49 protein-coding genes and 1 pseudogene (1 of these 50 only partly in view) are annotated in these 55,857 nt (G+C 69.5%); 11 read left to right on the top strand and 39 right to left on the bottom strand.

Annotated features, from left to right (window positions below; all coding sequences use genetic code 11):
• Window positions 1-476, top strand: partial view of an amidase gene (locus ACT54X_RS20995; RefSeq protein ID WP_294373599.1) — the 3' end only. It extends 982 nt beyond the left edge of the window; the window shows 476 of its 1,458 coding nt (coding positions 983-1,458); its start codon lies beyond the left edge, outside the window; the stop codon is at window positions 474-476.
• Window positions 477-518: 42 nt separating this feature from the next.
• Here ACT54X_RS20995 and ACT54X_RS20990 read toward each other — a convergent pair whose 3' ends face one another.
• From ACT54X_RS20990 to ACT54X_RS20980, 3 genes are read right to left on the bottom strand one after another with little or no spacing between them, the layout of a single operon-like run.
• Complete coding sequence (locus ACT54X_RS20990; protein WP_294373601.1) at window positions 519-2,021, bottom strand: M81 family metallopeptidase; 1,503 nt, start codon at window positions 2,019-2,021, stop codon at window positions 519-521.
• Between the two features lie 56 nt (window positions 2,022-2,077).
• Window positions 2,078-3,016: a 2-hydroxyacid dehydrogenase gene (locus ACT54X_RS20985; RefSeq protein WP_476348380.1), complete on the bottom strand. Its 939-nt coding sequence runs from the start codon at window positions 3,014-3,016 to the stop codon at window positions 2,078-2,080.
• Window positions 3,017-3,042: 26 nt separating this feature from the next.
• Window positions 3,043-4,932: an ABCB family ABC transporter ATP-binding protein/permease gene (locus ACT54X_RS20980; protein WP_476348378.1), complete on the bottom strand. Its 1,890-nt coding sequence runs from the start codon at window positions 4,930-4,932 to the stop codon at window positions 3,043-3,045.
• A 77-nt stretch (window positions 4,933-5,009) separates the two neighbouring features.
• Here ACT54X_RS20980 and ACT54X_RS20975 point away from each other — a divergent pair, with 77 nt between their 5' ends.
• Complete coding sequence (locus ACT54X_RS20975) at window positions 5,010-5,432, top strand: acyl-CoA thioesterase (RefSeq protein WP_476348376.1); 423 nt, start codon at window positions 5,010-5,012, stop codon at window positions 5,430-5,432.
• A 78-nt stretch (window positions 5,433-5,510) separates the two neighbouring features.
• Here ACT54X_RS20975 and ACT54X_RS20970 read toward each other — a convergent pair whose 3' ends face one another.
• The 17 genes from ACT54X_RS20970 to ACT54X_RS20890 form a co-directional block, all read right to left on the bottom strand.
• Window positions 5,511-6,275 carry an enoyl-CoA hydratase gene (locus tag ACT54X_RS20970; protein ID WP_476348374.1) on the bottom strand — a complete coding sequence of 255 codons (765 nt, stop codon included), beginning with the start codon at window positions 6,273-6,275 and terminating at the stop codon, window positions 5,511-5,513.
• A gap of 25 nt (window positions 6,276-6,300) precedes the next feature.
• Entirely contained in the window at window positions 6,301-6,903 is a 603-nt protein-coding gene (locus tag ACT54X_RS20965; protein WP_294373617.1) for a 2-hydroxychromene-2-carboxylate isomerase, read from the bottom strand.
• A 73-nt stretch (window positions 6,904-6,976) separates the two neighbouring features.
• Entirely contained in the window at window positions 6,977-7,720 is a 744-nt protein-coding gene (locus ACT54X_RS20960) for an SDR family oxidoreductase (protein WP_476348372.1), read from the bottom strand.
• Window positions 7,721-7,769: 49 nt separating this feature from the next.
• Window positions 7,770-8,600 (bottom strand): acyl-CoA thioesterase, encoded by an 831-nt coding sequence (locus ACT54X_RS20955; protein ID WP_294373621.1) that lies wholly within the window; start codon window positions 8,598-8,600, stop codon window positions 7,770-7,772.
• 117 nt (window positions 8,601-8,717) lie between these two features.
• On the bottom strand, window positions 8,718-9,920 hold the full coding sequence (locus ACT54X_RS20950) for an acetyl-CoA C-acyltransferase (RefSeq protein WP_294373623.1): 1,203 nt from the start codon (window positions 9,918-9,920) through the stop codon (window positions 8,718-8,720).
• Complete coding sequence (locus ACT54X_RS20945; RefSeq protein WP_476348369.1) at window positions 9,917-10,339, bottom strand: endonuclease domain-containing protein; 423 nt, start codon at window positions 10,337-10,339, stop codon at window positions 9,917-9,919. Before ACT54X_RS20945 ends, ACT54X_RS20950 begins: the two co-directional genes overlap by 4 nt.
• Before the next feature lie 65 nt (window positions 10,340-10,404).
• Complete coding sequence (locus ACT54X_RS20940) at window positions 10,405-12,816, bottom strand: 3-hydroxyacyl-CoA dehydrogenase NAD-binding domain-containing protein (protein ID WP_476348367.1); 2,412 nt, start codon at window positions 12,814-12,816, stop codon at window positions 10,405-10,407.
• 130 nt (window positions 12,817-12,946) lie between these two features.
• Window positions 12,947-13,381, bottom strand: a complete 435-nt coding sequence (locus tag ACT54X_RS20935) for a DUF2147 domain-containing protein (RefSeq protein WP_476348365.1) — start codon at window positions 13,379-13,381, stop codon at window positions 12,947-12,949.
• A 40-nt stretch (window positions 13,382-13,421) separates the two neighbouring features.
• Window positions 13,422-15,218 (bottom strand): acyl-CoA dehydrogenase C-terminal domain-containing protein, encoded by a 1,797-nt coding sequence (locus ACT54X_RS20930; protein ID WP_476348363.1) that lies wholly within the window; start codon window positions 15,216-15,218, stop codon window positions 13,422-13,424.
• A 68-nt stretch (window positions 15,219-15,286) separates the two neighbouring features.
• Complete coding sequence (locus ACT54X_RS20925) at window positions 15,287-15,976, bottom strand: TetR/AcrR family transcriptional regulator (RefSeq protein WP_476348361.1); 690 nt, start codon at window positions 15,974-15,976, stop codon at window positions 15,287-15,289.
• Window positions 15,977-16,067: 91 nt separating this feature from the next.
• Complete coding sequence (locus ACT54X_RS20920; RefSeq protein ID WP_476348359.1) at window positions 16,068-17,312, bottom strand: S1 family peptidase; 1,245 nt, start codon at window positions 17,310-17,312, stop codon at window positions 16,068-16,070.
• Window positions 17,309-17,989, bottom strand: a complete 681-nt coding sequence (locus ACT54X_RS20915; protein ID WP_476348357.1) for a hypothetical protein — start codon at window positions 17,987-17,989, stop codon at window positions 17,309-17,311. The genes ACT54X_RS20920 and ACT54X_RS20915 overlap by 4 nt, the downstream gene beginning before the upstream one ends.
• A 149-nt stretch (window positions 17,990-18,138) precedes the next feature.
• Window positions 18,139-18,987 carry a fumarylacetoacetate hydrolase family protein gene (locus tag ACT54X_RS20910; RefSeq protein WP_476348355.1) on the bottom strand — a complete coding sequence of 283 codons (849 nt, stop codon included), beginning with the start codon at window positions 18,985-18,987 and terminating at the stop codon, window positions 18,139-18,141.
• Window positions 18,988-19,107: 120 nt separating this feature from the next.
• Window positions 19,108-21,351, bottom strand: coding sequence for a catalase/peroxidase HPI (gene katG, locus ACT54X_RS20905; RefSeq protein ID WP_476348353.1), 2,244 nt, complete (start codon window positions 21,349-21,351; stop codon window positions 19,108-19,110).
• Window positions 21,352-21,563: 212 nt separating this feature from the next.
• Window positions 21,564-22,241 carry a nucleoid occlusion factor SlmA gene (gene slmA, locus ACT54X_RS20900; RefSeq protein ID WP_354320374.1) on the bottom strand — a complete coding sequence of 226 codons (678 nt, stop codon included), beginning with the start codon at window positions 22,239-22,241 and terminating at the stop codon, window positions 21,564-21,566.
• Between the two features lie 80 nt (window positions 22,242-22,321).
• Window positions 22,322-23,215 (bottom strand): acetylglutamate kinase, encoded by an 894-nt coding sequence (gene argB, locus ACT54X_RS20895; RefSeq protein WP_234193059.1) that lies wholly within the window; start codon window positions 23,213-23,215, stop codon window positions 22,322-22,324.
• Window positions 23,216-23,264: 49 nt separating this feature from the next.
• Entirely contained in the window at window positions 23,265-24,362 is a 1,098-nt protein-coding gene (locus ACT54X_RS20890) for a glycosyltransferase family 4 protein (protein WP_294373650.1), read from the bottom strand.
• Window positions 24,363-24,433: 71 nt separating this feature from the next.
• Between ACT54X_RS20890 and ACT54X_RS20885 the strand changes: the two genes are divergently transcribed.
• Window positions 24,434-25,207: a glycosyltransferase family 2 protein gene (locus tag ACT54X_RS20885; protein WP_476348349.1), complete on the top strand. Its 774-nt coding sequence runs from the start codon at window positions 24,434-24,436 to the stop codon at window positions 25,205-25,207.
• Between the two features lie 58 nt (window positions 25,208-25,265).
• Here the strand turns inward: ACT54X_RS20885 and ACT54X_RS20880 are convergent, their stop codons facing one another.
• The 3 genes from ACT54X_RS20880 to ACT54X_RS20870 form a co-directional block, all read right to left on the bottom strand.
• Window positions 25,266-26,231 (bottom strand): glycosyltransferase, encoded by a 966-nt coding sequence (locus tag ACT54X_RS20880; RefSeq protein ID WP_476348347.1) that lies wholly within the window; start codon window positions 26,229-26,231, stop codon window positions 25,266-25,268.
• Between the two features lie 74 nt (window positions 26,232-26,305).
• The gene (locus tag ACT54X_RS20875) at window positions 26,306-27,904 is read right to left on the bottom strand and encodes a glycosyltransferase family 2 protein (protein WP_476348517.1); all 1,599 of its coding nucleotides are present in this window, start codon (window positions 27,902-27,904) and stop codon (window positions 26,306-26,308) included.
• A gap of 289 nt (window positions 27,905-28,193) precedes the next feature.
• Window positions 28,194-30,215: an acyltransferase family protein gene (locus ACT54X_RS20870; protein WP_476348345.1), complete on the bottom strand. Its 2,022-nt coding sequence runs from the start codon at window positions 30,213-30,215 to the stop codon at window positions 28,194-28,196.
• Between the two features lie 154 nt (window positions 30,216-30,369).
• Here ACT54X_RS20870 and ACT54X_RS20865 point away from each other — a divergent pair, with 154 nt between their 5' ends.
• Together ACT54X_RS20865 and ACT54X_RS20860 are read left to right on the top strand one after the other, a co-directional pair.
• On the top strand, window positions 30,370-31,176 hold the full coding sequence (locus tag ACT54X_RS20865) for an ABC transporter permease (RefSeq protein WP_017757218.1): 807 nt from the start codon (window positions 30,370-30,372) through the stop codon (window positions 31,174-31,176).
• 7 nt (window positions 31,177-31,183) lie between these two features.
• The gene (locus tag ACT54X_RS20860) at window positions 31,184-31,906 is read left to right on the top strand and encodes an ABC transporter ATP-binding protein (RefSeq protein ID WP_017757217.1); all 723 of its coding nucleotides are present in this window, start codon (window positions 31,184-31,186) and stop codon (window positions 31,904-31,906) included.
• 49 nt (window positions 31,907-31,955) lie between these two features.
• On the opposite strand, the gene ACT54X_RS20855 is transcribed toward ACT54X_RS20860, so the two are convergent.
• From ACT54X_RS20855 to rfbB, 11 genes are all read right to left on the bottom strand, one after another.
• Window positions 31,956-33,986, bottom strand: coding sequence for a hypothetical protein (locus tag ACT54X_RS20855; RefSeq protein WP_476348342.1), 2,031 nt, complete (start codon window positions 33,984-33,986; stop codon window positions 31,956-31,958).
• 94 nt (window positions 33,987-34,080) lie between these two features.
• A complete protein-coding gene (gmhB, locus tag ACT54X_RS20850) occupies window positions 34,081-34,635 on the bottom strand; it encodes a D-glycero-beta-D-manno-heptose 1,7-bisphosphate 7-phosphatase (RefSeq protein ID WP_476348340.1) in 555 nt (184 codons plus the stop codon).
• Window positions 34,636-34,645: 10 nt separating this feature from the next.
• Window positions 34,646-34,975 (bottom strand): hypothetical protein, encoded by a 330-nt coding sequence (locus tag ACT54X_RS20845; protein WP_155947077.1) that lies wholly within the window; start codon window positions 34,973-34,975, stop codon window positions 34,646-34,648.
• Entirely contained in the window at window positions 34,968-35,702 is a 735-nt protein-coding gene (locus ACT54X_RS20840) for a sugar phosphate nucleotidyltransferase (protein WP_294373679.1), read from the bottom strand. Before ACT54X_RS20840 ends, ACT54X_RS20845 begins: the two co-directional genes overlap by 8 nt.
• Entirely contained in the window at window positions 35,699-36,292 is a 594-nt protein-coding gene (locus tag ACT54X_RS20835; protein WP_476348515.1) for a D-sedoheptulose 7-phosphate isomerase, read from the bottom strand. Before ACT54X_RS20835 ends, ACT54X_RS20840 begins: the two co-directional genes overlap by 4 nt.
• Window positions 36,277-37,329 (bottom strand): GHMP family kinase ATP-binding protein, encoded by a 1,053-nt coding sequence (locus ACT54X_RS20830; RefSeq protein WP_114801385.1) that lies wholly within the window; start codon window positions 37,327-37,329, stop codon window positions 36,277-36,279. Before ACT54X_RS20830 ends, ACT54X_RS20835 begins: the two co-directional genes overlap by 16 nt.
• Entirely contained in the window at window positions 37,326-40,727 is a 3,402-nt protein-coding gene (locus ACT54X_RS20825; RefSeq protein ID WP_476348337.1) for a glycosyltransferase, read from the bottom strand. Before ACT54X_RS20825 ends, ACT54X_RS20830 begins: the two co-directional genes overlap by 4 nt.
• A 13-nt stretch (window positions 40,728-40,740) precedes the next feature.
• Entirely contained in the window at window positions 40,741-41,295 is a 555-nt protein-coding gene (rfbC, locus tag ACT54X_RS20820) for a dTDP-4-dehydrorhamnose 3,5-epimerase (RefSeq protein ID WP_017757209.1), read from the bottom strand.
• A complete protein-coding gene (rfbA, locus tag ACT54X_RS20815; RefSeq protein WP_017757208.1) occupies window positions 41,292-42,182 on the bottom strand; it encodes a glucose-1-phosphate thymidylyltransferase RfbA in 891 nt (296 codons plus the stop codon). Before rfbA ends, rfbC begins: the two co-directional genes overlap by 4 nt.
• Before the next feature lie 75 nt (window positions 42,183-42,257).
• Window positions 42,258-43,148 (bottom strand): dTDP-4-dehydrorhamnose reductase, encoded by an 891-nt coding sequence (gene rfbD / locus ACT54X_RS20810; RefSeq protein ID WP_476348334.1) that lies wholly within the window; start codon window positions 43,146-43,148, stop codon window positions 42,258-42,260.
• Entirely contained in the window at window positions 43,145-44,221 is a 1,077-nt protein-coding gene (rfbB, locus tag ACT54X_RS20805; RefSeq protein ID WP_476348333.1) for a dTDP-glucose 4,6-dehydratase, read from the bottom strand. Before rfbB ends, rfbD begins: the two co-directional genes overlap by 4 nt.
• A 238-nt stretch (window positions 44,222-44,459) precedes the next feature.
• Between rfbB and ACT54X_RS20800 the strand changes: the two genes are divergently transcribed.
• The 3 genes from ACT54X_RS20800 to ACT54X_RS20790 all read left to right on the top strand — a co-directional run bounded on the left by ACT54X_RS20800 (window position 44,460) and on the right by ACT54X_RS20790 (window position 46,278).
• Complete coding sequence (locus ACT54X_RS20800; protein WP_234193074.1) at window positions 44,460-45,134, top strand: TetR/AcrR family transcriptional regulator; 675 nt, start codon at window positions 44,460-44,462, stop codon at window positions 45,132-45,134.
• A 14-nt stretch (window positions 45,135-45,148) separates the two neighbouring features.
• On the top strand, window positions 45,149-45,955 hold the full coding sequence (locus ACT54X_RS20795; protein ID WP_294368381.1) for a tetratricopeptide repeat protein: 807 nt from the start codon (window positions 45,149-45,151) through the stop codon (window positions 45,953-45,955).
• A 62-nt stretch (window positions 45,956-46,017) separates the two neighbouring features.
• The gene (locus tag ACT54X_RS20790; protein ID WP_476348330.1) at window positions 46,018-46,278 is read left to right on the top strand and encodes an acyl-CoA-binding protein; all 261 of its coding nucleotides are present in this window, start codon (window positions 46,018-46,020) and stop codon (window positions 46,276-46,278) included.
• A 64-nt stretch (window positions 46,279-46,342) separates the two neighbouring features.
• On the opposite strand, the gene ACT54X_RS20785 is transcribed toward ACT54X_RS20790, so the two are convergent.
• The 4 genes from ACT54X_RS20785 to argE form a co-directional block, all read right to left on the bottom strand.
• Window positions 46,343-47,395 carry an aminopeptidase gene (locus ACT54X_RS20785; protein ID WP_476348513.1) on the bottom strand — a complete coding sequence of 351 codons (1,053 nt, stop codon included), beginning with the start codon at window positions 47,393-47,395 and terminating at the stop codon, window positions 46,343-46,345.
• 104 nt (window positions 47,396-47,499) lie between these two features.
• The gene (locus tag ACT54X_RS20780; protein WP_476348328.1) at window positions 47,500-49,566 is read right to left on the bottom strand and encodes a molybdopterin-containing oxidoreductase family protein; all 2,067 of its coding nucleotides are present in this window, start codon (window positions 49,564-49,566) and stop codon (window positions 47,500-47,502) included.
• 85 nt (window positions 49,567-49,651) lie between these two features.
• Window positions 49,652-50,905 (bottom strand): DUF445 domain-containing protein, encoded by a 1,254-nt coding sequence (locus ACT54X_RS20775; protein WP_476348326.1) that lies wholly within the window; start codon window positions 50,903-50,905, stop codon window positions 49,652-49,654.
• A 9-nt stretch (window positions 50,906-50,914) separates the two neighbouring features.
• On the bottom strand, window positions 50,915-52,096 hold the full coding sequence (gene argE, locus ACT54X_RS20770; RefSeq protein WP_294368372.1) for an acetylornithine deacetylase: 1,182 nt from the start codon (window positions 52,094-52,096) through the stop codon (window positions 50,915-50,917).
• A 220-nt stretch (window positions 52,097-52,316) separates the two neighbouring features.
• On the opposite strand from argE, the gene ACT54X_RS20765 reads away from it, so the two are divergent.
• On the top strand, window positions 52,317-53,522 hold the full coding sequence (locus ACT54X_RS20765; RefSeq protein ID WP_476348323.1) for a M20 aminoacylase family protein: 1,206 nt from the start codon (window positions 52,317-52,319) through the stop codon (window positions 53,520-53,522).
• A complete protein-coding gene (locus ACT54X_RS20760; protein WP_476348321.1) occupies window positions 53,522-54,616 on the top strand; it encodes a M14 family metallopeptidase in 1,095 nt (364 codons plus the stop codon). Before ACT54X_RS20765 ends, ACT54X_RS20760 begins: the two co-directional genes overlap by 1 nt.
• Window positions 54,617-54,695: 79 nt before the next feature.
• Here the strand turns inward: ACT54X_RS20760 and ACT54X_RS20755 are convergent, their stop codons facing one another.
• Window positions 54,696-55,490: a type III pantothenate kinase gene (locus ACT54X_RS20755; protein WP_294368363.1), complete on the bottom strand. Its 795-nt coding sequence runs from the start codon at window positions 55,488-55,490 to the stop codon at window positions 54,696-54,698.
• Between the two features lie 158 nt (window positions 55,491-55,648).
• Between ACT54X_RS20755 and ACT54X_RS20750 the strand changes: the two are divergent.
• A pseudogene (locus ACT54X_RS20750) lies at window positions 55,649-55,857 on the top strand (tripartite tricarboxylate transporter substrate binding protein BugD); the annotation flags it as partial.

The raw sequence follows: 55,857 nt of genomic DNA, 5'->3' as shown, positions 1-55,857 counted from the left end.
AGCTGGGCGCGCTGGCGGCCGACCCGCGCAACCATGCGCGCATCAAGCCGGAGGCGCTGTGGGAGATCGAACAGGCCCGCCACCTCGACGCCGCCTCGCTCTACCAGGCCTCGATCTGGCGCTCGAATGTCTACCGCGCCTTCGTGCGGCTCTTCGAGCGCTTCGATGCCGTGGTGGCGCCGACGGCGCAGGTCTTTCCCTTCGATGCCGACCTGCACTGGCCGGGCGAAGTGGCCGGCGTGAAGAGCCAGACCTACCACCACTGGATGGAGATCGTCACGCCCTTCACGCTGGCCGGGCTGCCCACGCTCAATGTGCGCGCGGGCTTCGGGCCGCAAGGCCTGCCGATGGGACTGCAGCTGGCCGGGCCGGTCAACGCCGACCTCGCAGTCCTGCAGCTGGGCCATGCCTACGACCAGGCCTGCCCGTGGTCGGCGCTGCGGCCGCCTGTGCTGACGCCGCGCGAATCGCGCTGAGGCGCCTGCAACGCCCGGGGACCGTGCGATGAAGCGGCGGCGTCAGGGCCGCGGCGACATGCCTGCCGGCAGCTTCGTCCACGGCAGGTCGGCCGGGTCGGCAGCCATGGGGCCCGGCGCCTTGGCCACCAGGATGTGGCTGGCGATGGGCGCGAAGTCGGCGCGGAAGTGCACCGAGCTCTTGTTGACCAGCAGCTTCATGGCCTCGGGCGCGATGCCGAGGAAGCGGTAGAGCTCGCGGTCCAGCATCTGCGTCTTGAGCGTGCAGACACCGACCAGCACGCCGTCCACCTCCAGGCAGGCGCTGGGGCCGAGGCGGACCTCACCGCCCATGCCCATCGGCCCCTTGAGCACCACATGGCCATCCCGCAGCGCACGCACCGTGGCCCGCGCGCGCACCGGCTCATCGCTGAACTGGCCGCCCCAGGTGGGCACGCGCCGGCCGAGCTGCACCTCGATCTGCGCGCCCTCCCCCGCCGCATGGGCCGCAGCGGCCGCCTCCGGGTCGGCCAGCAGGCCCAGCGCCACCTGCCCCGGAAAGCGCCGGCCTGCGCCCGCGGCCAGCAGCGCATGGAGCATGCCGGTGGTGTTGCTGTCGCCCCCGGCGCCAGGGTTGTCCTGCGTATCGGCGATGACCACCGGTTCCGAGACGTCCGCGGCCAGCGCCAGTGCCTCGGTCACCGCGGCTTCGGGCGTCTTCAGGTCCAGCCGCCATTGGCTGCGCGGCTGGTCCACGCGCGCGAAGAGCGCGTCGACGGCCACCTGGGCCTGCTCGCCATGGGCCCAGATCACCGGGCCGCATTCGGCGATGTCCGCCGCCGGAAAGCCCATGGCGAAGCTGAGGACCGTGCCCTGTGTGGCATCCAGGCGCAGCAGTTCGTCGTAGACGGCGTCGGCCGGGGCGGTCATGGTGCTCTGCGCATTGAGCGGCAGCAGGAAGTCGAGCCGGCGCACGGCCAGCGGCTCGCGGCTGCCGCGGGCCAGGCGACGTGCCAGCAGCATGGCCGCCAGCGCGCCGGTGTCCTTCATGTCCACATGCGGATAGGTGCGGTAGGCCACCAGCGCATCGGCCACCGTGAGCATGGCCTGGGTCACGTTGGCATGCAGATCCAGGCTGGCGACGATGGGCACCTGCGGGCCCACCACGGCACGGATACGCGCCAGCAATTCGCCCTCGGGGTCGTCCAGATGCTGGGTGACGGCGGCGCCGTGCAGGTCGAGGTAGACCGCATCGACGCCCGGACCGGCCAGCGCGGCGCGCAGGTCGGCATCGATGTCGCCGGCGATGCGCTCGAAGGCCTCGCGCGTGACATGGGCCGAGGGATTGGCGCCGGCCCAGCCCGAGGCGGTGAGCGTCCAGCCCTGGGCTTCGGCCGCCTCGATGAAGCCGCCGATGGGAATGGCCTTGCCGCGATAGGCCTCGATGACCACCGGCCCCCGCCGGTAGGCCGGAAAGCCCGAGCCCGCCTCGAAGGCGGCCCAGTCGGCCAGGGTGGGCGCGAAGGTGTTGGTCTCGTGCTGGAAGCCGGCGATGAAGACGTTCATGGGACAGTGCGGCGAGGGAATCGGGTGCGGGGTGCGGTGCTCGGCGATGCAGGCACTCAGATCGGCGACACCACGCCACGGCCGGCGAAATGGCCTTCAGCATTGGCCATGAAGCGGTCCACGCTGCATTGCACGGCCTCGGGCGACCAGCCGGCCATATGGGGCGAGAGCACGATGTTGGCGAGGCCGATGAGCGGCTCCGGCCGCCTGGGCTCGCTCTCGTACACGTCGAGCGCGGCACCGGCGATGGTGTCACTGCGCAAGGCTTCGGCCAGCGCCTCGGTATCGACCAGGCTTCCGCGGCCCACATTGACCAGGTAGCCGTGCGGACCCAGCGCCTGCAGCACCTGCGCATTCACCTTGTGCCGCGTGGCCGCACCGCCGGGCGCCGCGCACACCAGCACGTCGCACCAGCGCGCGAGCTCGGCCAGGTCGTCGAAGTAGCGGTGCGGCGAGCCTTCGACCGGCCGGCGGTTGTGGTAGCCCACCGGCATGTCGAAGCCGGCGGCGCGGCGCGCCAGCTTGGCACCGATGGCGCCCATGCCGAAGATGCCCAGGCGCCGGCCTTCGAGCTGCGGCGGCATGGTGAGCACGTCGCGCCACACGCCCTCGCGGCACAGCCGGTCGCGCTCGGGAATGCGGCGCACGATGGCCAGGATCAGGCCGAAGGCATGGTCGGCCACCGTGCTGTCGTTGGTGCCGGCGCCGTTGGCCGTGACGATGCCGCGCGCCCGCAGCGCATCCATCGGCAGGCCCTCATAGCCCACGCCCATGCAGCACACCAGCTCCAGCGCCGGCATGGCCGCGATCTCTTCGGGCGTCAGGCCCACGGTGCCGATGGTGAGCACGGCGCGGAAGTCGCGGCCCCGGCTGGCGATGGCGGCGGCACGCTCTGCCGGCGTCGGTGCGTAGACGAGGTCGTAGACGGCGCCGATCTGCTGCACATGCGCGGGCGTCTGCTGGTTGAGGACGAGAAGAGGGATCTTGGCGGACATGGAAGCGAAGGGAAGCAAGAAACGGGTCAGGCGGGCTGCGCGGCGCCGTCGGGCGAGGCGATCAACGGAACAGGCGAGGCCTCGGCCGGGCGCTCGTTCTGCTGCAGCGACCACATGCGCGCGTACACGCCGCCGCGCGCCAGCAGCTCGGCATGGGTGCCGCGCTCGACCACGTGGCCGGCGTCGAGCACCAGGATCTCGTGCGCGTCGACCACCGTCGACAGGCGGTGCGCGATCACCAGCGTGGTCTTGCCGCGCGCAGCGCTGGCCAGCTCGGCCTGGATGGCGCGCTCGTTGGCGGAGTCGAGCGCCGACGTGGCCTCGTCGAAGATCAGGATGGGCGGGTTCTTGAGCAGTGTGCGGGCGATGGCCACGCGCTGCTTCTCGCCGCCGGAGAGCTTGAGGCCGCGCTCGCCCACCGTGGTGTCGTAGCCCTTGGGCGTGGCGGCGATGAAGGCATGGATGCGGGCCGCGCGCGCCGCCGCCTCCACCTCGGCCTGGCTGGCATCGGGCCGGCCGTAGGCGATGTTGTAGCCGATGGTGTCGTTGAAGAGGACCGTGTCCTGCGGAACGATGCCGATGGCCGCGCGCAGGCTGTGCTGGGTCACTTCGCGGATGTCCTGCCCGCCGATGCGGATGGCGCCGCCGCCAGTGCCGGCCGAGGCCGGATCGACATCGTAGAAGCGGTACAGCAGCCGCGCCAGCGTGGACTTGCCCGCACCCGAAGGGCCGACCACCGCGACCGTCTTGCCGGCCGGGATGGTGAAGCTCAGGCCGCGCAGGATGGGTCGTGCCGCCTCGTAGGCGAAATGCACGTCGTCGAACTGCACGTCGCCTTCCGGATGGCGAAGCGGCCGCGCGCCCGGCGCATCGGCCACCTCGCGCTCGCGCTCCAGCAGCGCGAACATCTTCTCCAGGTCCACCAGGCTCTGCTTGATCTCGCGGTAGAGCACGCCCAGGAAGTTGAGCGGGATGTACAGCTGGATCATGAAGGCATTGACCATGACCAGATCGCCCAGCGTCATGCGCCCGTCCACCACGCCCTGCGTGGCACGCCACAGCATGGCCACCAGGCTGAGCGCGATCAGCATCTGCTGGCCGGTGTTGAGCAGCGACAGCGTGGTCTGGCTGCGCACGGCGGCGCGGCGGTAGCGCTCCAGCTGCTCGTCGTAGCGGCGGGCCTCGAAACCCTCGTTGTTGAAGTACTTGACCGTCTCGTAGTTCAGCAGCGAATCCACGGCTCGGCTCTGCGCCTTGGCGCCCAGCTCGTTCATGCTGCGCCGGAACTGTGTGCGCCATTCGGTCACCCACACGGTGAAGCCGATGTACACCACCAGCGCGGAGCCCGTGATGGCGACGAACCACCAGTCGAAGCGCACGCCCAGGATGCCGAGCACCAGCACCAGCTCGATCAGCGTGGGCACGATGCTGTAGAGCGAATAGGAGATGAGCGAATGCACCGCCTGGCTGCCGCGCTCGATGTCGCGCGTCATGCCGCCCGTCTGCCGCTCCAGATGGAAGCGCAGCGACAGCCCGTGCAGGTGGCGGAACACCTCCAGCGAGATGCGCCGCGCCGCGCCCTCGGTGGCGCGGGCGAAGACCAGCTCGCGCAGCTCGGTGAAGAGCGAGGTGGAAAAGCGCAGCAGCCCGTAGCCCACCAGCAGCGCAGCCGGCACCACCAGCAGCGCGCGCGGGTCGCCCGGCTGCAGCGTCATCGCATCGACGAGGTGCTTGAGCAGCACCGGCACGCTCACGTTGGCCAGCTTGGCGCCCACCATGAACAGCAGGGCCGCCAGCACCCGCCACTTGTAGGCCCACAGGTAGGGGAACAGGCGCCGCAGCGTGGCGGCATCGCTGCGCGCGGGCGCAGGCGCGCCCGGCTCGGCAGCGGGCGGCAAGGAGTGGACAGGTCTCATGGGGGCTTGTGTCGCGACAGGCGATCGGCCATGTCGCATGCGGGACAATCCGCGGCGTTGTTTTCCCGGATTGTCCAATGACCGCCCCGACCGCCGCCCCCGCCGTCCTCAAAAGCCTGCCCGCCGATATGGAGCTGGTGCTCAAGGTGATCCCGATGCCGGCCGACACCAATGGCAACGGCGACATCTTCGGCGGCTGGGTCATGGCCCAGGTCGACCTGGCCGGCTCGGTGATCCCGGCCCGTTATGCGCAGGGCCGCATGGCCACGGTGGCGGTCAACGAATTCATCTTCAAGCAGCCCGTGCGCGTGGGCGACCTGCTGTCCTTCTATGCCGCCGTCACGCGCGTGGGCCGCACCTCGGTCACGGTGAAGGTCGAGGTCTTCGCCGAGCGCATCCGCCAGCAGGGCGAGTACGTGAAGGTGACCGAGGCGTCCCTCACCTACGTGGCCATCGACGAGAACGGCCGGCCACGGCCGGTGGTGGCGCCGAAGGGCTGAGGGCCGTCGATCCCGGCCCGCTTGCCAGATGGTGCGCGGGCTCCGGGCACGCTGCGCCGCCGGCCGGGCCCTGCGGCCTCAGACCTTGCTGAAGTCCGGCCGACGCTTTTCCATGAAGGCCGTGAAGGCCTCGCGGGCCGCGGGCTCGCGCAGCATGCGGCCGAAGCTCGCGCCCTCCTCGCCCATGCGCTCGACCACGGCGGCCGACTGCGTCTTCTTGAGCAGCCGCTTGGTCTCGATCAGCGCCGACAGCGGCTTGGCGGCCAATTTGCGGGCCTGCTGCTGCGCGTAGGCATTGCACTCGGTGGGCGGCAGCACGCGGTTGACCAGCCCGACTTCGAGTGCGGCCTCGGCCATGAAGGGCTCGCCCAGCAGCAGCGCCTCGGCCGCGCGGTGGTAGCCGAACATCTGCGGCACCAGCAGACTCGACGCCGCCTCGGGGCATAGGCCCAGGTTGACGAAGGGCATCGAGAAGGCGGCGTTGTCGCCGGCATAGACCAGGTCGCAGTGGAAGAGCAGCGTGGTGCCGATGCCCACCGCCGGGCCGCAGACGGCCGCGACTACGGGTTTGGGAAAGGCCGCGATACCGCGCAGGAAGCGGAACACCGGCGACTCCTGGCCCGACGGCGGCTTGTTCAGGAAGTCGCCGATGTCGTTGCCCGCCGAAAAGATGGTGGCATCGCCCTGGATCAGCACGCAGCGTACGGCCGCGTCGTCGCGCGCGGCGTCGAGCGCGTCGGCCAGCGCGGCGTACATGCTGCTGGTGATGGAGTTCTTCTTGTCGACGCGGTTGAAGGTCAGGGTGGTCACACCCGCTTCGGTGTGGACGAGGATGTCGCTCATGGTGTTGGTGAGGTGAAGAGAAAAATCAACGGGGCACGAGGGCGTCGCGCACGAAGTCCAGCCGGTCCTGGCCCCAGAACATCTGGTCGCCGACGAACATCGTCGGCGCGCCGAACACGCCGCGCTCCACGGCCTCCTGCGTGGTGGCCTTGAGCTGGTCCTTGACGTCCTGCTGGCCGGCCAGCGCCAGGCATTCAGCGGCATTGAAGCCGGCGGCCGTGAGCACGGCGGCCAGCTCGCCCGTATCGCCCAGGTTGCGCGGCTGCGCCCACATGGCGTCGAACACGGCCTGCGCGTAGCCCTGGAAGCGTTCGGGCCGATGCAGCTGCATCGCCATGGCGCCGCGCATCAGCGTCAGCGTGTTGATGGGGAAGTGCGGATTGTGCTCAAAGGGCACGCCGGCGCGGCGAGCGAAACGCTGCAGGTCATCACGCATGTAGCGGCCCTTGGCCTCGACCTCGGCCGGCGAGCGGTTGCCCGTGGCCTGGAAGACGCCGCCCAGCAGCATGGGTCGCCACACCAGCTCGGCGCCGGTGTCGGCACACACATGGGGCAGCTGCATCCAGGCCAGGTAGGCGGCGGGGCTGCCGAAGTCGAAGAAGCATTCGACGCGGGCGGGAGCGGTCATGGGGTGTCTCCTGTATTTGTCGTAGGGGTGCCGCAATGATGCCGGGCGGGCCCGCCTGACGCACAGGCCGTGCTCAGAAATTCTCGATCCACGGCCGCAGGTCCAGCTCGTGGGTCCAGGCGTCGCGCGGCTGGCGGTGCAGCATGACGTAGGCCTGGGCGATGTGATCGGGGTTCAGAATGCCGTCGTCGGCCTTGCGCGCATAGCGCTCGGGGAAATTGCTGCGGATGAATTCCGTGTCGATGGCGCCATCGATGATGGTGTGCGCCACATGGACGCCCTGCGGCCCCAGCTCGCGCGCCATGCTCTGCGCCAGCGCACGCAATGCCATCTTGGCGCCCGAGAAGGCGGCGAAGTTGGCGCCGCCGCGCAGCGAAGCCGTGGCGCCGGTGAACAGAATCGTCCCGCGCTGGCCGCCCGCCGGCAGCGGCCGGGCCACCATGCGCTTCGCGACCTCGCGGGCGTTGAGGAAGCCCGAGAAGCAGGCCATCTCCCAGACCTTGAAGTACTTGCGCGCGGTCTCGGTGAGGATGCTCTCGGGCACGTTGGCGCCGATGTTGAACACCATCACCTCGATGGGCCCGATGGTCGATTCGATCTGCTCGACCAGCGCGACGACCTCCTCCTCCTTGCGGGCATCGCTGCCGAAGGCATGGGCCGAGCCGCCGTCGGCCTGGATCTGCGCCACAAGCGGTGCCAGCTTGTCGGCGCTGCGGCGGGTGACGCATGCGGCATAGCCTTCGCGCGCGAAGGCGCGGGCGATGGCGCCGCCGGTGGCGTCACCGGCGCCGACGATCAGGGCTGCGGGCTGGGGCATGGTGGCTCCTGGCGATGAAAAGGAACGCGCGGGCTCGGAACGACACGCGTCATTCCTTGAAGTAGACGATCTGGTGGCTGGTGGCCAGCAGCAGCCCGGCCTCGCTCCACAGCTGTGCCGTCTGGTCGAAGAAGCCGTTGCGGAACTGCTGGCCGGTCGCGCGACCCAGCAGGAAGCCTTCGCCCACGGCCGCCAGCTCGGCCGCGCTGGTGTGGAAGTAGGTGGTGATGGACACGGTTCCCGCCGGCACCGGCCGGGCGCGACGGAGCCACACGCGCGGGTAGAAGACATCGCTCATCGCCGCCAGCGCCGGGAAGTCCAGCGTGCGCGGCTGGGCGTCGCGCACCCAGATCAGCGTTTCGCTGTGGTCGCCGGCATCGTTCCACTCGCGCGGAATGCCGCCGCTGATGGGCCGCATGTCGTACTGGCCGACCCAGGCCACGCCCTTGGGGCCGGTGCCCATGCCGGCGACCTGGGCAGGCTCGGGTACCTGCGGCATGGCGACGTCGGTGGTGCCCCAGGTCTGCCGACGTGCTGCGGTGACGACGGTGGCCGTGGTGTTGAGCTGGGGCTTGCCGTCGTCGTCCGCCTGGCTGAGCGTGAGCGTCCAGTGCTGCGTGGAGCGGTTGGTGCGCACCGGCAGCGCCTGCACCTGCAGCGGACCTTCGGTCACGGCTGCTGCGTAGTTGACGGTGAGGGCGATGGGCTCGCCGAGCCGCTCCGGATGCTGCATCACGGCCTGCAGCAGCAATGCCGCGGTCGTGCCGCCGAAGGGCCCTACCATGTTCCAGTAGTCGGGGCTCGTAGCCCCGGTGAAGAGCCCGGACTGGATGTCGCTGTGCGACAGCGCGAGGGCACGATCGAGCGGGTGGTCGTTCATGGCGGCAGTGTGCATAAAGCGACTGGGCGCGCGAGTCGTGTACGGGACGCGCTGGCCTCCGTAGGAACCCGCAACCCGGGGCGGCCGGCCTGGGCGCCGGCCGACCAGGGTGCCGACTCAGACGCGCTCGAAGATGCCCGCGGCGCCCTGCCCCATGCCCACGCACATGGTCACCATGCCGTACTTGAGCTGCTTGCGGCGCAGCGCATGCACGACGGTGGCCGCGCGGATGGCGCCCGTGGCGCCCAGCGGGTGGCCCAGGGCGATGGCACCGCCCATCGGGTTGACCTTGGCGACGTCCAGGCCCAGCGTGTTGATCACGGCGAGCGACTGGGCCGCGAAGGCCTCGTTCAGCTCGATCCAGTCGATGTCGTCCTGCTTCAGGCCCGCATAGCGCAGCGCGGCCGGGATGGCCTCGATGGGGCCGATGCCCATGATGGCCGGCGGCACGCCCTTGCTGGCGAAGCTGACGAAGCGCGCCAGCGGCTGCAGGTCGTACTTCTGGCAGGCGGCCTCGCTGGCCAGGATCAGCGCGCCGGCACCATCCGAGGTCTGCGAGCTGTTGCCGGCCGTGACCGAGCCCCGGGCCGCGAACACGGTGCGCAGCTTGGCCAGGCCTTCGAGGCTGGTGTCCGGGCGCGGGCCCTCGTCCAGGCTGACGGTGCGCGTTTTCGCGGTGGTCTCGCCGCTGGCGGCGTCGAAGCCGCGGTCGGTCACCTCGATGGGGGTGATCTCGTCGGCGAACTCGCCGGCCTGCTGCGCGGCGACGGCGCGTCGGTGCGATTCGAGCGCGAAGGCGTCCTGCGCCTCGCGACTCACCTTCCACTGCTGCGCCACCTTCTCGGCCGTCAGACCCATGCCGTAGGCGATGCCCACGTCGCCGTCGCGCTCGAAGATCGAGGGCGACAGCGAGGGCGCGTTGCCCATCATCGGCACCATGCTCATGCTTTCGACGCCGGCGGCGATCATGACCTCGGCCTCGCCCACGCGGATCCGGTCGGCGGCCATCTGCACGGCCGACAGCCCGGAGGCGCAGAAGCGGTTGACGGTGATGCCGCCCACGCTGGTGGGCAGGCCGGCCAGCACGGCGCCGATGCGCGCCACGTTCAGGCCCTGCTGGGCCTCGGGAATGGCGCAGCCGCAGACGATGTCCTCGATGGTCTGCGGATCGAGGCGCGGCACCTGCGCCAGCGCCGCCTTCAGCGTGGTGGCCAGCAGGTCGTCGGGCCGGGTGTTGCGGAAGAAGCCGCGATGCGACTTGCCGATGGGGGTGCGCGTGGCGGCGACGATGTAGGCGTCTTGAACTTGCTTGCTGCTCATGCCGGGGCTCCTGGGTATTGGGCTCCTTCCCCCGCTGGGGGAAGGCTGGGATGGGGGCTCGCCTGCGCCGCCAACGATGCCAGTCGATGGGCAATGGCGTGCAGAACACCCTCTGGATTGATGAAGGGTTCGTTGGATGCGAAGCGCAAGACGGCGAATCCTTGCGCCTCGAAGAAAGCTTCGCGCGCCGCGTCGTAGGCGCGCTGCTGCGCATGCTGCGAACCGTCGAGTTCCACGATCAGCTTCGGCGCCAGGCAGGCGAAGTCCGCGATGTACGGACCCAGCGGATGCTGCCGCCGGAACTTCACACCCAGCTGCTCGCCGCGCAGACACGACCCCAGGCGACGCTCGGAGTCGGTCATCGCGGTGCGGAGGGCGCGCGCGTGGGTGCGAGCGGCGGAGGTGGATTGGTTCTGCATGAGCGGTGTTGCGGCACTGGCCCCCATCCCTGCCTTCCCCCAGGGGGGGGAAGGAGCAAGGCGGGTCAGTTGCGGACCGGCTTGCCCGTCGAGAGCATCCCCATGATCCGTTCCTGTGTCTTCGGATGCTGCACCAGCGCGCAGAAGGCTTCGCGCTCCAGGCGCATCAGGTACTCCTCCGTCACCAGGGTGCCGGGGTCCACGTCGCCGCCGGTCACCACGTGGGCGATCAGGCTGGCGATGTGGAAGTCGTGCTGGCTGATGAAGCCCCCGTCGCGCATGTTGACCAGCTGGCCCTTGATGGTGGCGGCGCCGCTGCGGCCGGCCACGCGGAAGGGCTTCTTCAGCGGCGGGCGCCAGCCGGCGTCGCTCATGGCCTTGACCTGGCCGATGGCCACGTGCAGCAGCTCGTCCTTGTGCGGGACGATCACGTCGCCCTCGACCAGGTAGCCCAGCATCTTCGATTCCAGCGCGCTGGTGCCCACCTTGGCCATGGCCGCGGCGGTGAAGCCTTCGGTGAGGAAGGGCAACAGGTCGGTGCCCGTGGAGGCGGCGGCGTTCTCGGCCGCGCGGCGGGCGATGTAGGTCAGGCCGCCGGCGCCGGGCACCAGGCCCACGCCCACTTCCACCAGGCCGATGTAGCTTTCCATCGCAACCACGCGGCGGGCGCTGTGCACCGCCAGCTCGCAGCCGCCGCCCAGGGCCATGCCGCGCACCGCGGAAACCACCGGCACGTTGGCATAGCGGATGCGCAGCATCACGTCCTGCAGCGCCTGCTCGGCGCCTTCGATGGCACCCACGCCGGCCACCACGAAGGCGGGCAGCATGGCCTGCAGGTCGGCGCCGACGGAGAACTTGTCCGAAGGCGACCAGATCACCAGGCCCTGGTACTCGCGCTCGGCCAGCGCCACGGCCTCGGCCAGCGCCTCGGCCACGTCGGGGCTGATGGCATTCATCTTGGAATGGATGCTGGCGATCAGCACGCCCTCATAGCCCGCGCGGTCCAGCGTCCAGACGCGCACGTCGCCGTCGTCGCTGATCGTGGTGCCGGACTCTTCGGCGGCCTTGGCGCCGCTGCCGAGAACGCTCTCGGGGAAGAGCTGGCGTGCATGCACCGGCATGCGGCGCTCAGGCACGAAGCGCTGCTCGGCGGCGCTCCAGGAGCCTTCGGGCGTGTGCACGCCGCCGGCCTCGGCCACCGGACCTTCAAAGACCCACTTGGGCAGCGGCGCCTTGGCCAGCGCCTTGCCGGCGTCGATGTCCTCCTGGATCCACTGCGCGACCTGCGACCAGCCGGCCTCCTGCCACAGCTCGAAGGGGCCCTGCTTCATGCCGAAGCCCCAGCGCATGGCCAGGTCCACGTCGCGGGCGCTCTCGGCGATCTCGCCCAGGTGCAGCGCCGCGTAGTGGAAGCCGTCGCGCAGGATGGCCCACAGGAACTGGCCCTGCGGTCCTTCGCTCTCGCGCAGCAGCTTGAGCCGCTGGCCGGCCGGTTTCTTGAGCATGCGGCCGTAGACCTCGTCGGCCTTCTGGCCGGCGGGCACGTAGTCGCCCGATTCGAGGTCGAAGCGCAGGATGTCGCGGCCCGCCTTCTTGTAGAAGCCGCCCTTGGTCTTCTGGCCCAGGCGGCCCAGCTCGATCAGCTTGGCCAGCACCGGCGGCGTGGCGAAGTTGGGGTAGAACGGATCGGTGGCCTCGCTCAGGTTGTCCTGCAGCGTCTTGACGACGTGGGCCATGGTGTCCAGGCCCACCACGTCGGCGGTGCGGAAGGTGCCCGAGCTGGCACGGCCCAGGCGCTTGCCCGTCAGGTCATCGACCACGTCGAAGGACAGGCCGAACTTCTCCACCTCCTTCATCGTGGCCAGCATGCCGGCGATGCCGATGCGGTTGGCGATGAAGTTGGGCGTGTCCTTGGCCCGTACCACGCCCTTGCCGAGGGCGGTGACGGCGAAGGCCTCCAGGTCGTCCTGCACCTGCGCATCGGTGGTGGGCGTGGGGATCAGCTCCACCAGCGTCATGTAGCGCGGCGGGTTGAAGAAGTGGATGCCGCAGAAGCGCGGGCGGATGCTCTCGGGCACCGCTTCGGCCAGCTTGGTGATCGACAGGCCCGAGGTGTTGGAGGCCAGGATGGCATGCGGCGCGACGTGGGGCGCGATCTTCTTGTACAGATCGAGCTTCCAGTCCATGCGCTCGGCGATGGCCTCGATCACCAGGTCGCATTCGCCCAGCAGGCCGAGGTGCTCCTCGTAGTTCGCCGCCTGAATCAGCGCCGCGTCCTCGGCCACGCCCAGGGGGGCAGGCTTGAGCTTCTTAAGGTTGTCGATGGCCTTGAGCACGATGCCGCTCTTGGTCCCCTCTTTGGCGGGCAGGTCGAACAGGATGACCGGCACGCGCACGTTGACGAGATGCGCGGCGATCTGCGCGCCCATCACGCCTGCGCCCAGAACGGCGACTTTCTTGACTTGGAATCGGGACATGTCTCTGCACCCTAGGGGTGGAAAAGTGTTCGGACGGGAATCGCCGCAGAGGCGGCTCTGCCGCGCCGCGGGCGATCTCCCCGCGAGGGGGTGTCCAAGCCACACGCAGTGTGGCGAGGCCGGGGGCAGGTCAGGGATTCGCGCGCTGCCACGTCTGCGTCCGCCAGAACGGCCCCAGGTAGCCACGCACTTCCAGCTTCTTGCCGCCATCGACCGGCGTGTAGCTGGCGCGGTATTCCTTGCCGTTCTCGGGATCGAGGATCTTGCCGCCCTCCCACACTTCCTTGCCGTCGGCCTTCTTGCCGCCGCGCACGATCTCCAGGCCCACAATGGGCTGGCCCTTGCGATCGTCGGTGCACTGGTCGCAGGTGGAGGAGCCGTCTTTCTTCAGCACCTTCTCGATGCGGCCCGACAGCTGGCCGCCGCTGTCGGTGATGCGGATCTCGGCCTTGGTCTCGCCCGTCTTGTCGTCGACGTTGCGCCACAGGCCCACCGGGCTCATCTGCGCCAGCGCGGCCGACGAGGCCAGCACCAGCGGCAGGGCGATGGATGCACGAAGAAGCATGGAAGTCTCCGGTCGTGAAGGAAGGGAAGGCAGGGGGCGATCAGGCCAGCGCGGCGTCGGTGTCCATCAGCGCCTTGCTGCCCGAACGGGCGGTGCGCATCAGCGTCGCGGTCTCGGGGAAGAGCTTGGCGAAGTAGAAGCGCGCGGTCTGCAGCTTGGCGGTGTAGAAGGGGTCAGTGCTGCCCTCGGCGATCTTGCGCAGCGCCACCTGGGCCATGCGGGCGAACATGTAGGCAAACACCAGGTGGCCGGCCACACGCAGGTAATCGACCGCGGCGGCGCCGACCTCGTCGGGGTTCTGGAAGCCCTTGAAGCCGATCTCGGTGGTGAACTTGGTCATCTGGTCGCCCAGGTAGGCCAGCGGGTTGATGAACTCGGCCATCTTTTCGTTGACGCCCTCCTCTTCCACCAGCTGGCCGATCAGCTTGCCGAACTTCTTGAGCGTGGCGCCGTTGTTGCCCAGCACCTTGCGGCCCAGCAGGTCCAGCGACTGCACGGTGTTCGTGCCTTCGTAGATCATGTTGATGCGGTTGTCCCGCACGAACTGCTCCATGCCCCATTCCTTGATGAAGCCATGGCCGCCGAAGACCTGCATGCAGGCGTTGGTGCTGATGTGGCCGTTGTCGGTAATGAAGGCCTTGACGATGGGCGTGAGCAGCGCGACCAGCTCGTCGCTGTTCTTGCGCACCTTCTCGTCGGGATGGTGGTGGGCCTTGTCCAGCAGCAGCGTGCAGAAGATCTGCAGCGCGCGGCCGCCTTCGGCATAGGCCTTGGCCGTCAGCAGCATCTTGCGCACGTCGGGGTGCACGATGATGGGGTCGGCGTCCTTGTCCTTGGCCTTCACGCCCGACAGCGAGCGCATCTGGATGCGGTCCTTGGCATAGGCCAGCGCGTTCTGGAAGGCCACTTCGGTCAGGCCCAGCGACTGGTTGCCCACGCCCAGGCGGGCGGCATTCATCATCACGAACATGGCGGCCAGGCCCTTGTTGGGCTCACCGACCAGGCTGCCGACGGCGCCGTCCAGCGCGATCTGCGCCGTGGCGTTGCCGTGGATGCCCATCTTGTGCTCCAGGCCGGTGCAGAAGATCGGGTTTCGCTCACCCAGGCTGCCATCGGCATTGACCTTGAACTTGGGCACCACGAACAGGCTGATGCCCTTGCTGCCCTTGGGCGCGTCCGGCAGGCGGGCCAGCACGAGGTGGACGATGTTCTCGGCCATGTCGTGTTCGCCGGCCGAGATGAAGATCTTGTTGCCGGTGAGCCGGTAGCTGCCGTCGGCCTGCGGCTCGGCCTTGGTGCGCAGCAGGCCCAGGTCGGTGCCGCAGTGCGGCTCGGTCAGGCACATGGTGCCGGTCCACTCGCCGCTCACCAGCTTGGGCAGATAGGTCTTCTTCTGCTCGTCGGTGCCATGGGCCACCAGCGCTTCATATGCGCCGTGCGACAGGCCGGGGTACATGGTCCAGGCCTGGTTGGCGCTGTTGAGCATTTCGTACACGCACTGGTTGACCGTGTGCGGCAGGCCCTGGCCGCCGAACTGCGGGTCGCACGACAGCGCCGGCCAGCCGCCCTCGACGTACTGCGCATAGGCCTCCTTGAAGCCCTTGGGCGTGGTCACCGCATGGGTCTTCACGTCCAGCGTGCAGCCCTCGGTGTCGCCGCCGATGTTCAGCGGAAAGGCCACCTCGGCCGCGAACTTGCCCGCTTCTTCCAGCACGGCATTGATGGTGTCCGCGTCGGTCTCGGCATGGGCCGGCATGGCCTTGAATTCGTCGGCGACATTGAACACTTCATGCAGCACGAATTGCATGTCGCGCAGCGGAGGGGTGTAGGTGGGCATGCGGGCGTCTCCTGCTCGGGAAGAAGGTTAAAGAGGAAGGAAGGAAAGAGAGGAAGAAAGGGTGCCGGTCAGCGGACGGTGCGCAGCTTGCGCGCGGGTGCGGCTGGGGCGGCTGGGGCGGCCGGCGGCGCATCGGGCGTGGCGCTGCGCGCGAGGATGTTGTCGAAGCCGGTGTTGGCCCGGTCCACCGAACCGTCGACGCGCAGGAAGCGCGCCTCGTAGTGCAGTGCCAGGATCAGGCCGTGGATCTCGAAGGCGATCTGCCGGGCGTCTGCCTCGGTCTGCAGATGGCCCTCTTCCTGCGACTGGCGCACGGCGCGCAGCACGGCGGCCTGCCAGATGCTGACCGACTCGACCAGCGCATCACGCACCGGGCCCGGGCGGTCGTCGAATTCGGAAGCGCCGCTGATGTAGATGCAGCCCGAGTCGATCTCGGTCGTGGTGCGCTTCATCCAGTTGGCGAACATGGCCCGCAGCCGCGGCAGGCCGCGTGGCTGGGTGAGCGCCGGATAGAACACTTCCTGCTCGAAGCGGTGGTGGTATTCGCGGACCACCGAGATCTGCAGTTCCTCGCGCGAGCCGAAATGGGCGAACACGCCCGACTTGCTCATCTGGGTGAGCTCGGCCACCGCGCCGATCGACAGGCCTTCAAGACCGACCTGGGCGGCCAGGTTCAGGGCGGCGTCGACGATGACGGCCTTGGTCTGCTGGCCCTTGGGCGCAGTACGCGAAGACTTGGCAGGGACGATGGAGGACATGGGACGGCCGGCGAATAAAACGAACGGTCGTGCATTTTTATGTCCTGTCACCCACGCGTCAAGGGGGAGACGCGATGGCTGGCGGGGTTGCTCAGCGGATGCTTCGCAGTTCGAGCAACTCGTCGATCTGGAAGGTGTTGCCCCCGATGCCACCATGGGTCTGCGCATCGAAGCGCACCACCCGTTGCAGATCCGGGGCATACCAGACTTCCGCTCGATAGGGACCGAAGTAGTTGCCAGGCACTGCGCCCCCAGCAGGGTAGCGCTCCGTGAATCCCCTGTACTGGATGCGCACCACATTCATCTCTCGGCCGGCGACGGTCTGCCGCGAGTCGCCCAGCACCGTGGCGTTCAGGTCCATGTTGATGCGGATGGCGGTGAGGGTCGAGCTGTAGCGCACCCGCCAGGCGGATTGCTGCGCGTAGTCGGGCCGCACCCAGCCGCCCGGCGGCATCACGAGGTCGAACTCGCCGGCCACGGCACTGCGCACCTCGACGCCACCGCCGTCCGGCTTCTCGACCCAGCCTCCGTTGTTGAAGCTCAGGCCGGCGCCAGCATCCGGGTCGAGCCGGTAGACGGCGGGTCGCCGCAGACCGGTGAGCCGGTCGAGCAACTGGTACTCGATGAGCGTGGGCGTGCCCATGCGGGGCCCGGCGTTCGCCAGCGTGGCCTGGCCGCGGGCGGGCAGTTCGGGAATCCAGGCCGCAGGGATGGCCAGCGGCGGCGTCGCCGCATCCGCGCTGGCGGCACCCACCACGCCCGCCAGCCGGCCCTGCGCGTCGAAGAGGCCGGCGCCCACCAGCGCGGGCTCCAGCGCCGCGCCCAGTTGCAGCGCCTCCACCTCACCGCCCGCGCTGCGGCGGATACCCGCCAGCATGCCGACGCCCAGCGTCAGCTCCCGGCCGCGCGGCGCACCGATCACATACAGCGGCGCGCCTACACCCATCGTCTCGACGGCGCGGATGGGCAGGACCGGCGACGGCAACTGCGGCACGCGCAACTGGCACAGGCCGCGCTCCACGTCAGGGTACGCGAGGGTCGCGCCATACCGGACATTGCCACGCTGCAGGTTCACCGTGCGCGCCTTGGCCAGCAATGCGCAAGGTGTCACGGCCGCATCCGGGCCGATGGCGATCGCATGGCCCTGGGCCAACAGCTGGCCCTGCGCGTCGCCGGTCTGCAGCACCCAGACCTGGGGCGAGCGCTGGGCGAACAGGGCTTCGAGGGAAATCGCGGGGTCGGCAGGCACGGCCGGCTGCGCATGGGCGGCCACCGCCCCCAGCAGGCAAAGCCCCGCAAGCCCACGACGCAGCAGAGGATGGAGACAGGGTTTCATCGGCCGGGGGGCAACAGTTGCTTGAGTTCGTCGAGCCGGGTACCGGCAAAGGGGGCACCGCCGCCGTTCGCCGGGGCGAGCGGCGCGGCGGGCAGCCGCTCGGTGCGCGAGGGCCGTGGTGCCGGCGTTGGCGGCAATGCCACGATCACGGCGGGCGCGGGGGCGGCTGGCGCGTCGGTCGCCGAAGAAGCTTTGGCCAACTGGGTTTCGCCGATCTTCAGTCCAAGTTCGGGCTGGTCTGCCGTCTGGTTGCCGCGGTCGAAGCTGCGCACCTCGCCGAACACCAGCCGCACCCAGCTCGGATAGTTGAAGCCGGCGCCCGTGCTCGAATCGATCGCCACGCCAATCAGGCCACCGATCATCACGTTGCCCACCATGCCCGCATTGACGCGCGAAATGACCTGCCCCGAAGCAGGGGGCTGGCCGTCGTGCTGGCACTGGATGGTGAGATTGCCCGCCGACCGGCGCACCTCGACGGTCTGGCCGGAACGCACCGACGTCTCGCTCTTGTCATTGGACAGACGGCAGTCGGCGTCCTTGACCGCTTCGCCCGCTGCGGTGTGCGTGTCGATGCGCACCGACTGTTGAGCCCCATGGGTGACCGATGCACAGCCCGTGGCGAGGCACAACGCCCCGGCAAACGCGGCCATGCACGCAACGCGAACGATGGTGTTCAAACCCTGCTCCTTGCACCCGCGGCCAGCCTCGCCCCATGGGGCTCCCGGCGGATCGCGGCCCTCGTGCACTGCTCTCTTCTCGTTTCCGCCCCAGCCGGGGCGGCCCTCGCGGCGCAGTGTAAGGGGCGCTCCCGCCCCGGTGCCATGTGTCAGTGCTTGAACGCGACCACGGGCTGGACCTGCTCGCCCAGGCCCTCGATGCCCAGCGTCATGGTGTCGCCGGCCCGCAGGAAGCGCGGCGGCTTCATGCCCATGCCGACGCCGGGCGGCGTGCCGGTGGCGATCACGTCGCCGGGCATCAGCGTCATGAACTGGCTGACGTAGCTGATGATCTTGGCCACGCCGAAGACCATGGTGCGGGTGCTGCCGGTCTGCATGCGCTCGCCGTTCACGTCCAGCCACAGCGACAGGCGCTGCGGGTTGGGCACCTCGTCGCGCGTGACCAGCCAGGGACCGATGGGGCCGAAGGTGTCGCAGCCCTTGCCCTTGTCCCAGGTGCCCCCGCGCTCGATCTGGTACTCGCGTTCGCTGACGTCATTGACCACGCAGTAGCCGGCCACATGGTCCAGCGCCTCCTTCTGCGAGACGTAGCGGGCCTGGCGGCCGATGACCACGCCCAGTTCCACCTCCCAGTCGGTCTTGACCGAGCCCTTGGGCAGCATCACCGGATCGTTGGGGCCCTGGATGCAGGTGGTGGCCTTGAGGAAGATGATCGGTTCCTTGGGCACCGGCATGCCGGCCTCGGCTGCATGGTCGGCATAGTTCAGGCCGATGGCGACCAGCTTGCCCACCTGGGCCACGGGGCAACCCAGACGCGGCTTGCCGCGCACCAGCGGCAGGGTGTCGGGCTTGAGGCGGCGCAGCTTGGCCAGGACCTTGTCATCGAGCTGGGCCGCTCCGAGGTCGGGAACGACGGCGCTCAGGTCGCGCAGACGGCCTTCCGCATCGATGAGTCCGGGCTTTTCCTTGCCGGGGTTGCCGTAGCGGACGAGCTTCATGGAGGATCCTTTTTCTGTGACGTGAACGAAAGCGCCCGCCCGGCCGTAGGGACGGCGGCGGGCGGGCGCATTCTTCCACGCCCTCCCCGGCGATGCCGGCGGGCGCAAGGGCGCAGACGCTCAGGCCACGAGGTCGAAGCGGTCCAGGTTCATCACCTTGGTCCAGGCCGCCACGAAGTCACGCACGAGCTTCTGCTGGCCGTCGGCGCTGCCGTACACCTCGGCGATGGCACGCAGCTGGGCATGCGAGCCAAACACCAGGTCGGCGCGGGTGCCCGTCCAGCGCACGGCACCGGTCTTGCGGTCGCGGCCTTCGTACAGGTCCTTGGCGGGCGACGTGGCCTTCCATTCGGTGGCCATGTCCAGCAGGTTGACGAAGAAGTCGTTGCTGAGCGTGCCCACGCGGTCGGTGAAGACGCCGTGTTGGCTCCCACCAGTGTTGGCCCCCAGCATGCGCAGACCGCCCACCAGCGCCGTCATCTCGGGCGCGGTCAGCGTCAGCAGTTGGGCCTTGTCGACCAGCAGCGCTTCGGCCGGCACGGCCGAGGCCGTCTTGACGTAGTTGCGGAAGCCATCCGCGAAGGGCTCCATCACGGCGAAGCCTTCGACGTCGGTCTGTTCCTGGCTGGCATCGGTGCGGCCCGGGGTGAAGGGCACGGTCACGCCCTGGCCCGCCGCCTTCTCGATGGCCGCGCCGCCGGCCAGCACGATCAGGTCGGCCAGCGAGACCTTCTTGCCGTCCTTCTGCGCGCCGTTGAACTCGGCCTGGATGCTTTCCAGCGTCTTGAGCACCTGGGCCAGTTGCTCGGGCTGGTTGACGGCCCAGTCCTTCTGCGGCGCGAGGCGGATGCGCGCGCCGTTGGCACCGCCGCGCTTGTCGCCGCCGCGGAAGGTGGAGGCCGAGGCCCAGGCCGTGGCCACCAGCTGCGACACCGTCAGGCCCGAGGCCAGCACCTTGGCCTTGAGCGCGGCGACGTCCTGCTCGCCGATGACGGGATGGTCCACGGCCGGCAGCGGGTCCTGCCAGACGAATTCCTCGGCGGGCACGTCCTTGCCCAGGTAGCGGGCACGCGGGCCCATGTCGCGGTGGGTCAGCTTGAACCAGGCGCGGGCGAAGGCATCGGCGAACTGGTCGGGGTTGGCCAGGAAGCGGCGCGAGATCTTCTCGTAGGCCGGATCGAAGCGCAGCGCCAGGTCGGACGTGAGCATGGTCGGCAGCAGCTTCCTGCTGGCGTCGAAGGCATGCGGAATGCTCGGCTCGGCGTTCTTGGCGACCCACTGGTGCGCGCCGGCCGGGCTCTTGGTCAGCTCCCACTCGTGGCCGAACAGGAACTCGAAGTAGTCGTTGCTCCACTGCGTGGGCGTCCGCGTCCAGGTGACTTCGAGTCCACTGGTGATGGCGTCGGCACCCTTGCCGGAGCCATGCTTGTTGTGCCAGCCGAAGCCTTGCGATGCTAGGTCTTCCGCCTCGGGTTCGGCACCCACGTTGTCGGCCGCGGCTGCGCCGTGGGTCTTGCCGAAGGTGTGGCCGCCAGCGATCAGGGCCACGGTCTCTTCGTCGTCCATGCCCATGCGGCCGAAGGTGTCGCGGATATCGCGGGCCGAGGCCACGGGGTCGGGCTTGCCGTCCGGCCCTTCGGGGTTCACGTAGATCAGGCCCATCTGCACGGCAGCGAGCGGGTTCTCCAGGTCGCGGCTCTCGGGCGCCTTGCTGTCGTCGTCCTTAACGAGCACGCCGCGGCCTTCGACGCCCGGCGAGCCCTGCGAATAGCGGACGTCGCCGCCCAGCCACTTGGTTTCGCGGCCCCAGTACACGTCCTGGTCGGGCTCCCAGGTGTCGGCCCGGCCGCCGCCGAAGCCCAGGGTCTTGAAGCCCATGGATTCGAGCGCGACGTTGCCCGTGAGGATCATCAAGTCGGCCCAGGAGATCTTGTTGCCGTACTTCTGCTTGATGGGCCACAGCAGGCGGCGGGCCTTGTCGAGGCTGACGTTGTCGGGCCAGCTGTTGAGCGGCGCGAAGCGCTGCTGCCCGCGGCCGCCGCCCCCACGGCCATCGGCGGTGCGGTAGGTGCCGGCGCTGTGCCAGGCCATGCGCACGAACAGGCCGCCGTAGTGGCCGAAGTCGGCCGGCCACCAGTCCTGCGAATCGGTCATGAGCGCGGTGAGGTCGCGCTTGACCGCATCGAGGTCCAGGCTCTTGAAGGCCTGGGCGTAATCGAAGTCCTCGCCCATCGGGTTCGACTTGGCCGAATGCTGGTGCAGCATGTCCAGCCGCAGCTGCTGGGGCCACCAGTCACGGTTGGTGGTGCCGCTGCTGGCGGCCTGGTGGAAGGGGCATTTGCTCTGCGAGCTCTCGTTGGCCATGGGCGCTCCTTGTGCGTTGTGGGGACTTGGGGTGGGGGAAACGGTGCCGTGGATTCTCTGCAGAAGGCCCACGCGGAGCGAGCCAACAACGCCTATCCCGGCCATAGGCGACGGAAGTCAAGCGGCGGTCATGAGCCCACTACGGACAGCGCTCGCGACCGGATTAGCCCCCAGGCACAGCGGGGGCTTGCGCAGCGCGGGACGCTGCCGACTCAGTGGCCGATGGAAGCCGGCAGTCCCGACAGCAGCAGCGCGATGCAACCGTCGAGCTGCTCCGACGGCAGGCGCCGGAAGCCCGAGCGGCTGTAGCGCTGAAGCCGGCCCATCGCGAAGGCCGCCAGGGCGGCGGCGCGCACCTGGGCATCGACAGTGGGCGTGGCCGAGCCGCCGGCCAGGGCATCCTCGCGCAGCAGTTGCCGCCACTGCGCTTCGAGCTTGTCGAAGAAGAGGTTCATGCGCTGCTGCAGCCGCTCGTGTTCGAAGACGAGGGCATCGCCCGTCATCACCCGCGCCATGCCCGGGTTCTTCTCGGCGAATTGCACCAGCATGTGCATGAGCTGCGCGGCCTGCTCGGCCGGCGGGCGATCGCGCTCGGCGATCTGCTGCACGAGGGAGAAGACGCTCTGCTCGATGAAGTCGATCAGCCCCTCGAACATCTGCGCCTTGCTGGCGAAGTGCCGGTACAGGGCCGCCTCGCTCACCGACAGCCGTGCGGCCAGCGCCGCCGTGGTGATGCGCTCGGCCCCGGGCTGCTCCAGCATGGCCGCCAGCGCCTGCAGGATCTGCACGCGGCGCTCGCCCGGCCGCGGCCGCTTGCGCGCCGGTGGGGCGGCCGGGCTGGCGGCCGGCTCCGACATGGTTTCCGAACCCAGCGGCTCCTCGTTCTCCATCGCTGCGCTGCCCCAGTTCTTGTAAAGCGCCGACTCTGCCGTCGGCGGTATGGGCCCGGCGCCAGGCCGGCCCCGGTGCCTCAGCGGGCGCGGATCATCGTGCCGAAGGCCTGCTCGGTCAGGATCTCCAGCAGCATGGCGTGCGGCACGCGTCCATCGATGATGTGCACCGCGTTGACGCCGCTCTTGGCGGCATCGAGCGCACCCTCGATCTTGGGCAGCATGCCGCCCGAGATGGTGCCGTCGGCAAAGAGATCGTCGATCTCGCGGGCGCTCAGGTCGGTGAGCAGCTTGCCGGTCTTGTCGAGCACGCCGGGCGTGTTGGTCAGCAGCACGAGCTTCTCGGCCTTGAGCACCGTGGCCAGCTTGCCGGCCACCACGTCGGCGTTGATGTTGTAGCTTTCGTTGTCCTCGCCGAAGCCGATGGGGCTGATGACGGGGATGAAGGCGTCGTCCTGAAGCGCCTGCACGACGCCCGGATCGATGGAGACGATGTCGCCCACCTGGCCCACGTCGTGGAAGAGGCTGGGGTCGTGGCGGTCGGCCATCTTGAGCTTCTGCGCGCGGATGAGCCCGCCATCGCGGCCCGTCAGGCCCACGGCCTTGCCGCCGGCCTGGTTGATCAGGCCCACGATGTCCTGCTGCACCTCGCCGGCCAGCACCCATTCGACGACTTCCATGGTCTCGGCGTCGGTCACGCGCATGCCCTGGATGAACTGGCCCGTCTTGCCCAGGCGCTTGAGGGCGGCCTCGATCTGCGGACCACCGCCGTGCACCACCACCGGGTTGATGCCCACCAGCTTGAGCAGCACCACGTCCTCTGCGAAGTCGGCCTGCAGGGCCGGATCGGTCATGGCATTGCCGCCGTACTTGATGACCATGGTCTTGCCATGGAACTTGCGGATGTAGGGCAGCGCCTGGGCCAGGATCTCGGCCTTGTCGCGCGGAGGGATGTTCAGGACGGGGTCGGTCATGGCTGGCCTCGTGACATGAAGAGGAAAAGGGAAATGGCGGGGGTGCTGACTACGGCCGTAGCCAGCGCGGCACCTTGAAGCGCACGATCATCAGGTAGGCCGCCACGTAGGTGACGGCGAACAGCAGGCAGAAGAAGGCCAGCATCAGCGTGTTGTTCCAGAACAGCACGGCCGGCACCACCGACATGGCGGCGAACATCCACAGATAGGGCGAGGTGCGGTTGTTGCGGGCGAGCAGCTGGCGGGCCTCGTTGTCCTCGAAGGCCACACGTACGATGCGGCGGAAGATGAGCTGGTGGAAATGCAGCGCGTCCGCCGTGCCCGGCGACTGGCCGCGGGCGGCCTTGCGGTAGATGGAGAACAGCGTCTCCCACACCGGGTAGATCAGCAGCAGCACCGGGAACCAGGGCGAGACCGCCGAGTGGCGCTGCACCAGCAGCACGCACGACAGCCCCAGCACCATGCCCCAGACATAGGCCCCGCCGTCGCCGGCGAAGATCTTGCCGCGCGGGTAGTTCCACAGCAGGAAGCCCATCGTCGCGCCCACCAGGCAGACCACCATGCCGGCCAGTTGCCGGTCGCCGAGCTGCAGCGCCACGTGGGTGATGGCCAGGCCGACCAGCACCGCCACCGTGCCCGCCAGGCCGTTGTAGCCGTCGATGATGTTGAAGGCATGCGGCAGGCCGGCCAAGCCCAGCACGGCGATGAGCGCCCCCACCCATGGCGTGGCCTGCAGCCAGCCATCGAGGCCGGGAATGCCCAGCCGGTGCACGCCGATGCCCAGCAGCCCGCACAGCAGCACGCCCGACACCGTCGTCAGCGCCAGCCGGATGCGCACCGGCACGCGCTGGGTCACGTCCTCGGTGATGCCGCCCAGCACCGCCGGCAGGATGCAGGCGAAGGTGAGCAGCGCCGTTCCAAAGGGCCAGTTGAGATTGAACGGGTCGTTGCCCGTGATGCCCGAGGCGACCCAGGCCACGCCGGTGCCCACCAGGATGCCGGCGCCCCCCAGGCGCGGAATGTGGCCCTTGTGGAAGCGTTGCGGCATGTCGGCGGCATAGCGCCGCGCATGGCGCCGCGCCCGGCGCATGAGCACGAGCACGGTGAAGGCGGAAACAAGGAAGCTGATGACGATCAGGGCAATCATGGCGGGGGAGCGGGACGCGCCAGGCGCGAGGCCACGGGGCAGCCTCCTAGAATCCCGTGCGAAATTAGACCATGCCTGAGCTGACAGACCGCCCGCCGCTGACCATCTCCATCGTGAGCCACGGACAGCAGGCGCTGATCCTGCCGCTGCTGCATCAGCTCGCCCGCTTCTGCGGTCCGCTGATCCATCGCGTGGTCCTCACGGTCAACATTCCCGAGCCCGATCTCCTGGGCGACGCGCCGCCCGGCCTGCCGCTGCTGCGGCTGGACAACCCGGCCCCGATGGGCTTCGGCGCCAACAACAACCAGGCATTCGGGCACTGCCAGACCCCGTGGTTCCTGGTGCTGAACCCGGACATCCGGCTGGACCATGACGTGCTCTCGCCGCTGCTGGCCCAGGCCGCGGCCGGCGCCGGCCTGCTGGCACCGCGCATCCTGGAGCCTGGCAAGGCGGCGCCGGAGCAGCACCGCGCGCTGCTCACGCCGACCGAGATCCTCCAGCGCCGTAAGCCCGGCTACGGCATCCCGGCCGTGCCCGACTGGATCCCGGGCCTGTTCATGCTCTTTCGCAGCGAGGCTTACCGCCGGATCGGCGGCTTCGACGAGCGCTTCTTCATGTACGGCGAGGACTTCGACATCTGTGCGCGCCTGCGCCTGGCCGGCTGGCGCATCCAGATCGCCGAGGACCAGCAGGCGCGGCACGAGGCCCAGCGTGCCAGCCGCACGCGCCTGCGGCACCTGTGGTGGCACGTGAGCAGCCTGCTGAAGGTGTGGGGCTCGGCCGCCTTCTGGCGCTACCGGGGGCTGCTGGCCCGCGAAGCTGCGCAGGCTTCGCCGCCCGGGTGATGGGGCGGCGCGCCGGCGCGGATCGCGCGGCGCAGGCCCTGTCGCGAGACGAGCGGAATCAGCCGCGCTCCAACAGATCCTGGAGGATGGCCGGCAGGCCGCGGTCGAAGCGGGCGTAACGGCCTCGTGCCGCCTGCAGGGCCACGGGCAGCACACGGGCGGGACGCCAGTGCGGCAGTCCCGCCCGAAAGCGGAAATGGTCCAGCTTGCCCTGTGCCAGCGCCAGCGTCTCTCCGGCCACCCGCGGGCCGAGCCCCTGCAGGAAGGCCAGCAAGGCCTCGGACCGCCGCACGCGATGGACGTACTTGTCGCCCCGCTCGCCGAGCGCCTTGTCGATCTTCTGCCGCAGCGTCATGCGCTGGGCGCCGATCTGGTTGTTGCCGTGCTGGCGATAGTCCATCAACGGTTCGGCCAGCAGGTCGATGCGGCCGATGGCGGCGCCCACGGTGGCCAGCCATTCGTCGTGCACCCACAGCGGCGAGATGGGCAAGGCGGTGTCGAGCAAGGTCCGGCGCAGCATGGTGGTGGCGCCGGTCACCAGGTTGCGGTGCATCAGGGCCGCGAAGGCCCGGCCGGCCGCGATGTCGGCCAGTTCGCCCGGGCGGGTCTCCAGCGCCTGCAGCAGGGTCTGGCCCAGGGGCTTGAGCTCGCCATCCACCAGCCGCGCGTCGGAATGCAGCAGCAGCAGCTCGGGCCGGCGCTCGAACTCGGCCACCATGCGTCGCAGCCGCCCTGCGTGCCACACGTCGTCCTGGTCGCACAGGGCGATCAGCTCGCTGCGGCATGCCCGGATGGCCTGCTCGAAATTGCGGGTGACGCCCAGCGGCGGGCGGTTGCGCATGACGATGAGCGGGATGCGCGTGGCAAGTCCATGTTCGGCCAAGGTGCGCTCGACCACGGCGACGCTGTCGTCGGACGAGTCGTCGTCGGAGAGCACGATCTCGCGCGGCAGCAGGTCCTGCGTGCAGATGCTGGCCACCTGCGCGGGCAGGTAGCGCGCGCCATTGCGGGTGCACAGGGCCACGGAGACATCGGCCTGCGCGACAGATGCCGCGGGCCACGCCGGAGCGGCGGTTGACGGAATCGGCACGGCCTCGGTCATGCGTCCGTGCGGCGCGGCGGCCACGCGAGGCTGAAGTCCTCGAGCAGCAGCGTGAGGTTCGGGCTGTAGGCCGGGTCATGGTCGATCAGCGCACCCCAGCGCTGCTGCATGAAGGCCAACTCGCGCTCGAAGCGCTCGCGCTTCTCCGGCGCCACGTCTTCGCCCCGGGTGGCCGATTCGTGGTGCAGCAGCTCGGCATAGGGCGTCCACACATTGCGGTAGCCCGCCTCGCGCAGCCGCAGGCAGAAGTCCACGTCGTTGAAGGCCACGGTGAGGTTCACCTCGTCCAGCCCCCCCACCTGCTCGTACAGCGACTTGCGCACCACCAGGCAGGCCGCCGTCACGGCGCTGAAGGACTGGATCAGCGCCGCGCGCCCCGCATAGCCGTTCAGGCCGCGCGGCAGCGCCTTGTGGGCATGCACGGCGCAGCCCCCCGGCCCCAGGATCACGCCGCCGTGCTGCAGCGTCATGTCGGGGTACCACAGCCGCGCGCCCACGGCGCCCACGCCCGGCTGCATCGCCAGGCTCACCATCTCGGAGAGCCAGTCGGGCGACATCACCTCGATGTCGTTGTTGACCAGCGCCACCAGCTCGCCGCGCGCCAGTGCCACCGCCTGGTTGTTCAGTGCCGAGTAGTTGAAGGGCCGGTCGTCGCGCAGCACGCGGAGGTGGGGCTGCTGCGCCAGCCGCTCGAAGTACGCCAGCGCCGCCGGATCGTCCGAGCCGTTGTCCACCAGGATGATTTCCCAGTTCGGGTAATCGGTGCGCTTCTGGATCGACTCGATGCACTGGCGCATCAGTGCGAGCGCATTGCGCGTCGGGATGATCAGCGACACCAGCGGCGGCGGGCTGGGCAGCGCATAGCGCACGCGGTAGCCGTAGCCGAGGTACTCGGCCTTGGCCTGGATGCCCAGCCGTTGGAAATGCTCGTTCAGCGCCCGCTCGCCGGCCACGGCCGCATAGGGCTTGGCGTCCATGGACTTGGCCGTGCTCTGCACATGGATGCGCCAGTGGTAGAGCACCCGCGGGATGTGCACGATCTGCGAGGGCGCGATGCGCTCGACGCAGCGCAGCACCAGGTCCCAGTCCTGCGAGCCTTCCAGGCCCTGGCGGAAGCCGCCCACCTCGCGCACCAGCGCCGTACGCAGCACGCCCAGGTGGCTGAACATGTTGTGCGAGCAGAAGAGATCCAGGTTCCAGTCGGGCTTGAAGTACGGGTCCGAGCGCTGGCCCGCATCGTCGACCTTGTCCTCGTCGGAGTAGACGAGTTGCGCATCGGGATGATCGCGCACGCATTCGGCCACGCGCAGCAGGGCGTCCTCGGGCAGCAGGTCGTCGTGGTCCATCAGGGCGATCCATTCGCCCTGCACCAGTTCCAGCGCGCTGTTGGAGGCGGCGGAGATGTGGCCGTTCTTCGGGCGGAAGACGACCTGGATGCGTGGGTCCTCGGCCTGGCAGGCCTCAAGCACCTGGCGCACCTCGGGCGCGGGCGAGGCATCGTCGGCGATGCACAGCTGCCAGCGGCCGTAGAGCTGGGCCTGCACCGAGGCGATGGCTGCGCGCAGGAACTGCGGGTCGGGGTTGTAGCAGGGCATCAGCACCGAGATCAGCGGGCCGTCGGCCAGCGCTGCGGCACGGGCGCGCAGGACTTCGCGCTGCTGCGGCGTGATCGTGTCGTGCTCGCGCACCCAGCGGCCGTAATCGTTGCCGGGCCGCAGCTTGCGGCGGAACTCCCAGTCCACCCCCCGCCAGCCGGCCTTGCGCCAGACACGCCAGGCCTGCGGCAGCCGGGTGGCGAGCCGGGGCCCCTGCGTCACGGCCAGGCGGGCGAGCCGCCACCATCGATTCGTCAATTCAGTCTCCTGAAGGCGTCATGCCAGGGGTTCACCGGCTGGCCGGCGCCAGCAGCGCCGTGTCGAGGAAGGTCGCCGCTTCGCGCACATAGGCGGCGCGCAGGTGCGTCGCGTCCTTGTAGACCGGATCGCCCTGCCCGTCCGCGCGCACGCATTGGCCGTCCGGACGGCACAGGCCGGCCATCGGATCCAGCGGGATCGCGCCGTTGGCCAGTGCCAGCTGCCGCAGCCGCTCGTGCAGCGCGGCCTGCGAGGGCGGCAAGGGCGCCATCGGCGTGACGGGCGCGGCGGTCATCCGCTCCAGGCGGTTCCCGGTGAGGCGGCTTCGCGGCTCGAAGTCGGCGCCCACGGGGATGTTGAGCAGCAGGTAGGGCGTCTTGCCCATCGCCCGGATCTCGGCCAGCAGGCGGCCGAGCGCGGCGATGGACTGGTCCACGCCATCGCCGCCTCGCAGCAGGTGGCGCTGGCCCTGGGCGTCGCGGTAGTAGTAATGGTCGGGCGGCGGCGGGGCGCTGGCGGTCGGCGGGGCCTGGTCCACGTCGAAATAGCAGCCCCAGCAGCCGCCGATCACCACGGCCTTGACGGCGGGCGTGCGGGCCAGGTCGAGCGCGGCGGACAGCCGCTCCCCGCAGATCGGGTCGCGGTCCTCGATGAGGTTGGGAATCGGCGGGCAGGCGCCGCGCGTCGCGAAGAGCAGGGTCGACACCTCGTCGGGCTTGCGCTCGGCCAGCGCCAGGGCACGGGCACGGTACTGCTCCACGTGGCTGTCGCCGATCAGCAGCACCTCGCGCGGGCCGCCGTCGATGCGCTCGAAGCCCTGGCCCTCGAAGGTGAAGGGCTTGAGCGCCTCCGGGTACACCCAGTCGGCCCCGGCATTCATGATGGCCTGGATACTCGGATCGTCGTTGCGCGGCAGCAGCCAGCGCAGCTGCGCCGCCGCGCCCACCAGCGCGAGCACCACCATGGCTCCGGCCAGGCCCGCGACCACGCCGCGGCCGCCCCGCCGCAGCGGACGCTCCACGAAGCGGAAGGTCAGCCAGGCCAGCAGCACCGACACGCCCAGGGCACCGAAGCGCAGCACCCGCGGCGGATCGAGGAAGCCTTCCTGCAGCACGCGCGCATAGGCCAGCAGCGGCCAGTGCCACAGGTACAGCGGATAGCTGATCAGGCCGAACCAGACGAAGAGCCGCGCACCGAGCAGCCGACGGTTGAACCAGGCCTGCGGCCCCGCCGCGATGCACAGGCAGGCGCCCAGCACCGGCAGCACGGCCCAGAAGCCCGGGAAGGCCTTGTACCGGTCGAGCAGGCCCAGGGCGGCCACGATGCAGGCGAGCCCGGCCGCCCCCATGAACTGGTGCCCGGGCAGCGGCGCGGCGCCGGGGCCCCGGCGCCAGGCGACCCAGGCCAGCATCGCCCCCGCGCCCAGCTCCCACACGCGCGTGAACGGCATGTAGAAGGCGGCATCCGGATGGCGCACCACCAGCCCGACGTTGAGCAGGAAGGACAGGCCCACCGCCACGCCCATCCACCGCAGCAGGTGCTGGCGCTTCCAGGCCAGCGTCAGCAGCAGCGGCCAGAAGATGTAGAACTGCTCCTCCACCGCCAGCGACCACAGATGCAGCAGCGGCTTGGTCTCGACCACGGTGTCGAAGTAGCCGGCCTCGCCCCACAGAACCAGGTTGGCCACGAAGCCCGCGCTGGCCAGCACGTGCTTGCCCAGTTGTCGGAACTCGTCCGCCAGCAGCACCCACCAGCCAAAAGCCAGTGTGGCGATCAGCACCAGCACCAGGCCCGGGAAGATGCGGCGGATGCGCCGGGCATAGAACTCGGCATAGCTGAACCCGCCGCCGGCCAGGCTGCCGAACATGATGGTGGAGATCAGGAAGCCCGAGATGACGAAGAAGATGTCCACGCCCACGAAGCCGCCGGGCAGCCAGCGCGGCGAGGCATGGAAGATGATGACCGACAGCACCGCGATCGCGCGCAGTCCGTCGATGTCGGGGCGGTAGGCCGGGTGGGAGAGTGAAGGCGCGGTGGCGGGGCTGGGCGGCATGCGGTGCGGCCGGGTGGCGCAGGGCCACACTGTGCTGAACAGGACCGCGGATTATCCATACCCGTCCGACGCCCCTGCGGCGCGGACTGCCCGGAAAACCCACCGGGAAAAGCCCCCGGATAGAATCCCGCGCTTCCCTTCAGCCCCCGACCGCATGACAACCACCGTCCACTCCAACCTGCACAGAAGCGCGTGGAAGGACTGGTGGGAAGGCACCCGCCGCATCGACATCTGGTGGACCCTGGCCTGGTTCGACATCGTGCTGCGCTACCGCCGCTCGACGCTCGGGCCGCTGTGGCTGACCCTGAGCATGGGCGCCATGATCGGCGGCATGGGGCCGCTGTACGCGTCGCTGTTCGGCACCGAGCTGTCGAAGTTCTTCCCGCACCTGGCGCTGGGCATCATCTTCTGGACCTTCTTCTCGGTGACGGTGATCGACTCGGGCGACGCCTTCATCAATGCCCAGAACTACCTCAAGCAGGGCTACTTCCCGGTGAGCATGTTCGTCTGGCGCACCCAGGCCCGCAGCGTCATCCAGTTTGCCCACCACATCATCCTGTTCGTGCCGGTGGCCCTGTGGACGGGCATCTCGCTGTCATGGCCGGCGCTGATGGTCATTCCGGCCTTCGCCCTGCTCATCGTCAATGCCCACTGCATCGGCATCGGCCTGGGCATCCTGTGCACGCGCTTCCGGGACGTGGCCCAGATCATCGCCAGCGTCATGCAGATGCTCATGTTCCTCACGCCCGTGTTCTGGCTGCCCGAGAACCTCCCCGACCGGGCCAAGTACATGCTGTGGAACCCCCTGGCGCAGATGCTGGATCTGCTGCGCACGCCGCTGATGGGCGGCGTCGCGCACTGGCACAACTGGGCGGGCATGGCCATCTGGACGGTGATCAACATCACCGTGGCCTGCATCCTCTTCGCGCGCTATCGCCGCCGCATCGTCTTCTGGCTCTGAGTCGCCCATGACCTCCCTCTCGCTCAAGAACGTCAGCCTGGGCTTTCCGATCTACGGCGCCAGCGCCACCTCGTTCAAGAAGACGCTGGCCGCCTCGGTCACCGGTGGCCGCGTGGGCAAGGAAACCGGCGTGACGGTGGTGCAGGCGCTGTCGGACATCGACCTCGAACTCAAGGCCGGCGACCGCCTGGGCATCCTGGGCCACAACGGCGCCGGCAAGTCCACCCTGCTGCGCCTGCTGGCCGGCGTCTACGAGCCCACCTCGGGCGAGTTCGCCCGCATCGGCAGCGTGGCCAGCCTGATCGACCCGTCGATGGGCATCGAGCGCGACGCGAGCGGCGTCGAGAACATCATGCTGCGGGGGCTCTCGATGGGCCTCAAGCGCCGCCAGATCGAGGCCATGACGCCCGAGATCTGCGAGTTCAGCGGCCTGGGCGAGTACGTGAACATGCCCGTGCGCACCTATTCGACCGGCATGGTGATGCGCCTGGCCTTCGCCATCTGCACCAGCATGACGGCGGACATCCTGCTGATGGACGAATGGCTCTCGGTCGGCGACGCCGACTTCCAGGCCAAGGCCGAGCAGCGCATGACCGAGATGGTGGCCAAGTCGGGCATCCTGGTGCTGGCCTCGCATTCGCCGAAGTTGCTGCTGAAGGAATGCAACCGGTTCATCCGGCTGGAGCACGGGCGGGTGGTGAGCACCGAGCCGCCCGAGCTGCTCGACTGAGAGCGACCCGCCCCCGCCCCAGACAGCGGCCCCGGGCGGGCCCCCCCGTTCAGGCGGGCGATTCGAATGCGATGCGGCGCACGCTCATGCCCAGTGCGCGCTGGTCCGGCCCCAGGCCGGCCGCCGCCGGGACCACCTCCCGGGAGACGCGCACCTGTACGCCCACAGACGGATAGCCTTCTGCCGCGCTCCGGACCACGGACGCCGGTATGCGCATCGACACCCCGTGCCCGGCGCGCAGCGGCTCCACCTTCACCACGACGCCATTGACCCACACCGTGGCAACGCCGAGCGGGGCGCGAGGATCGGCGAGGACCAGCAGGCCCTCCGGGATGCCGGCCTCGATGACGAGGTCCATGCCCTTGTCCACCACCGCCCGCGACGCCACGACGCGCGCGAAGGCACCCGTCCACACACCGCCATCGGGCGCGTCAGCCGGGAAATAGCCACCGATGAGCGTCGGCGCCGGCGTCTGGCGGGCGACATCGAAACCGAGGGCGTTGTCCACCGTGCGCGGCTGCAGCCGGCAGACCCGGAAGATGCTGCCTTCCGCCCCCCTGGCTGGCATGCAGCTGGCCATGTCCGGGGACAGCGCGTAATTCAGCAAGAGATAACGCGCGGGGGCGCTGAGTTCGCCTTGTCCATCCAGCATCACATAGTGCGGCCCTGGGTGGTCGAGCACGCGTCGGGCGATCATTCGCTGCAGGCCGTCGTTGTGCCCGGGTGAGGACAGATTGGACATTGGGACCACGAAAGCCGGGCGACCAGGCCAGAGCGCCGCCATGTAACCGACGGGCGAGTCGGACATCGACAGCAGCATCGCGCCCTTGGGCAGAGGCGGGAGGGCCGCGCGCGAAAAATAGCGCTTGCCCTCGACATCCACATGCCCCCAGTTCGGCACCACCGTGAGCAGAGCCGCGGAGCCCAGGCCAAGGAGGGCCGCCGCGGCCGCGCGCTCGGCGGCCCCGCGCCGCAGCAGATCAATCAGCGTGGCGTGCAGCAGGAGCAGGGCCAGGATCTCGAGCAGGATGGCATAGCGGTAGATGCCGAAGAGCCGGATCCAGACGAAATAGGTGACCAGGAAGAAGACCGCGAGGAAGACACGGCGGGGCGCCACCGCTGCGCGCCACCGGGGCCGCAGCATCGCCAGCAGGGTCGGGACGGCCACGACGCACCCGGTCAGCAGACGCGGGTCGCGGATCGGAAATTCCGAGTGCAGGGTGTTCTTCACCAGCAGGGCATAGAACGGCAGCTTGAGGACATCTGCCCATTCCTGCGGCAGGAAGCGCCGGTCCAGCATGCTGCCGTCTTCGAGCCAGGGCGAGCGGAACACGCCGTTGAAGAAGGGAAAGAGCGGGCTCTGGAAGTCCCGCTGGAGCAGCCACATCCACGGGCCCGCCACGATGAGGAAACCCAGGAGGCCGGCCAGAGCGAAGCCGATGGCGCCCCGCAGGCGCAGCCTGAACCCATCAGGACGACTCAGCAGCGGCAAGGCCACGGTGAAGCCGACCACGGCCACCGCGGCGGTCAGCTTCAATCCGACCGCCATGCCCAACAGCAGTCCACCCAGCGCCAAACGTCGATCCCATGCGCGCGCATCGGCAACGCCCGCCGAGACGATGCCCCAGACGCCTGCAAGGATGAGCGCGGCGACGACCCACTCGCCGGTGGTCGAATTGGCCTGGGCGAGGCCCGCCGCGCCCGAGACGGCCAGGCCGGTGGTGGCGACGCGCAGGGCCAGCAATTGCCAGCGGGCCGCACGACCGGCGGCCGGCGCTTCCTGCGCGGCCGTCAGCTTCCACACCAGGTACATGGCCGCGCCGAAGGGCGCGCCCATCAGGAAGACGACCACATGATCCGGCCAATGCCTAGCCGCCACGTAGAAGGGCAGGTCGATCAGCGGATTGAAGAGGGTCTGCAACTGCGCCGGGAACAGGTCGATCGTCCGCCGGCCATGCAGGAGGGCCCAGGGGTTGTAGTAGTGGTAGTTCAGCAGGTCCCAGTTGAGGTCCTTGCCGAGGTAGACCGAAAAAAGACATCCTGCAAGGACGAACAGACCAAAGCGCCGCGTTTCGCTCATCGGCAACACTCCCATTCTTTTTGAATCCCACGAGGGTGCACAAGACGCGGTCCGGCACCCAACCCGTCCGCCCCCTGTGGAGCGGCGACGCGCGTCACGCCGTGCCGGACGGCGGCCAGAGGTCCTGGGCGACGTCTTCCAGAACGGCCACGCGCCGGGCCTGGGGAATCTCCGCGTCGACGGGCCCGCCGAGCCAGTACAGGCGCCCCACCCCGGCGCGCAGGCCGGCCTCCATGTCCGTGCGCGTGTCACCCACCATGACGGAGGCCGCGAGGTCGATGGCGTGCTCGGCCATGGCCTTCAACAGCATGCCGGGCGCGGGCTTTCGGCAATCGCACTCGGCCAGGTAGCGGCCTTGGCCGTGCTGTGGATGATGAGGGCAGAAATAGATGGCATCGAGGCGGGCGCCCTGCCTTTGGAATTGCGCGCGCACCCAGTCCATGTAGTCATGGAACTGGCGCTCGTCGTAGTAGCCCCGTGCGATGCCGGCCTGGTTCGTCACCACCACCACGAGCCAGCCCCGGCGATTGGCCTGCGCGACGAGTTCGAAGATGCCCGGGACGAAATCGGTCTTGTCCGGCGTGTGCACATAGCCGTGGTCGACGTTGATGACGCCGTCACGGTCGAGGAAAAGCGTGGGTCGTCCCATGGCACGGCGCTCAGGTGGTGGCACGCAGCACGCGCTGGATGCCACCCAGGGGCTCGCACGGTGCCGAGGCAGGGCCCGCGACGTGGGCGCGCGCAAAACCGGCCTGGCGCGGTTCGCCCCAGCCGAAATCGATGCAGGCCGCGCGATGGCCCGGCACATGGAACGACGGCTCGCCCCGGTGTTCCCGCAACGGCCGCTCCCCGAACGCGGCCGCGTCGACAGCACGCCGGCTGCGGCCAAGCCGTCGTCCGGCCTTCATGTCGGCGGCCGTGCCGACGGCCCGCAGATGGGTCGCTGCCGGCAGGAGTCCGCTGCACCAGCGGCTCCACGGCTCACGCATGCCCGCCCTTGGGCGATGACCCGACGAGCCTGGGAACCTTCGTCTGCGCCAGGGCGTAGTCCTCGGGAACGCCGATGTCGATGAAGTCCTGGACGCCGGGCCATGCGCGCATGTCCAGCTGGGCCAGCCGATCGGCCATCAGATCGCGCTCGAACGAGAACCGGGTCGGCAGGTCCAGCCGCTGCAGGGCGGCCTTGTCGACCATGTAGACGCCGGCATTGATCCAGCCCGCACCGCTGCCCCCCTTCTCCGCGAAGCCGGTCACTTTGCGCGTGTCCGGCTCGTACAGGACGGCGCCATAGCGGCCGACATCGGACGTCTGCGCCAGCGCGATGCTCAGGTCGGCGGCGTCGGCGCGGGCCTGGGCCGCGAAGGCCTGGAGGTCCATCGCCGCCAGGGTGTCCCCATTGAGGACCAGGAAGCGGGGCGCCGCAATGCGGCTGGCGGCCAGGGCGACGGCACCGCCTGTGCCCAGTGGCTCCGGCTCGACGACGTAATGCAGGTCCAGTCCTTCGAAACGGTCCCCCAGCGCACCGCTGATGGCGTCGTGAAGGAAGCCGACGGACAGGTACACCGCCGGCACCCCCTGGCGCGCCAGCATGCGCAGCAACCAATGCAGGAAGGGCTCGCCGCCCACCATGGCCATGGGCTTGGGCGTCGACATGCCCACCACCGCGCGCAGGCGGGTGCCGAGCCCGCCCGCGAGAACCAGGGCCGGCTCCATCATGGTCGGGGAAAGATCCGGGCCTCCACCAGCCCGCAGATGATGTGGCCCAGCATGGCATGGCCTTCCTGGATGCGCGGCGTCTCGGGCGACGGCACGGCGATCTCGATGTCGCACAGGTCCGGCTCCGCCCAGCCGCGCTCGCCCGTGAAGCCGATCACCGTCAGGCCACCCTGCCGGGCCTGGCGCATGGCGCGCAGGATGTTGGGCGACTTGCCCGAGGTCGAATAGACCCAGAGCACGTCGCCGCGCACGCCCACCGCCTGCACCTGGCGCTCGAACACCCTCTCGAAGCCGTAGTCGTTGCCCACCGAGGTCAGGATCGACGTGTCCGTCGTGAGCGCGAAGGCCGGCAGGCCGGGCCGGTCGTACATGAATCGGCTGACGAACTCGCCGGCGATGTGCTGGGCGTCGGCCGCACTCCCGCCATTGCCCGCGAGCAGCAGCTTGTTGCCGCGCTGCAAGGCCTGCACGATGACCTCGACGACCTCCTCGACCCGGCCCAGCAGGGCCGTGTCTTCGCGCACGGCCCGCAGGCAGGCCACAGTGGCGTCGATCTGCTGTTCGATGATGGATTTCAATTCTTTCTCCAGGAATGAGCGCCACGCTCGGTGAAATTGCAGGTGAAGACCTGGCCATTGAAGCGCTGCAGGCAGCGCATGACTTCAGGGCGCCGCGACAGCTCTGCCACGAACATCATGAAGCCGCCGCCTCCGGCGCCGGAGACCTTGCCGGCAAGCGCCCCGGCCGCCATGGCCGCGTCATAGACCTCGTCGATGGCCGCATTGCTGATGCTGCGGGCCAGCTTCTTCTTTTCTTCCCAGCCGGTCCGCATCGACTGGGCGAAGGCCTCGAGGTTGCCGGTGAGCACGGCCTCCTTCATGGCACGGGCCTCGGCCTTGACGCGATGCATCGCCTCCAGCGGCGCGCTGTCGCGGCGGCGGATGTGGTCAGTCTGCTCCGCGATGATCGCGGCGGATTCGCGCGAGACGCCCGTGTAGAAGAGCACCACCGAGGACTCCAGCTCCGCCTTGAGTTCGGCCTTCATGCGCAGCGGATTGACGATGACGCGGTCGGCGTAGAACTCCATGAAGTTCATGCCGCCGAAGGTGGCCGCGTACTGGTCCTGCTTGCCGCCGGCCATGCCCAGGTCCACGCGCTCGATGTCGTGGGCCAGGCTGGCGATGTCGTATTCGCCCAGGGGCAGGGACAGGTACTCGCAGAAGGCCTGGAGCAGCGCCACCACCATGGTGGACGAAGAGCCCAGCCCCGAGCCGGGGGGCGCTTCCGAATGGGTGATGACGTCCACGGCGAGCGGCTGGCCGCCCATGAAGTCGCGCACGACCCGGTTGTAGACGCCAACGTGCAGGTCCAGGCCCTGCTGTCGCTGGAGCACGGGCTCGGCCACACCCTGCCACACACGTCCGCTGTCGGCCGCCGTCAGGCGGACCGTGCCGTGCTCGGCCGCGCACACCGTGGCATAGGCGTACTTGTCGATGGTGACATTGAGCACCTCGCCGCCGTATTGGTCGCAGTAGGGGGAGACATCGGTGCCCCCGCCGCCCAGGCCGAGCCGCAGCGGCGCCCTGGCGCGGGCCACGACCGTGGAAGAAGGAATGATTGCCTTCATGCAAACGTCTCCTTGATCGCAGAGCGCGTGTAGTCGGTGTAGGGCCGGGCATCGATGTCCTGCACCAGGACAGCTTCCATCGCCGCGGCCGAGAAATGCGCGGCCACGTAGGCCGGGCCGGCTGCGGCGGACTGCCGCCAGGCGGCGTCGTCCCGCAGCAGGCGCAGGATCTCGTGCGCCATCTGCTGCGGCTCGTCCGCCACGCTGGCGGCATCGCCGGTGCTGCTCAGGCCCTGCACGCCGACCGAGGTGGTCACCAGGGGCACGCCGTGGTGCATGGCCTCCACGACCTTGCCCTTGATGCCGGCGCCGAAGCGCAACGGCACCACCGCCAGGCCGACGCGCGCATAGATCGCCTCGAGCTCAGCGTCGGTGACATAGCCCGTGACTTCGACACGTTCGCTCGCCAGCGCCTTCACCTCGGGGGAGGGATTGGAGCCGACCAGCATCAGCTGCACGTCCGGCTCGGCGGCCAGCACCAGCGGAAAAACCTGCGCCATGAACCAGACGGCAGCGTCCACGTTGGGACGGTGCGCAAAGCCGGCCACGAAGAGCAGCCGCCGCCGCTCGCGCCCTTCCAGGGGCGCCGTCGGGCGGGGCTCGAAACAGTACGGCGGCAGGGTGCGGGCCATGCCCACGCCCGGATGGGACTGGACCGCCGCCGTCTCGGTGGGCGAGGGATAGTAGATCGTGCTCACCTGCAGCCAGATGCTCAGCTCCAGCTGCCGCATGCGCTCGGCCGCCTCGGCGGCCGTGGCATCCCCGCTCAGCCGCGCGCTCGCGAGCTCACGCTCGTAGTGCAGGTCGTGGCCGTAGTAGAGCCGCTTCGCCGGGCTGTATGCACACAGCGCCGGCAGGAAGGCCGCGGCGACATCCGGCCGGCTGATCAGGACATAGTCCAGGTCCCGGCCCATCTCGCGGATCCAGGCCTCGAAACCCTGGTGATAGCGCGCGCCGTAGATGACCTCCACGCCCCGTTGCTGCAACTGGGGCCCGTACACCGGATCGGGCTGCAGGTTGTGGGGCCAGAACTTCACGCGCAGCCCCATGGACAACAGGACGTCGATGAAGGCGTTCATCGAGCGCGACCCCGCATCCCGGTCCGGCTGCGGGATGTAGTGGTCGATGATGAGGATCGTCTTGCACAGATTGGCGCGGTCCTGCGCCAGCAGGGCATGCTCGCCGTTGGCGAAATGCTCGCGCTCCAGCACCTGGGCCCATCGCTGGAGGAACTTGCGCTGATTGGCCACCTGGTAGGCCTTGACCCCCGAGCCGGTGTCGGTGCCGTGGGACAGCCCCTCGTGATGGATGACGCGCGACGCGGGTTGGTAGAGGACCTTCAGGCCCCGGGCCCGAATGCGGAAGGCCAGGTCGGAATCCTCACAGTAGGCCGGCAGGTAGTACTCGTCGAAGCCGCCCAGCTCGTCGAAGAGGGTACGCTCCAGCAGGATGGAGGCGCCCGAGCAGTAGTCGACCTCCTTGACGTAGTTGTAGCGGCTGTGATCCGGGTCATCCAGCCGGCCGAGGTTCCAGGCGCTGCCGTCGCGCCAGAGGATGCCGCCCGCCTCCTGCAGGCGGCCGTCTGGATAGAGCAGCTTGGAGCCCACCATGCCGCACTTCGGGTCGCGCTCGAAGAGTTCGAGCATGGTGTCGATCCAGCCCGCCTCGACCTCGGTGTCGTTGTTGAGGAAGCAGATGTACCGGCCCCGGGCCATCTTCGCCGCCGCGTTGCAGGAGCGCAGGAAGCCGAGGTTCTGCGGATGGACGTGGAACCTCAGGCCCGGCACCTGCGCGAGCTTCAGGATGTCCTGATCGCCGGAAGCGTCCTCGACCACGAGGACCTCGATGGGCGCCTTGGGCAGGTGCTTCGCGATGGAGGCCACGCAGGCCAGCGTCATCTCGAGGTTGCCGTAGGCCGGGATCACCACCGTGACAGTGGGGTCGGGCTGATCCTCGAACCGGAGCGATGCAAGGATGGCAGGCGCCATCCGCTTGCGCTTCCAGGCCTCGTACCGCGGGCTGCCCGCGAACACGGGCGCCGCCAGCCGATACGCCAGGCTGCGGACGCCGGCCTTGAGTGCGGGCGGCAAGGGCACGGCCTCGTGCGCGAGATAGGCCGCACGCAGCACCTTCGGCCTGACACGCTGGGGATGCCGCAGGAGATCGGACATGAACCGCAGCGGCGCCGTCATGCGCCACGACGACGAGGAGCGCAAGGCCTGCACCTCGTGCTCGAGCACGGCGACGTGCGAGCGAAGGGTGGCACTCTGCATGTCCGCCAGCGCCCGCGCCTGGATCGCATTGCGGCGTTGCTCGTCGATGGACTGGAGCCGGCGGTCGCGTTCGTCGAGCGCGTCGCGCAGCAGTGCCTGTGCCTGCCGGTCCTGTTCCTGGGCGGCAAGTTGGCGGTCGAACTCCAGTCGCAGCGCCCGCAGGCGCTCGGACAGCACGCGCACGGCACGCTCGGTGTCGGCCTCGGACTCGCTCAGGGCCCCGTGCGCCGCGTCCGGATCGAGGTGCTCCAGTTGCCCCCTTGTTCCGCGCGGCGCCGGCAACTTGCGCGCGTAATCGCGCTCCAGGTCGATGCATACCCGGCGGAACGCCTCCTCACCCGACAGGCCGCGCTCCTCTTCCCAAGTCTTCAGCCGGTCGACGATGTCGTAGAGCGAGCGCAGCACCGCAACCGCGTGCGGATAGTCCGAGACATCGTCGCTGCGCGTGCGGCCGGCGTACTCGTCGATCGCGCGATGGGCGAACGCCACCAGATCCGCCCCCGAATGCGCCGGTCGGGCACGATCCGCACGCGAGGTGTAGCGGTTGAGCTTCTCCACCCATTGCGCCACATCCTTGTGTGACAGGTGATGGATGCAGACCCCCGTCTCCGGCGGAATGCGATAGGCCCGTGCCTCGTCGAAGGCCATGCCGTTGTGCACCGTGGCGCTCAGGTTCACGGCCGTGCGCCTGAAGAGCCGGACCTGATGCTCGGGCCAGTAATAGGCCCGTTCGTCGTGCTCCCCGAGGATGTAGTGGCGCTGGGGCAGCAGATAGACATCGGCCCTCGGATGGCGGATCTCCTCCCGGATGAATGCGGCCGACTCGGCGCTCAGGCATTCGTCGTCGTCCAGATAGAGGATCCACTCGTGCCGACACATCGCCACCGCCTGGGCGCGCGTGTCCTCCACGACCGCGGACCAGGGCACCACGACCACGCGGTCGGCGAGGCCAGCGGCAATCTCGGCCGTGCCGTCGTCGGACGACTTGTCGACGACGATCAATTCATCGACGAACGACAGCGCCTTGAGGCAGGTCCCGATCAGGGTGGCACGGTTGTACGAAATGACGAGGCCACTGATACCCGGCAGGCTTGGCGACGTCTCCCCGCTTTGTTCTCTTTCCATCGATGCTCAATGCTCACGTCGGGGAATAGGTCTCTGCCTGCCTGAGCGGCACGGCTGCCGCATCCTTGGCAGACACCTTCGGCTCGCCCCCGAAGTCGGGCCATTCGATCCCGATGTCCGGATCGCTCCAAAGGATGCTGCGCTCATGCGCCGGCGCGTAGTAGTCGCTGGCCTTGTACAGGAAGTCCGCGCTGTCGCTGGTCACCACGAAGCCGTGCGCAAAGCCGGCCGGGATCCAAAGCTGCCGGTGGTTGCTCTCGCTCAGTTCCACGCCCACCCACTGCCCGAAGGTCGGCGAGCTCTTGCGGATGTCCACAGCCACGTCGAACACCGCGCCACGCGTCACCCGCACCAGCTTGCCCTGCGCCTGCTGCAACTGGTAGTGCAGGCCCCGCAGCACGCCCTTCGTCGAGCGCGAATGGTTGTCCTGCACGAACTCGATGTGCCGGCCCACCGCCTCGTCGAACACGCGCTGGTTGAAGCTTTCCATGAAGAAGCCGCGCTCGTCGCCGAACACCTTCGGCTCCAGGATCAGCACGCCGTCCAGCTTGGTTTGCGTGACGTTCATCCCCGGTACTCCTCGCGCAGCAGGCGCAGCAGGTACTGGCCGTAGCCGTTCTTCTTGAGCGGTGCGGCCAGCTTCTCGACCTGGGCCGCGTCGATGAAGCCCGCGCGCCAGGCGATCTCCTCGGGGCAGGCGATCTTCAGGCCCTGGCGCTGCTCCAGCGTGGCGATGAACTGGCCGGCCTCCAGCAGGCTTTCGTGCGTGCCGGTGTCCAGCCATGCATAGCCGCGCTTCATGATCTGCACGTTCAGGCTGCCCTGCTCCAGGTAGGCCTGGTTGACGGCCGTGATCTCCAGCTCGCCGCGCGCGCTGGGCTTGACGGCCTTGGCGATGTCCACGACCTGCTGGTCGTAGAAGTACAGGCCGGTGACGGCGTAGCTGCTCTTGGGCTGGGCGGGCTTCTCTTCGATGCTCACCGCGCGGCCGGCCTTGTCGAACTCCACGACGCCGTAGCGCTCGGGGTCATGCACGTGGTAGGCGAAGACGGTGGCACCGCTGGGCTGCGCATCGGCCGCGCCCAGCAGCTGCTGCAGGTCGTGGCCGTAGAAGATGTTGTCGCCCAGCACCAGCGCGCTGGGGGCGCCGGCCAGGAACTGCTCGCCGATGATGAAGGCCTGGGCCAGGCCGTCCGGGCTGGGCTGCACGGCGTACTGCAGGTTCATGCCCCACTGGCTGCCGTCGCCCAGCAGTTGCTGGAAGCGCGGCGTGTCCTGCGGCGTGCTGATGATGAGCACGTCGCGCATGCCGCCGAGCATCAGCGTGCTCAGCGGGTAATACACCATCGGCTTGTCGTAGACCGGCAGCAGCTGCTTGCTGATGGCCAGCGTGGCCGGATGCAGGCGCGTGCCGGAGCCTCCGGCGAGGATGATGCCTTTTCTGTTTTGGGTCATCGTTGGCTTCCTGGAAAGAGGGACGGACGGTCAATCCGCGCAGGTGGCTGCGATGGATGGGTGTTCGGCCGACCGTCAGAGGGTTTCGGCCAGCATGCGGGCCACGCCCGCCTGCCAGTGCGGCAGTTCGATGCCGAAGGTGCTGCGGATGCGGGAGGTGTCCAGGCGCGAGTTGTGCGGCCGCCTGGCCGGCGTGGGGAAGGCGCTGGTGGGCACCGCTTCCACCGCGCCCGGCGTGGTCTTGAGTTCGACGCCGCGGCGCAGCGCCTCCTCGACGACGAAGCGCGCATAGCCGTTCCAGGTGGTCGTGCCGCCGGCCACCAGGTGGTACAGGCCCGACTTCGTCGGATCGCGCAGCGTCTCGCGGATGGCCAGCGCCGTGACGTCGGCCAGCAGTTCGGCGCCGGTGGGCGCACCCCACTGGTCGTCGATGACCGTCAAGCGCTCCCGCTCCTTGGCCAAACGCAGCATGGTCTTGGCGAAGTTGCCGCCGCGTGCGGCGTAGACCCAACTGGTGCGAAAGGTCAGGTGCCGCTCGCAGTGGCCGGCCACGAGTTGCTCGCCTTCGAGCTTGGTGGCGCCGTAGACCGACAGCGGGCCGGTGGCGTCGTCCTCGCGCCAGGGCGTCTCGCCGCTGCCGTCGAAGACGTAGTCGGTGGAGTAATGGACCATCAGCGCGCCCAGCTTCTGCGCGGCCTGGGCCACGACGCCGGGGGCGGTGGCGTTGAGGGCGCGGGCGAAGTCAGGTTCGCTCTCGGCCTTGTCCACGGCCGTGTGGGCCGCGGCATTGACGATGACGTCGGGGCGCACGGCCTCCACCGTGGCGGCCAGCGCCTCGGGGCGGCTGAAGTCGCCGTGCAGCTCGGTGCTGTCGAAGTCCAGCGCGACCAGCTCGCCCAGCGGCGCCAGGCTGCGCTGCAGCTCCCAGCCGACCTGTCCGCCCTTGCCGAAGAGCAGGACCTTCATGCCGCCGCCTTCGGCTGCTCTCCGTACTGCTTGGCCACCCAGTCGCGGTAGCCGCCGCTTTGCACGTTGCGCACCCATTCCTGGTTGGCCAGGTACCACTCCACCGTCTTGCGGATGCCGGTGTCGAAGGTCTCGGCCGGCTTCCAGCCCAGCTCGCGCTCGAGCTTGCGCGCGTCGATGGCGTAACGGCGGTCGTGCCCGGGGCGGTCGGTGACGTAGGTGATCTGCTCGGCGTAGCCCTTGCCGTCGGCACGCGGCTGCAGCTCGTCCAGCAGCGCGCACACGGTCTTGACGATCTCGATGTTGGGCTTCTCGTTCCAGCCGCCCACGTTGTAGGTCTCACCCAGCTGGCCAGCCTCCAGCACGCGGCGGATGGCACTGCAGTGGTCCTTCACGTAGAGCCAGTCGCGCACCTGCATGCCGTCGCCGTACACGGGCATCGGCTTGCCCGCGAGGGCGTTGACGATCATGAGCGGGATCAGCTTCTCGGGGAAGTGGAAGGGCCCGTAGTTGTTGGAGCAGTTGGTGGTCAGCACCGGCAGGCCGTAGGTGTGGTGCCAGGCGCGCACCAGGTGGTCGCTGGCGGCCTTGCTGGCCGAATACGGGCTATTGGGCTCGTACTTGTTCTCTTCGGTGAAGGCCGGATCGGTGGGCGAGAGGGTGCCGTAGACCTCGTCGGTGGAGACGTGCAGGAAGCGGAAGGCCGCCTTGCGCTCGGCCGGCAGCTGGCTCCAGTAGCCGCGCACGGCTTCGAGCAGGCGGAAGGTGCCCAGCACGTTGGTCTGGATGAAGTCCTCGGGGCCGTGGATGGAGCGGTCCACATGCGACTCGGCGGCGAAGTTGACGACGGCGCGGGGCTGGTGCTCGGCCAGCAGGCGCTCGATCAGGGCGCTGTCGCCGATGTCGCCCTGCACGAAGACGTGGCGCTTGTCGCCATCGAGCGAGGCCAGCGTCTGGAGGTTGCCTGCGTAGGTCAGCTTGTCGAGGTTGACGACCGGCTCGTCGGCGCCAGCCAGCCAGTCGAGCACGAAGTTGGCGCCGATGAAGCCGGCGCCGCCTGTCACAAGGATCATGTATCTCTCGCAGGAATCGTAGAAATGGCGCCCCCTGGGAGCGGTGCGCCGAGGGGGGCGATTATCCATGCGCCTCCCCGGCGTCTTTTCAACCAAACGCTACATCACGCACGTCAGACCCACTCACTGTGACACTGTGTCAACAGCCGCGCCGATGCCGCAGCGCAGCATGGACGCCCCGGACACATGGGGTAGAGTGATCCGGCACAGAACACACAAGAGACAACGGAGGCTGCCCATGACACGGAAAGCGCCGCGCCGCACCGCCCAGCGCATCCAGGAAACCGCCCTGGCGCTGTTCAACCGCTTTGGCGAGCCCAACGTCTCCACCACGCTGCTGGCCACCGAACTGCGCATCAGCCCCGGCAACCTCTACTACCACTTCCCGGCCAAGGAGGCGCTCATCAACCGCCTGCATGAGGACTTCGAGGCCAGCCTCGACGCCCTCCTCGCCCAAGCCACCGACGTGCGCGACCTGGCTGGCGCCTGGCGCTTCGTGCGCGAGCTCTTCGAGCTGATGGGCCGCTACCGCTTCCTGTACCGGGACATGAACGACCTGCTGAGCAACAACCACCACCTGGAGACCCGCCTGCGCGAGGCGCTGTCGCGCAAGGAGGCCGCCATGCAGGCCATGCTCTCGGGACTGGCAGGGGCGGGACTGCTGCGGCTGGAGCCCGCGGAGCGCGAAACCCTGGCGCGCAGCATGGTGGTGCTGGCAACCTACTGGCTCAATTACGAATTCGTGTGCAATCCTCGCGAGGCGCTGGAGCCGTGTGCCATCTGCGACGCGATGGTGCGGGGCACCCGTCACACCCTGCAGCTGTTGGTGCCCTACCTGGGAGCCGCCCAGCGTGCAGAGCTGGTGCGCCTGGCGAGCGCACCGGCGCCCGAGGAAGACGCCCTCTCGACCTGAGAAAGCCTGCCGCCATGCCGCCTGTCCTGCGCACGCCCCCGCCGCCCGAGCAGTGGGCCACGCCCGATTGCCTGGGCCGATTTCCTTTCGATGCCGCCCGGGTGCGGACCGCGTGGACGGCCCTGCACGCCGGCCAGCCCCTGCCGCCGCCCGCCACCGAGGCGCTGGCGGATGCCTGGGCGCTGTACCACGCCGGCGATTTCGCGGCGGCGGCCCAGGCCGGCCAGCGGATCGGCGGCGCACCGGGGGCCGCAGTGGCCGACCAGGCCACGGCCATCTATGCCAACTATGTGGAGCCCGACGACGAGCGGCGCCTGGCGCTGCTGCGCCAAGTGGGCGAGCGGGCACTGGCCCGGCACGAGGCCGACGGGGCGGACGTGCAGGCGCTGTACTGGCATGCCTATGCGCTGGGACGCCATGCGCAGGCCGTGAGCGTCGCGCGGGCCCTGGCCCAGGGCCTGGGCGGTCGCCTCAAGGAGACGCTGGAGCGGATCATCCAGTTGCAACCCGACCATGCCGATGCGCACTTCGCGCTCGGAGCCTTCCACGCCGAGGTGATCGACAAGGTGGGCGAACTCGTCGCCCGCATGACCTACGGCGTGCGCGCCGAACGCGCGATCGAACTCTTCGAACGGGGCCTGGCGCTGCACCCGGCCTCGGCCACGGGCCGGGTCGAGTACGCACGGGCGCTGGTGGCGCTGCGCGGCGACCCGACACTCGCGCAGGTGCAACAGCTGTACGAAGACGCCGCCGCCGTCGAACCCCTGGACGCCCGGCAGTTCCTGGACCGCGAGGTGGCGCTGGCCTGCATGGCGGATTGACATCAGCCAGCGTTGTCGCGACCGAAAAGCGCACAATCGTGCTTTTTTCAGACCCGCCCGCCATGTCCGACCTGCAAGCCCGTTTCGAAGCCGCCGAAGCCCGCTCCAAGCTGCTGCCTTCACGCCCCGACAACCCCACCCTGCTGAAGATCTACGGCCTCTACAAGCAGGCGACCCTCGGCGACAACGCCGAGAAGAAGCCCAGCTTCAGCGACATCGTCGCCCGCGCCAAGTGGGACGCCTGGAACACGCACAAGGGCGTGTCGGCCGACGAGGCCAAGCAGAAGTACATCGACCTGATCGACGCCCTGCACGCCGCCTGAACAGGCCAGCCCATGACCAGGCCGCTCCCCGGAGCGGCTTTTTGTTGCCCGGTCGACGGGCCGTTCAGGGCGCCGGTGCGGACGCCAGCGCCGTCACCCTGGCCTCGTGCGTCGGCAGCCGCCCGATACGCTCCACCTCGGCATGGAAGCGCGACCAGTCCCCGTTGCAGCGCGCGAACAGCTGCTCGAACTGCGGCACCAGCTGATCGTAGGCCGCCTGCGCGCCGAAGGTTGCGTTGTTGGCGCGCGCCACCCAGGCGTCGTAGGCGCCCTGGCGGCCGTCGGCCGGCCAGCCGGCACGCAGCTGCGCATAGTGCTCGCGGAATTCGCGCATGGCGGCCTGCTTCATCGCCTCGACCTGGGCCCAGTCGCCTGCCTTCGCTGCCGGCGAACCATAGGCGCGCGCCAGCGCCTCGCGGGTGGACAGCATCAGTGCCTGCATCTGCCGGCGGCGCTGGTCGAAGCGGGCGTAGGCCTCGCGCGCCGGCTCGTCGGCCTCGTCGCGCAGCCACTGGGCGCTGCCCAGGCGTTCGACCGCCGTGGCGTAGGACTCGTTGAACACCGTATCGCCCGAGACATAGAAGCGCTGGTGCGCCAATTCGTGGAAAACGATACGTGCCAGCTCGCCGTCCGGATAGCCGATGAAGGTCGACAGCAGCGGATCGCCGCCCAGCCAGTTGAGCCAGCCCAGCGTCGAATAGGCGGGCACCGGGTAGACGGCGGCCTCCAGGCCCTCGGCCCGCTGGCGCGCCGCCTCCGCCTGGGCCTCGGCCTCGTCGTAGTAGCCGCGGTAGCCCACGCAGCCAGCCACCGGGTAGCACCAGGTCTTGAGCTGCAGCGAATAGGCGGGGGCCGCCACCACGTTCCAGACGGCGGCGGCGCGGTGCAGGTCGGCGTAGGCCGTGTAGCTGCGGTTGTCGGGCAGCGCCAGCCGCTCGCTGGCGTAGCGTCGGATGTGCTGGGCCAGCGTGAGCTTGCGGCGCAGGCCTTCGGACAGTGTGGCGTCCTGCAATACCTCGGGCACGGGGCGCGCCGCATGCAGGATGGCCAGGTGGCCCCCCACCGATTGCGCGTAGTAGCCCAGCGGCCCGCAGCCGGCGAGCAGCAGCGCCGCCATGGCCCCGCCGGTGGCCAACAACAGGCGCCGCCGCCTCGGCCGCGCCGGCGTCCCTGCAACATCGCCCGGGGTGCGCACGCCATCCGGGCCGGCGGCGGGCCCGCTCACGCCGCCACGGCCTCCACCTGCACCAGGCAGTCGTAGAAGGTGGGCCCGCGGCCCAAGTCGGTCAGGCGCTGGCTGGTCAGCTCGTTGACGTTGGTGCCGTCCACACCCAGTTTGCGCCACCAGATGCCCAGGCCGTTGACCACGCCGGGCCGGGCGCGGCGCGAGACCTCGGCGCGGCAGCGGTGCTCGCCGCGCGCGTTGAACACCCGCACCATGGCGCCGTCGGCGATGCCGCGCGCCGCAGCGTCGTCGGCATGGATCTCCACCAGCGGCTCGCCTTCCATGGACCGCAGGCTGGTCACGTTGACGAAGGTGGAGTTGAGGAAGTTGCGCGCCGGCGGCGAGATCATGGCCAGCGGATAGTCGGCCGAGCTGCCTGCGGGCTCGTAGTTGGGCAGGTGGTCCGGCAGCCCGTCCAGACCCTGCGCCGCCAGCCGGGCGCTGAAGAACTCGCACTTGCCCGAGGGCGTGGGAAAGCCGCCCTCGGCGAACGGCGCCTCCGGTAGCGGCAGGGTGGCGAAGCCGTCACGCTCCAGCGCCGCCCAGTCGATGGCCTCGGGGCGGAAGGCCTGGCGGCACAGCGTCTCGTCGTCGTCGGCGAAGCAGGCTTCGCCCCAACCCATACGACGCGCCAGCTCGCGGAACACCCAGGCATTGCTGCGCGCCTGGCCGCGCGGCGCCACGGCGGGGCGGTTGAGCATGACGTCGGTGTGGCCGTAGCTGAAGTGGATGTCCCAGTGCTCCAGCTGCGTGGTGGCGGGCAGCAGGTAGTCGGCATGGTCGGCCGTGTCGGTCTGGAACTGCTCCAGCACCACGGTGAACAGGTCCTCGCGCGCAAAGCCCGCCGCCACCTTGGCCGACTCGGGCGCCACCGCCACCGGGTTGCTGTTGTAGACCACCACGGCCTTCACCGCCGGCCCGCCGGCCAGGGCCGTGGCGTCGCCGGTCAGCACGTCGCCGATGCTGCTCATGTTGAGCGTGCGGGGCTGGCGGCCGGCCAGCAGGTCGGGCCGGTGCAGCGTGGCGCGGTCCACCGGGAACTGGCCGGAGGCACTGAGCAGCAAGCCGCCGGCCCGATGCCGCCAGGCGCCCACCAGCGCCGGCAGGCAGGCCACGGCACGGGCTGCATTGCCCCCGCCGCGCACGCGCTGCATGCCGTAGTTGAGGCGGATCGCCGCCGGCTTCGTGGTGCCGTAGTCGCGCGCCAGGGCCTCGATCTGCGCCGCGGGCACGCCGCACACGGCGGCAGCGCGTGCGGGCGGCCATTGAAGGGCGCGCTCGCGCAGCTGTTCCCAGCCCAGCGTGTGACGGGCGATGTAGTCGTGGTCCAGCCAGTCGTGCACGATCAGCTCGTGCATCAGCGCCAGGGCCAGGGCGCCGTCGGTGCCCGGCAGCAGGGCGATGTGCTCGTCGCACTTGTCGGCCGTCTCGGTGCGGCGCGGATCGATGCACACCAGCCGCGCGCCGGCCCGCTTGGCGGCCTGGGCATGACGCCAGAAATGCAGGTTGCTGGCGATCGCATTGCTGCCCCAGATCAAGATCAGCTTCGACTCGGCGAAGTGCTCGATGCGCATGCCCACTTTGCCGCCCAGCGTGTAGCCCAGGCCCTCGCCACCGGCGGTGGAGCAGATGGTGCGGTCCAGCAGCGAGGCGCCCAGCTTGTGGAAGAAGCGCCGGTCCATCGATTCGCCCTGCACCAGGCCCATGGTGCCGGCGTAGCTGTACGGGAGGATGGCCTGCGGCTCATCGGCGGCGATGGCCTTCAGGCGGGCGGCGATGTCGTCCAGCGCCTCGTCCCAGCTCACCGGCTCGAAGCGGCCCTCGCCCTTGCGGCCCACGCGGCGCAACGGCTGCGTGAGCCGTTCGGGGTGGGCATTGCGCTCCAGGTAGCGCGACACCTTGGTGCACAGCACGCCGCCGGTGTGGCGGTGCGCCGGGTTGCCCTGCAGCTTGATGGCGACGCCGTCCTGCACCGTCGTGACCAGGCCGCAGGTGTCGGGGCAGTCGTGCGGGCAGGCGCCGAGGACGGTGTGCGTGTCGGGGGTGGCGGCAGGAACGGTCATGGTCATCGCGGAGTCGTCGGTGGTACGGGACGCGTGGGAAGAAAGAGTCTAGGAGCGCGTAGCCCTCGGCGCCATCGCGTTTTGCTCATCTCAGCATCAACGTGATGGCATGGATCGCGACGCCGACGAGGCCACCCACCACCGTGCCGTTGATGCGGATGAACTGCAGGTCGCGGCCCACGTGCTGCTCCAGTTCGGCCACGAGTTCGTCCGTGTCCCAGTCGGCCACGCGCTGCTCGATGTAGCGGCGGATGTCCTCGCGCCAGCGTTCGATGGCGGCAGGGGCTGCCTGCTCCAGCTGCTCATTGAGCCAGGCGCGCATGTCGGCGTCCGAGGCCAGCCGCTCCCCCAGCGACGCCGCCATGCGGGCGATGCGCTGGCCGATGGCCGAATCCGGCCGTGCCAGGTCGGCCTGCAGCCACTCTTTCAGCTGCTGCCACAGGCCGTCGAGGTAGCCGCGCAGGCCGTCGTGGGCCAGCAACTCGTCGCGCAGCCGTTCGCCACGGGCGACGAAGGACGGGTCCTGCTGCAGGCGCTGAACGAAGCCTTGCATGTAGGTGTCGAAGCGCTGGCGCAGCGGATGGGCCGGGTCGGCTGCCGTCTCCCCCAGTGCCCGCGCGATGCTGGCGACCAGCTTGCGCGTGGCCAGGCGCGCGGCCACCTGGTCCAGGCCGACGTAGCGCAAGGCCTTGACCTCCTGCGCGATGGACTCGGTGAGCTGGTCCTGCAGTGCCTCGTCGTCCAGCCATTGGGCGGCATGGCCCAGCACCGCATCGAGCATCGCCTGATGGCGGCCTTCCGCCGTGAGCGTCTCCAGCACCTGGCCGGCGGCGCGGGAGAAGTCCAGCTGCCGCAGGCCCGCCGCCGCGGCGCGGCCGAGGAAGTCGCGCAGCCGCTGGTCGTCGACAGCCTCCAGCACCTGCCCGGCCGCCGCCACGCCCAGACGGCCCAGCCGTTCGGCCTGCGCGGGGCGCAACAGCCACACGGCCAGCCGGCCGGCCGCGTCGAAAGCGCGCAGCTTGGCCAGCACTTGCGCCGTGCCGAGGAAGTTGTCGCAGAAGAAGCGCGCCAGGTTGGCGCCCAGCCGTGTCTTGCTGCGCGGCAGGATGGCCGTGTGCGGGATCGGCAGGCCGAGCGGATGGCGGAACAGCGCCACCACCGCGAACCAGTCGGCGATGGCGCCCACCATGGCCGCCTCGGCGAAGGCCGCCAGCCAGCCCCAGCCGGCGTGGCCACCGCGCGCTTCCTGCCAGGTGGCCAGGGCATACAGCAGCGCGACGCCGACCAGCAGCGCCAGCGCCATCCGCTTCATCGGGCCGGGGCCCGTCGCCGCCGCCATGGCCGCGTATCAGCCAATCTCGGCGCTGTCCGCCAGACCGTGCATGAAGGCTTCGCAGCGCGCCAGCTGCGCCAGCGTCACGTACTCGTCGGGCTGGTGGGCCTGCTGGATGCTGCCGGGACCGCACACCACCGTGGGAATGCCCGCGTTCTTGAACAGGCCCGCCTCGGTACCGAAGGCCACCAGTGTGGTGCCGGCCTCGCCCGCCAGGCGCTGCGCCAAGCGGGTGACCGGGTCGTCGCGGCCGCCGAGGAAGGACGGGATCTCGCAGATGGTCTCGAAGCGGAAGCCCGTGTCCGCCGCCACCCGCTGCATGCGCGGCTCCAGGCCGCGCGCATAGTCGACCACCTGCTGCTGCATGGCCCGGGCATCGGCCGTGGGCAGATCGCGGAATTCGTAACGGAACTCGGCGTCGCGCGGCACCACGTTGTCGGCGATGCCGCCGTGGAACTGGCCCACGCTGGCGGTGGAGAAGGGCACGTCGAAGCCGTCATAACGAGGTTCTTCGCGCTCGAAGGCTTCGGCCATGTCGCGCACCTTGCCCACCACCCGCGCCGCCATCTCGATGGCATTGACCGAATGCGGCGTGAGGGAGGAATGCGCCTCCTTGCCGCGCACGCAGCAGCGGTAGCGCCACACGCCCTTGTGCGCGATGGCGGGCACCATGGACGTGGGCTCGCCCACGATGCAGGCAAGAGGCCTGACGCCAGCGTCGCGCATGTCGGCGATGAGTTCGCGCACGCCAAAGCAGCCGATCTCCTCCTCGTAGCTGAAGGCGAAGTGCACGGCGAAGGGCGCATTGCCGGCCAGGATGCGCTCGGCATTGGCCAGCGCGATGGCGATGAAGCTTTTCATGTCGGCCGAGCCGCGGCCGAACAGCGCCGGGCCCTCAGGGCCGTCCTGCACGGTGGCCGACAGCGGGTCGACCGTCCAGGCCTGGCCTTCCCATGGCACGGTGTCGGTGTGGCCCGAGACGATCACCCCGGCCGGCTTGCCCTCGCCCAGCGTGGCGAAAAGGTTGGCCTTGGTGCGCTCGGCATTCCAGGTCAAGCGGCTCTTCACGCCCAGGCTGGCCAGGTGCTCGCGGGCGAACTCGATCAGTTCGAGGTTGCTGCGGTCGCTGATGGTGTTCATGCGCACCAGCGCCTGGGCGAAGGCCAGCGCGCGGTCGGAAAGCGGGGGGTGGCTCATGAGGCTGGATTGTGGCCGGCCGGGCTTGACCCCGGCGCGCCGTGCGGCAAGCAGCGGGCAGCGGGCAGCGGGCAGCGGGCAGCGGGCAGCAAACTGCCAGCGGCGCACGCTGCAGTGCCTGGACGTTCCCGCTTGCCCCTGCCGCGGGCATCCGTATTGCTTGCACCGGCATCCCGGGCGTGTCAGCCTGCGCAGGCCTGCCCCCACTAGACTGCCCTTCATGAAGCTCATCGACTCGATCGTCACCCAGGCGGCCGGGATCGCCGCCATTCGCCGCGACCTGCATGCCCATCCCGAACTGGCCTACGAGGAAGTGCGCACCGCCGATGTCGTCGCGGCCCGCCTGACCGAATGGGGCATTCCCATCCACCGCGGCCTGGGCACCACCGGCGTGGTCGGCATCGTCAAGAACGGCAGCAGCGACCGCGCCGTGGGCCTGCGCGCCGACATGGATGCCCTGCCCATCAACGAACTGAACACCTTCGACCACGCCAGCAAGCATGCCAACAAGATGCACGCCTGCGGTCACGACGGCCACACCGCCATGCTGCTGGCCGCGGCCCAGCATCTGGCGAAGAACCGCAACTTCGACGGCACGGTCTACCTGATCTTCCAGCCGGCGGAAGAAGGCGGCGGCGGCGCCAAGCGCATGATCGACGACGGCCTGTTCGAGAAATTCCCGATGGAGGCCGTGTTCGGCATGCACAACTGGCCCGGCATGGCGGCCGGCCAGTTCGCCGTGAGCCCCGGGCCGGTGATGGCCTCGGGCAATAAGTTCTACATCACCGTGCGCGGCAAGGGTGGCCATGCCGCCCTGCCCCACACCACCGTCGATCCGGTACCGATCGCCTGCGAAATGGTGCAGGCCTTCCAGACCATCCTGACGCGCAAGATGAAGCCGCTGGATTCGGCCGTCATCTCGGTGACGACGGTGCATGCGGGCGACACCAACAACGTCATCCCCAACGACTGCGAGCTCACAGGCACCGTGCGCACCTTCTCGGTGGAGGTGCTGGACATGATCGAGGCGCGCATGCGCAAGATCGCCGAGCACATCTGCGCCGCGCACGATGCCGAATGCGACTTCGAGTTCGTGCGCTACTACCCGCCCACCATCAACACCGCGCCCGAGGCCGACTTCGCCCGACAAGTGATGGCCGGCGTGGTGGGCGAGGCCAACGTGCTGCGCCAGGAGCCGGCCATGACCTCCGAGGACTTCGCCTTCATGCTGCAGGCCAAGCCCGGCGCCTATGCCTTCATCGGCAACGGCGACGGCAGCCACCGGCCGCATCTGCATGGCGAAGGGCCCTGCGTGCTGCACAACGCCAGCTACGACTTCAACGACGAGCTGATCCCCCTGGGCGCCAGCGTGTGGGTAAAGCTGGCGGAAGAATTCCTCGCCCAGCCCCCGGCCGCGAAGAAGTGATGGACGCCACGCAGGCCTTCTCGCCCAGCTACGCGCTGGCGCGGCAGAAATTCCTGGCGGCCTGCGTGTCGGCCGGCATCCCGGTCGAGACCCATCCCCTGCCCTTGCCCGGCGCCGACGGCGAAGCGTTGGCCCTGGACGTGGCGCGCGATGGGCCGGCCGATGCCGAGCGGGTGCTGATCGTGACCAGCGCCTGCCATGGCGTGGAGGGCCACTGCGGCAGCGGGGTGCAGGTGCATGCGCTGCACGACGTGGCCTGGCGCGCGGCGGCGCGCGATGCCGGCGTGGCGGTGGTCTACATCCATGCGCTCAATCCGCACGGCTTCTCGCACGGGCGGCGGGTGACGCAGGAGAACGTGGACCTCAACCGCAACTTCCAGGACTTCTCGGCGCCGCTGCCCGTCAACAAGCCCTATGCCAAGCTGCACGCGCTGCTGCTGCCGCCGCAGTGGCCGCCCGCGCCCCGCGACCAGGAGGCGCTGGAGCACTGGATCGCCAAGCACGGCATGGGCGAGTTCCAGGCCGCCGTCACGCAGGGCCAGTACGCCTTCGCCGGCGGCATGTTCTTCGGCGGGCAGGCGCCAACCTGGAGCCAACGCACGCTGCGGCAGGTACTGCGCCAGCATGCCGCCCGCGCAAGGCGCCTGGCCTGGATCGATCTGCACACCGGGCTGGGGCCCAGCGGCCTGGGCGAGCGCATCTTCGCGGGCCGCAACGACCCCGCCGCCTACGCGCGCGCCAGCGCCTGGTGGGGCGGCGGTGGCACGACGCCGGTCACCTCCATCTATGACGGCAGTTCGGCCTCGGCCCTGCTCACCGGGCTGATGTGGAGTTCGGCCTACGAAGAATGCCCGCAGGCCGAATTCACCGGCATCGCCATGGAATACGGCACCGAGCCGCTGATGGAGGTGCTCACCGCCATGCGCGGCGACCACTGGCTGCATCTGCATCCCGAGGTCGCGCCGGAGCTGGCCCAGTCGATCCACCAGCGCATGCGGGCGGCCTTCTACACCGACACGGATGTGTGGAAGCAGCGCATCGTGGACCAGGCGCGCGAGGCGCTGTTCCAGGCAGCCGAAGGGCTGCGCGGCTGAGCGTTGGTAACGCGGGGCGTGCAGCCCTGCACGCGGCAATGCCGAGGGGTTGGGATGGGAGAGACAGGACGCCGGTGGCTCAGCCGGCGATGCGCGCGGCGCGGTCGCCGGCAATGACCAGCAGGCCGTCCATGATGAGCGACTCCACCAGTTCGAACTCCACCGACATCGACGGCGCCATCTTCCAGCCCGCGCCGCCGGTCATGTAGCAGGCGGGCTCGGCCCCGCAGTGGCGGCGGACGTGCTGCACCATGCGCTCGACGGCGCCGGCGATGGCATAGGTGCCGCCGCTGGTGAGGGCATCGCTGGTGTTGGTCGGAAACTCGCGCACCTCGCCGGTGGGCACATGCAGGCCGGCGGTGCCCGACTCCAGCGCGCGCAGCATGATGCCGTGGCCGGGCAGGATCAGGCCGCCGAGGAACTTGCCTTCGGCATCGATGGCCTCGACCGTGACCGCGGTGCCCACCATCACCACCACCATCGGCCGCGGCCGGCCGCCGGCCACCTGCGCCAGCATGCGATGGCGGGCGCCGATCATGGCCACCCAGCGATCGGCACCCAGACGCGTCGGATGGTCGTAGCCGTTGACCATGCCGCACTCGGCCGCACTCGACACCACCCAGCGCGGCTCGAAATCGAAGCTCTCCTCCACCTGCTCCTCGGTGCGGCGGCGCACCGCGTCGCCCGCGACCACGCAGCCGATCATGGCATCGGGCCGCACGGGCAGCGAGGCCCAGGGCCCTTCGGACAGGCGGTCGATGTGGTCCAGGAACTCGGCCCCCGAGGCCAGCGGCACGCTGCCTGGCTGGGCCTGGGCGTAGAGCGCCCACTTGAGCCGCGTGTTGCCGATGTCGAGTGCGAGGAGGGAAGGCATGGGCGGGCATTATTGCCCCGCCGCCTGACCGCGCCCCGGCTTGCGCCGGATCAGGAGGACCGCACTGCAGCCGTCCTACTAGGGAAATCCGGAATTTCCCGGACAAGTCCGGTCCCTACCATTCAGGTCCTTTTCACCCTCTGTCGGAGCAGTTTCGAATGAAGAAGACCATCGCCCTGGCCGCCCTTGCCGCCCTCACCTTCGGCGCGCAGGCTGCCGACTTCCCCGATGGCAAGACCATCACCTTCGTCGTGCCCTTCGCGGCGGGTGGCCCGACCGACAAGGTGGCACGCGACCTGGCCGAGGCCATGCAGAAGGCCCTGGGCGCCACCATCGTGGTGGACAACACCGCCGGCGCCGGCAGCAC

This window comes from Pseudacidovorax sp. DMC4, assembly GCF_056314265.1.
The sequence above is the reverse complement of the archived record's forward strand: the minus strand, read 5'-3'. Positions and strand labels throughout refer to the sequence as shown.

What these genes read in the sequence shown, in the direction of transcription:
- ACT54X_RS20990 (WP_294373601.1), bottom strand. Translation starts at nt 2,021, where the DNA reads ATGAACGTCTTCATCGCCGGCTTCCAGCACGAGACCAACACCTTCGCG.
- ACT54X_RS20985 (WP_476348380.1), bottom strand. Translation starts at nt 3,016, where the DNA reads ATGTCCGCCAAGATCCCTCTTCTCGTCCTCAACCAGCAGACGCCCGCG.
- ACT54X_RS20980 (WP_476348378.1), bottom strand. Translation starts at nt 4,932, where the DNA reads ATGAGACCTGTCCACTCCTTGCCGCCCGCTGCCGAGCCGGGCGCGCCT.
- ACT54X_RS20975 (WP_476348376.1), top strand. Translation starts at nt 5,010, where the DNA reads ATGACCGCCCCGACCGCCGCCCCCGCCGTCCTCAAAAGCCTGCCCGCC.
- ACT54X_RS20970 (WP_476348374.1), bottom strand. Translation starts at nt 6,275, where the DNA reads ATGAGCGACATCCTCGTCCACACCGAAGCGGGTGTGACCACCCTGACC.
- ACT54X_RS20965 (WP_294373617.1), bottom strand. Translation starts at nt 6,903, where the DNA reads ATGACCGCTCCCGCCCGCGTCGAATGCTTCTTCGACTTCGGCAGCCCC.
- ACT54X_RS20960 (WP_476348372.1), bottom strand. Translation starts at nt 7,720, where the DNA reads ATGCCCCAGCCCGCAGCCCTGATCGTCGGCGCCGGTGACGCCACCGGC.
- ACT54X_RS20955 (WP_294373621.1), bottom strand. Translation starts at nt 8,600, where the DNA reads ATGAACGACCACCCGCTCGATCGTGCCCTCGCGCTGTCGCACAGCGAC.
- ACT54X_RS20950 (WP_294373623.1), bottom strand. Translation starts at nt 9,920, where the DNA reads ATGAGCAGCAAGCAAGTTCAAGACGCCTACATCGTCGCCGCCACGCGC.
- ACT54X_RS20945 (WP_476348369.1), bottom strand. Translation starts at nt 10,339, where the DNA reads ATGCAGAACCAATCCACCTCCGCCGCTCGCACCCACGCGCGCGCCCTC.
- ACT54X_RS20940 (WP_476348367.1), bottom strand. Translation starts at nt 12,816, where the DNA reads ATGTCCCGATTCCAAGTCAAGAAAGTCGCCGTTCTGGGCGCAGGCGTG.
- ACT54X_RS20935 (WP_476348365.1), bottom strand. Translation starts at nt 13,381, where the DNA reads ATGCTTCTTCGTGCATCCATCGCCCTGCCGCTGGTGCTGGCCTCGTCG.
- ACT54X_RS20930 (WP_476348363.1), bottom strand. Translation starts at nt 15,218, where the DNA reads ATGCCCACCTACACCCCTCCGCTGCGCGACATGCAATTCGTGCTGCAT.
- ACT54X_RS20925 (WP_476348361.1), bottom strand. Translation starts at nt 15,976, where the DNA reads ATGTCCTCCATCGTCCCTGCCAAGTCTTCGCGTACTGCGCCCAAGGGC.
- ACT54X_RS20920 (WP_476348359.1), bottom strand. Translation starts at nt 17,312, where the DNA reads ATGAAACCCTGTCTCCATCCTCTGCTGCGTCGTGGGCTTGCGGGGCTT.
- ACT54X_RS20910 (WP_476348355.1), bottom strand. Translation starts at nt 18,987, where the DNA reads ATGAAGCTCGTCCGCTACGGCAACCCCGGCAAGGAAAAGCCCGGACTC.
- katG (WP_476348353.1), bottom strand. Translation starts at nt 21,351, where the DNA reads ATGGCCAACGAGAGCTCGCAGAGCAAATGCCCCTTCCACCAGGCCGCC.
- slmA (WP_354320374.1), bottom strand. Translation starts at nt 22,241, where the DNA reads ATGGAGAACGAGGAGCCGCTGGGTTCGGAAACCATGTCGGAGCCGGCC.
- argB (WP_234193059.1), bottom strand. Translation starts at nt 23,215, where the DNA reads ATGACCGACCCCGTCCTGAACATCCCTCCGCGCGACAAGGCCGAGATC.
- ACT54X_RS20890 (WP_294373650.1), bottom strand. Translation starts at nt 24,362, where the DNA reads ATGATTGCCCTGATCGTCATCAGCTTCCTTGTTTCCGCCTTCACCGTG.
- ACT54X_RS20885 (WP_476348349.1), top strand. Translation starts at nt 24,434, where the DNA reads ATGCCTGAGCTGACAGACCGCCCGCCGCTGACCATCTCCATCGTGAGC.
- ACT54X_RS20875 (WP_476348517.1), bottom strand. Translation starts at nt 27,904, where the DNA reads ATGCCCTGCTACAACCCCGACCCGCAGTTCCTGCGCGCAGCCATCGCC.
- ACT54X_RS20870 (WP_476348345.1), bottom strand. Translation starts at nt 30,215, where the DNA reads ATGCCGCCCAGCCCCGCCACCGCGCCTTCACTCTCCCACCCGGCCTAC.
- ACT54X_RS20865 (WP_017757218.1), top strand. Translation starts at nt 30,370, where the DNA reads ATGACAACCACCGTCCACTCCAACCTGCACAGAAGCGCGTGGAAGGAC.
- ACT54X_RS20860 (WP_017757217.1), top strand. Translation starts at nt 31,184, where the DNA reads ATGACCTCCCTCTCGCTCAAGAACGTCAGCCTGGGCTTTCCGATCTAC.
- ACT54X_RS20855 (WP_476348342.1), bottom strand. Translation starts at nt 33,986, where the DNA reads ATGAGCGAAACGCGGCGCTTTGGTCTGTTCGTCCTTGCAGGATGTCTT.
- gmhB (WP_476348340.1), bottom strand. Translation starts at nt 34,635, where the DNA reads ATGGGACGACCCACGCTTTTCCTCGACCGTGACGGCGTCATCAACGTC.
- ACT54X_RS20845 (WP_155947077.1), bottom strand. Translation starts at nt 34,975, where the DNA reads ATGCGTGAGCCGTGGAGCCGCTGGTGCAGCGGACTCCTGCCGGCAGCG.
- ACT54X_RS20840 (WP_294373679.1), bottom strand. Translation starts at nt 35,702, where the DNA reads ATGATGGAGCCGGCCCTGGTTCTCGCGGGCGGGCTCGGCACCCGCCTG.
- ACT54X_RS20830 (WP_114801385.1), bottom strand. Translation starts at nt 37,329, where the DNA reads ATGAAGGCAATCATTCCTTCTTCCACGGTCGTGGCCCGCGCCAGGGCG.
- ACT54X_RS20825 (WP_476348337.1), bottom strand. Translation starts at nt 40,727, where the DNA reads ATGGAAAGAGAACAAAGCGGGGAGACGTCGCCAAGCCTGCCGGGTATC.
- rfbC (WP_017757209.1), bottom strand. Translation starts at nt 41,295, where the DNA reads ATGAACGTCACGCAAACCAAGCTGGACGGCGTGCTGATCCTGGAGCCG.
- rfbA (WP_017757208.1), bottom strand. Translation starts at nt 42,182, where the DNA reads ATGACCCAAAACAGAAAAGGCATCATCCTCGCCGGAGGCTCCGGCACG.
- rfbD (WP_476348334.1), bottom strand. Translation starts at nt 43,148, where the DNA reads ATGAAGGTCCTGCTCTTCGGCAAGGGCGGACAGGTCGGCTGGGAGCTG.
- rfbB (WP_476348333.1), bottom strand. Translation starts at nt 44,221, where the DNA reads ATGATCCTTGTGACAGGCGGCGCCGGCTTCATCGGCGCCAACTTCGTG.
- ACT54X_RS20800 (WP_234193074.1), top strand. Translation starts at nt 44,460, where the DNA reads ATGACACGGAAAGCGCCGCGCCGCACCGCCCAGCGCATCCAGGAAACC.
- ACT54X_RS20795 (WP_294368381.1), top strand. Translation starts at nt 45,149, where the DNA reads ATGCCGCCTGTCCTGCGCACGCCCCCGCCGCCCGAGCAGTGGGCCACG.
- ACT54X_RS20790 (WP_476348330.1), top strand. Translation starts at nt 46,018, where the DNA reads ATGTCCGACCTGCAAGCCCGTTTCGAAGCCGCCGAAGCCCGCTCCAAG.
- ACT54X_RS20785 (WP_476348513.1), bottom strand. Translation starts at nt 47,395, where the DNA reads ATGGCGGCGCTGCTGCTCGCCGGCTGCGGGCCGCTGGGCTACTACGCG.
- ACT54X_RS20780 (WP_476348328.1), bottom strand. Translation starts at nt 49,566, where the DNA reads ATGACCGTTCCTGCCGCCACCCCCGACACGCACACCGTCCTCGGCGCC.
- ACT54X_RS20775 (WP_476348326.1), bottom strand. Translation starts at nt 50,905, where the DNA reads ATGGCGGCGGCGACGGGCCCCGGCCCGATGAAGCGGATGGCGCTGGCG.
- argE (WP_294368372.1), bottom strand. Translation starts at nt 52,096, where the DNA reads ATGAGCCACCCCCCGCTTTCCGACCGCGCGCTGGCCTTCGCCCAGGCG.
- ACT54X_RS20765 (WP_476348323.1), top strand. Translation starts at nt 52,317, where the DNA reads ATGAAGCTCATCGACTCGATCGTCACCCAGGCGGCCGGGATCGCCGCC.
- ACT54X_RS20760 (WP_476348321.1), top strand. Translation starts at nt 53,522, where the DNA reads ATGGACGCCACGCAGGCCTTCTCGCCCAGCTACGCGCTGGCGCGGCAG.
- ACT54X_RS20755 (WP_294368363.1), bottom strand. Translation starts at nt 55,490, where the DNA reads ATGCCTTCCCTCCTCGCACTCGACATCGGCAACACGCGGCTCAAGTGG.